Here is a 42,192-nt window from a genome sequence, read left to right as displayed (position 1 = left end):
CCGGCGTGTCGCATCCCGACATGCCGGAGGCTGTGGACAACTTCCGCAATTTCAATGGAAATCAGAGGTCCGATTTCCATTGAAATTGCGGAACCCCGGTCAGGCGTCGGTGGCGAGCTGCTTGACCTGCTCGATGAGCTTGGCCCGGCCGGCCGCGTCGCCCGCCAGCGGCGTCACGTTGAGGGTCGTGACGCCCGATTCCTTCAGCGCCGCCAGCCGCTCCTTGACGTGGCTCGCGGTGCCGACCAGCGAGGTCTTCTCCAGCAGCTCTCGGGGCACCGCCGCGGCGGCCTCCTCCTTCTTGCCGCTGAGGTAGAGGTCCTGGATCAGCTCCGCCTCGGCCTCGAAGCCGTAGCGGCGGGCCAGGTTGTTGTAGAAGTTCTTGCCCTTCGCGCCCATCCCGCCGACGTAGAGCGCCACGTGCGGCCGCGCGAAGTCCAGCAGATCGTCGAGCCCCTCGCCGATGGCCAGCGGCGCCTGCGCGACCACGTCGAGCGGCGGCAGCGACGCGTCGCGCTTCGCCTTGCCCGCCGCCAGCGGCTCGCCCCAGACCTCGGCCGCCCGCTCCGGCAGGTAGAAGATCGGCTGCCAGGCCTCGGCGATCTCGGCGACCAGCTCGACGTTCTTCGGCCCGATCGCGGCGATCATGATCGGGATCCGGTCGCGCACCGGGTGGTTGATGATCTTCAGCGGCTTGCCCAGCCCGGTGCCCTGGTCGGCGGGCAGCGGGATGCGGTAGTGCTTGCCCTCGTGCTGGACCTTCTCGCGGCGCCAGACCTGGCGGCAGATGTCGACGATCTCGCGGGTCCGGCCCAGCGGCGCGTGGTAGGGCACCCCGTGGAAGCCCTCGATGACCTGCGGCCCGGACGCGCCGATGCCCAGGGTGAACCGGCCGTCGGAGACGAAGTCCAGGCCCGCCGCGGTCATCGCGGTCAGCGTCGGCGTGCGGGTGTAGATCTGCAGGATGCCGGAGGCGATCTCCAGGCGTTCGGTGCGGGCGGCGATGAAGCCCATCTGGCTGACCGCGTCGAACGAGTACGCCTCCGGGACGTACACGATGTCCAGTCCGGCCTTCTCGTAGGTGGCCAGGTCGTCGACGGTTTCCTTGAACCCTCCGCTGTAGTTCAGCGGCATCCCGATGCGCATCGGCCGAACCCTTCCGGTCTGTGGCGAGCGGCGATGCCGGGGCGTCGGCCACGCCGCCGAGGTAGCCCAGAGGCTACCGCCGGGTAAGTCGCGCCGGGAGACGGCGCCCGTCCCCGAGAATGTGACACAACTCTCAAGAAAACCTTGGCGTGGCGGGATTTTCGGCCGAAATGACCCCGACAATGGGAGCATGCCGCCGATTACCTCCACCACGCCGCGCCGAGTGCCGCGTGGTGCGCGGGCGGTCGCGGCATGAAATTGGCTCTGCTGGACATCGGGTCCACTGCTGCGCGCCTGGAAATCGTCGACCTCGACCGGTCCCGGATGCCGCGCGCCGACTGGAGCGCGAAGGCCCGGACCAGGCTCGCCGAGCACACCGGGGCGGACGGCCTGGTCACCGAGCTGGGCGTCGAGCACGCGGAGCGGGCGGTGCGGCACTGCGTGAACGCGGCCATCGACGAGAAGCCCGACGCGCTGATCGCGTACGGGACCTCGGCGGTGCGGGACGCGGTCAACGGCGCGGAGCTGCGACAGCGGCTGAGCGAGGCGGCGGGGGTGCGCATCGGCGTGCTCAGCCCGCGCGACGAGGCCGCCGTCACCTATCACGCCGCCCGCCGCTGGCACGGCCGCTGCGGCACCGTCCTGACCATGGTGGACATCGGCGGCGGCACCATCGACGTGGCCACCGGCACCGGCGGCGAACCCGCCGACGTGGTCTCGCTGCCGTTCGGCGCGGCCCGGCTGACCAGGCAGTACCTGCCGGACGATCCGCCGAAGCCGCAGCAGGTCGACGAGCTGGTCGCGGCGGCCCGCGGCGCCATCCCGGGCTCGTTGCGCACCTTCGCCGACCGCGACCTCGGGCATCCGGTGGCGCTGTCCAAGGTGCTGCGGCAGCTGGCCGTGCTCACCGAGAGCTCGCCGGGCCGGCTGGCCCGGCACCCCGACCGGCTGCTCCGCGCCAAGCTGCGCCCCTGGATCCCGCGGCTCGCGGAGCTGGGCCAGAAGCAGCGGGCGGCGCTGCCCGGCGTGTCGCGCAGCCGCGCCCGCCGCATCCTGGCCGGCGCCATCGTCGCCGAGCTGATCCTGCGCACCATCGGCGTGGACGAGCTGGAGATCTGCCCCTGGGGCCTGCGCGAAGGCCTGGTCTTCCGGTTCGCCGAGGCGCACGACGACACCGACGGCGACGCGCTCCGGCTGATGGCGACCCTCTTCAGCTGAACCGGAGATCACAACGCAGCGCGAGCGCACGCCCCCCGGACGCCGGTAGCGTCGATGATGTTCGTTGCGGAAGCCGGCAGGGAGGGGCGGGTCGTGGCAACGCTGCTGTACATCCTGATCACCATGGTCTCGGTGTGGATCACCACCGCGCTGCCCGGCATCACGCTGGAGGGCGAGGACACCACCGCGAAGATCCTCACGCTGCTGGCGGTGTCGGTGATCTTCGGCATCGTCAACGTGGTGCTCAAGCCGGTCGCGAAGACGCTGGGCTGCCTGCTCTACCTGCTGACGCTCGGGCTGTTCGGCCTGGTGGTCAACGCGCTGCTGTTCTGGCTGACCAGCTACCTGGCCGGCGAGCTGCGGCTGCCGTTCCACGTCGACGGCTTCTGGTCGGCGTTCTGGGGCGCGCTGATCGTCACGATCGTCAGCAGCGCCCTGGCAGGCATCGTGCGCCGCACCCGCCCCCAGGTCGAAGAGCGCTGACCCCGTCGATCCCGGCCAAAACGCCGCGAAGCGGGCAGCGCCCCGGTTATCCTGCCGCGCACAGGGGATCTTGATGGACCACGGAGCCGGCGATGCGATGCAGCCTGCGGGAGTTCGGCGGCCTGCTGCGCGATCACGCGGTCGGGCCGGAGGTCGCGGCGTTCCTGATCGAGCGGCCGCAGACCGCCGACGAGCCGCCGGACGGCCCCTGGGCCGAGCTGGCCGCGGGCCTGGCGCGCGCATCGGTGTTCGGATTCGCGCAGGTCAGCGTCCCCGGTGAGGCCGAGCTGCGCGCCGTCGTGGCGGTCGGCAACGGGCACGCGGCGCGGGTGCTGGTGCAGGACGGGTCGGTGACCGCGAAGAAGGTCCGCCCCGATGCGCCGTGGCCGGCGCTGGTGGGCTGCCTGCCGGACCGCGAACCGGCCGAGGGCTGCGAGGTCACCGTGCCGACCCGCGTGCTGGCCGAGGCGCGCGCCGACGCCGAGCAGCGCGGAGACCGCCAGGTGGACTGGCTGGCCTACGAGCTCAAGCGCCGCCGCGTGCCGCCGGAAGACGCGCAGGCCATCGGCGACCTGCTGCGGCGCGCGGACGGGATGACCGCCCACCTGACGGTGGGCTTGCGCGTCGCCTCCGGGGCGGTGCGCAGCGGGCCGTTCGGGATCGAGGTGCACCACGCGCCGTCCGGCCGCGCCGCCGTGATCCCGGAGTCACCGGACGACACGTTCACCGTGGTAGCCCCGGCGGGCGCCTACCTGCTCGGCAAGACCCTCCAGGAGTACGTCGAGGATCTGTGGGAAGGCACCAGCGAGCGCACCCAGCCCCTGCCCCGCTGATCCTGTCCACTGTGGATTCCGGTGGGTCGGGATAGCCTGGCTCGGAGGTAGCCGATGGGAAAGAAGGCCGACGTGGAGTTGCTCCTGCTGTCCAGTTCGATGAAGCACGGCACGGGTTTCCTCGAACACGCCATGCCGGCCGTGACCGAGCTGCTGGCCGGTCGCGGGCGGCTGCTGTTCGTCCCGTTCGCCAAGCGCGACCACGACGGCTACGCGGCGACCGTGCAGGCCGCGGTCGCGCCGCTGGGCATCACCGTCGACGGCCTCCACCGGGCCGAAGACCCGGTGGAGGCGGTGCGCGAGGCCGAGGCCGTGTTCATCGGCGGCGGGAACACCTTCCGCCTGCTGTCCACGCTGCACCGGCTCGGCCTGGTCACCGCGCTGCGCGAGGCCGTGCGCGGCGGCACGCCGTACATGGGCGCGAGCGCGGGCACCAACATGGCCTGCCCCAGCCTGCGGACCAGCAACGACATGCCGATCGTCGAGCCGCCGTCGTTCGAGGCGATCGGGCTGGTGCCGTTCCAGATCAACCCGCACTACCTGGACCCCGACCCGGGCAGCACGCACATGGGCGAGACCCGCGAGCAGCGGATCGCGGAATTCCTGGAGGACAACGACGTGCCCGTGCTGGGCCTCCGGGAGGGCTCCTGGCTGCGGGTCCGCGGCGAGCACGCCGAGCTCGGCGGCAGCACCGGCGCGCGGCTGTTCACCCGCGGCGCGGAGCCCCGCGAGCTCGGACCCGGCGACGACGCCACGTTCCTGCTCCGCACCGAGCCGCGCTACGACGCCTGACCGCGGCAACGGTGATGAAACGTTTCCGTGTTTTCATGATCACCCTGTGCTAGTGTTTTCCCGCGCGACCGCCCGCGTTGGTGCGGGAGCGGGCTGGTCGCAGGGGGTTCGACATAGCGGAGCACTGTGACGCGGACGAGCAGTTCGGGTAGTGACTACAGGACGATCCGGGCCCGCCTGACGCGCATCGGCGTGGTGCCGAGCGTGATCCTGCTGGCCCTCTGGCTCGGGTTCTCGTCGCTGACCGTGTACGACGGCTACAGCGCGAGGGTGATCGCGGTCGGGGTGAAGAACGCCTCGATCCCGGCGGTGAACAGCCTGGCGGCCCTGCAGGAGGAGCGCCAGCTGGCGATGGAGCGGCTCAGCCGCCCGGACATCGACCCGGCCGCGCTGATCGAGCAGCGCGCGAGGACCGACACGGCCGTCGGCGAGATGCGCGCCAACCTCGGGCAGCTCGCCGAGGAGGCGCCGTCGCGGATCGCGATCCGGGCGCGCGACCTCGACGCGCTGCTGGTCCAGCTGCCGCACCAGCGCGCCCGGGCGGATGCCGGGAACTCGTCGCGGGCGGAGACCTTCCGCTTCTACAACCGGCTGCTCGACGCCGGCGTCAACCTGTTCGACACCCAGTCGCGGGTGACGCCGGACCTGGAAGTCAGCCAGGCCGCCCTGGTGGCGACCGACGTGTTCCGCGCCGCCGACCAGATGTCCCAGGCCGCATCGCTGGGCGGTGCCGCGCTGGTCGGCGGTGAGTTCAACACCGAGGACCACCTGTCCTTCTCGGCCCTGGTCGGCGCCTACCACTCCAGGATGGAAACCGCGGTGCCCGCCGCCGCACCGAGCACGATCGAGCTGTACCGGCGACTCATCGCCAGCCCCGACTGGCAGCGCTTGGTCGGCTTCGAGAACGCGCTCGTCGAGCATCCGCCGCAGCGCAGCGGGAAGTTCGCCGTCGACGAGGAGGAGTGGCGGCAGTCCACCAACGCGGTCGCCGAGGACCTGGTCGAGATCGCCATCGAGCAGGCCAAGACCACCTCCGACCTCGGCCTGCAGAACGGGACCGACCGGTTCGTCCAGGTGATCGTGGGCAGCCTCGCGGGGCTGCTGGCCGTGCTGGTCGGCATCGTGCTCGCCGCGCGCAACGCCCGGAGACTGGTCGACCGGACGCTGGTGACCAGGCTGGCGAAGCTGCGCGACGACACGCTGCGGCTGGCCAGCGGACGATTGCCCGACATCATGTCCAGACTCAAGCACGGCGAGCAGATCGACGTCGAGGAAGAGCTCTCCCCGCTGGAGCACGGCAACGATGAGATCGGGCAGGTGGCGGAGGCGTTCAACACCGCGCACCACACCGCGGTCGCCGCGGCGGTGCGGGAGAACCAGGCGAAGTCCGGCATCAACAAGGTCTTCCTGGGCATCGCCCACCGGAACCAGGGGCTGGTGCACCGCCAGTTCAAGGTGCTCGACGAGTTGGCGAGAGGGGAGGAGAACCCGCAGCGGCAGGACGCGCTGCTGCGGCTCGACCACCTGGCCACCCGGGCCCGCCGCAACGCGGAGAACCTGATCATCCTGGCCGGCGAGCAGCCGGGGCGGCAGTGGCGAAAGCCGGTGCGGCTGGCGGACGTGGTGGGTGCGGCGGTCGCCGAAACCGAGCTCTACGACCGGATCCGGATACATCCGATGCCCGACGTGTCGCTGGTGGGTGCGCCGGTGGGCGACGTGATCCACCTGCTGGCGGAGCTGATGGACAACGCCACGTCGTTCTCCTCGCCGCGCTCGGAAGTCCAGGTGTACGGCAGCAATGAGCGGCGCGGCGTGCTGGTGCGGATCGAGGACGAAGGGCTGGGAATGCGCCCGGCGGACCGCGACGACGCCAACGTGCGGCTGTCGACGCCGCCGCGGTTCGAGGACATCACGTTGCGCGGCGATCCCCGGCTCGGACTGTTCGTGGTAGCGCAGCTCGCCGCGCGCCGCGGCATCAAGGTCGTCCTGCAAGAGGCCGCCCAGAACGGCACGGTGGCGACGGTTCTCCTGCCGACCGAAATCCTGGCGACCGAGCCGATGTTCGACACCAGGACGGATTTCACCCGCCCGGCGGAATGGGAGGAAGCCGAACCGAGATTGCCGACCCCGCCGCGAATTCGCCCGGATGCCCGCAATTCGGAGCCGGGTGACGGCGATTCCGGGCGTGCCGGGCACTCGCCGGAGCGAAGCCGTGGCAACATGGCCGCTTTCCAACGCGGCACGCGCGCGGCGCGGCAGGCGGAGGAACCGGAATGACCGGTCCGGCGACGAAGGGGAAATGCGCGGATGACCGACAGGATCGGCCCCGATGGTGAGCTGAACTGGCTGCTGGACGACCTGGTGGCCCGGGTGGTGGGAGCCCGCGACGGAGTCGTGCTCTCGGCGGACGGCCTGTTGATGGCCCGCTCGGCGGGTCTGTCCACAGCGGACGCTGAGCACCTGGCGGCGATGGCGGCGGCCTTCCAAAGCCTGGCGAAGGAAACGGGAAGGCATTTCGGCGGCGGCGGAGTCCGGCAAACGCTGGTGGAGCTGGACCACGCGTTCGTCTTCATAACGGCAGCGGGCGCCGGGGCATGCCTGGCGATACTGGGAGAAGAAGAAGCGGACGTGGGAACGATCGCCTACGAGATGAACCTCCTGGTGATCAGGGTGGGCAATTACCTGAGCTCGGCCCCAAGAGCAGAAGTCCCCACCCAACAACAAAGACCCTGAAAAATCCCAACAACCCCAACAACCCCAAACAAAACGAACGGCGCTGCACCACAACAAAGAGAGGCGCTGCACCATCAAAACCGAGGTGGCGACGGACTCAAACCAAACCAAGCGCACCATGCGCACGGTCCAGCCCCGAAGGGGCGAAGACGAGCCCACCGAACCAGCCCGCTGCCAAGGTGCCCAACACGCTCCACGTCGATGCGAAGCGGCCGAACGGAGGGCTGGTCGGAAACCCAGGCCGGGAACGGCTCCCGACGCAAGGAGCCAACGAAACGGGCCACCGCACCGTGGGGGGCGTGGGGGGTTCGACCCCCCACTACAAATACAAGTGAACCCTGTCTGCCGATGGCAGACAGGGTTCACCTATGAACGCGTGGGCGATACTGGGATCGAACCAGTGACCTCTTCGGTGTGAACGAAGCGCTCTCCCGCTGAGCTAATCGCCCTTGTTCTGTTGTTTCGTCCCCGTTCCCGGCGACGAGAAGAACAATACACGATCGTTTTCAGGCGCCGAACAGGGGGGAGGCCAACCACGTCCAGTGCAGGCCGAACCACCCGCCGACCGTGTTGAACAGGCCCAGCAGCCACAGCGTCGTGAGGACGACGAGGCAGGTGGCGCCCATGACGGCGAGCTTGGTGGCGAGGTGCTGGCGGGCGAGCCAGCGCACCCAGCGCTGGTAGTAGCGCTTGGCGAACATGTTGACCTGGTGGGCCCAGTGGAACTCGGTGGCGAGGATCCCGAGGCCGGCGAAGACGACGAGCCAGCCGGGGCCGGGGTAGGGGATCATCAGGATGCCGGCGAGGAGCACGGCGGTGCCGAAGACGCCGAGCACGACGCGGTAGGTGATGTTGAGGCCGGGCTTGCTGCGGACGCGTTCGCGGAAGGCGTGCAGGCGCTGTCGCAGGGCGTGCAGCCTGGGTGCGCGCTGTTGGTCGGTGGTGGGTTCCGCGTCGGTGTCGCGGGGTCCCGACTTGGTCGTGTCGTTCAGGGCTGTCCACCTGCCGGTTGCGAACGGTCGTCGGTGTTGGACACCTCTCGTGGGGCGCCGGTCGCCCGCGGTGTCCGATGTGCGTCAGAATACGGGCCTGGCCCGGTTGTGGCCGTCGCCGTGCGGCTAGGGTGTCAAGCGCGCAGTTGGCCGGTGCGGGTTCGCCCGCCGCGGTTCGGATGTGACCGGAATCATCACCGATGGTGGGTGGTGCCGGGCCTTTTGGCCCTGTCGCCGGTCTTCGATCCTGGTCACAGTGTGACGCCACTCTCGACCGGGCGTTCGGGCGCACGCGTGGCCGATAACGGAGACGGTTCGGACCATTAGCCCGATACGGGGAACTGTGGTGGCGAGCGTCTCATCAACGGGGCTCGCTGCGAGAATGCCGGGTGGTCCGATCGCCTATTCTTGAGCGGACGTCAAGCGAGCTCGACGAAGCGGTAAACCCGGTGGTCAGACCGGGCGCGGCAGCGGGTTCCGCAAGGCGAGGGCGACGGATCGAAGGCCCGGCGCAAGAGCGATTCGCTCGGTTACGGAACGTAGTGGAGTTCGGTCACTGAGTGGAGTGCTGGTCCTGCGACTCAACGTCCTGGAGTCGAGTTCGTTCGCGGCGGATCTTTCTCCGGTGTGGACTTCGGTTCCGGTCCGTCTCGTAATGGGGTGGCCGGATCCGTGTTCGCCCCGAAACCGGAGTCTCGCGAACACGCTGTGCGTTCGCTTGATTGCCCAGCGAATTGGGGTCTGCCCCGTACGGGTGATCTATGCGGGAGTTGCGAGCGTTTCGGCTCGATGAGGCGTCACAACTGTGTTGCTCGGTCGATAAGCGGACCGGGGAGGAGCGGAAAGGGGAGGACAATGCGTAACGATCACGTGACACTCCGTTCGACGGCCGTGTTCGATCTGTTGGCTCCGCAGGCACCTGCCGTGCCGGTTCAGGTCGAGCTGCGTTACGACACCCGGGATCCGTACGCGGTGGTGGCCGCGTTCCGCACCGGCCGCGCCGGCTGGGTCGAGTGGGTGTTCGCCCGCGACCTGCTCGCCGACGGGCTGATCGCGCACGCGGGCGAGGGCGACGTGACGATCCGGCCGGTGGTCGACGACCCCGAGGTCGTGGCGATCGAGCTGAGCTCGCCGTCCGGCCACGCGGTGTTCGAGGCCTCGGCGCAGGAACTCGCGGACTTCCTCGACCGCACCTACGACGTCGTGGTGCCGGGCAACGAGAACCTGTGGGTCGATGTGGACGAGGCGCTGACCCGGTTGCTGCCTCACGACCTGGGCTGATCCGGGGGGAAGATCGGCCCGGCGCGGCGGCGCGCCGGGCGATGGGACCCCCCTTTGATCGCGGTCGTGGGCGTGGTCTAGAGTTCACTGTGCAACGCGGCGGACGGGCCGGAGGTTCTCCGGCTTAGAAGTCGCAGGCAGGCGGACGTAGCGCAGCTGGTAGCGCATCACCTTGCCAAGGTGAGGGTCGCGGGTTCGAGTCCCGTCGTCCGCTCTGGATTCTCTGGCGGTCCAGCCGACTTCGGTGTGGATGCGGAGTCCGGCGGAGTGGCCGAGTGGCTTAGGCAAGGGCCTGCAAAGCCCTGTACGCGGGTTCGATTCCCGCCTCCGCCTCGCGCGATTAGCTCAGTGGGAGAGCGCTACCTTGACACGGTAGAGGTCACTGGTTCAATCCCAGTATCGCGCACCATCTATATATCCAGGTGAGAGCCCCTTCTGATGATCTTCATTAGTTGGGGCTCCTACTGTTTTGGGAGCACGGTGGGAGCAGTTGATCTTGGCTTACTGTGTTCATGCGATCTGTGTTCATCGTTGCTGACACAGGTGTTGCATCATTTTGATCACGATGCGCGCCTCACTGGGCTGGCGCCGAGCGGCCGGTGCGGGTCTGCCAGCGCACCCAGCAACTAGCCTGCGTCGGCCGCTGGCATTGTCGAGGTCGACCCCGATCGCCAGGAGACGGCCGCCCTGTTGCGACAACGGATCCCCGGGGCGGTGCGTAGCGGCCCGACGGGGCCTGGTTCCGTGTAGCCAGGGGTGCGGAAACCGGACCCATCGTGACCAGGGCCGGTGGCCTGAGGCCGCACCCATTCCGATGGGCACCAGCAACAGGCGAACGTCAGAAGGTGGATCTTGTGGATGGTTTAGTACTGATCGTTGACCGCTCGATCGGTCGGCTGTGTTGTCCAGTTGGCAGCTCTTCCGCCACGCCGGACACCGCCGGCGGAGGCTTAGCTCGTCGCTGAGTTTTCGCGGTGGGGTGCCCTGGTGTCTGGTCCACGCGGTCAACACGACCGAGGCAAGCGCGCTGGCGGCGATGGTGATCGCGTTGATGGGCTCGGGAACCGCCACCCGGGCGCACGCGATGGAGGTGCGATCGTTCACCAGCATCGCTGGCAAGGACTAGCCCTGATGGAAGTAGTCGATTGCTTCTTCGATTAGATCCACTCAACCAGCACGGATCACGGTGGCTTCTATACCCCTGTCGATCAACCGGTAGCGCGACAGTGCTCCAGCCCCGACGCACTCCTGCGGCACCTGCTCGCGCGTTCCCTCACCCTGGCCTACCCGACTCGGACGAACACGCCCACGCCACGACGCCACCCGATGGCTGTCCTGGATCGGCCCGGCACATGGGAAGCAACCGCGACCTGTGCTGGTGGACAATCCCCACCTGGACACCCCGTTGGCACTCCGGTTCATGGCCGGGCTCGTAGCCGGGCTCGGGGGCGAGCCACGGGCGCTCACCGTCCGGCGGCCCACCCGCAGGGGATTACGGAAGCGTCTCGTGGGCGGGCTCATGTTCGGGCTCGAGTTCGGGTCCACGTTCGGGTTCACGGCCGGGCTGTCCGTGTTCACGGTCGACCTCGTCGGCCTTTGGGGCACTCCTGTGGCAACAGCACACGCAGTGAGCCCATGGGATGTCTTTCGCTCCGATCGACGGCGCGCTCTCGTGGGCGGGCTCGCGACCGGGCCCACGTTCGGGCTCGCGGCCGGGATCACGGGTGCGTTCGTGGTCGGGTTCGCAAACGTGCTCGTGGTCGAGCTGACCTCGCCGACGTTGAATCTCACCGTGGTCCAGATGATCTGGCGGCTGTGCGGCCAGCAAGTGCGGTTCCTTCCGCTGCTCCAGGCAGCCCTCCGTAGACAGATCCTCCGCCAAGCAGGAACGGTCTACCAGTTCCGCCATGCTGCCCTACAGGACTTCGTCCAGAGCCGTCGTAGCGCCGACCGTCCGGCCGACGTCACCGACACGCAGATCCCGGACAGCCCCACCAGAGCTGATGCCTCAGCTCCGGTTACTGAGCGGCCATGCACAAACCAGGGCGAACAAGCTGTCTGAGAACACCGGTCGAGGTCGGTGCTGCGGGCGGCGAGGTCGCGTTCGAGTTTGGCGATGCGGCAGGCGGCGGACAGGACAGTGAGGCCGGAGCCGAGGAGTTCGTGGACGCGGGCGGCGAGGGTGAGTTCGATGCGGCTGTAACGGCGGTGCCCGCCGGTGGAGCGGAGCTAGTCCGGCAGCCCCTGGCCGGGTACTCATGCGGGCCGGATATCCACAATGGAATATTCCTCGATGTTGGGTCCAGGCTTGTCTGTGCGCCTCCTCCCCAACAGTGTCCACTATGGAGGGACTGAGGTTCCCTCGCGGGCGTGGACACCGGGTTTTATGCCGCGATGTCGTTCACGGTAGTCGATGCGAGGGTGAGTTCGTAGTCTATGGGGCTGCGATATCCGAGTGCGGAGTGTCGCCTGCGGTGGTTGTAGAAGGCGATCCAGCGGAAAACTTCCTGCCGTGCCTCGGATTCGCTGACCTATCGACTCCGTCCACTATGGAGCATCTCGCGTTTGAGGGAGGAGAAGAACGATTCCGCGAGGGTGTTGTCGTAAGAGGATCCGACCCGACCCATCGACCTGTGTACCCCATGGGTCTTACAGACCTTGGCGAACTCAGCCGAGGTGTACTGCCTGAGTTCAATCGGTCGTCGCAACACCGACGATCCATTTCACAACAACCGTTTTCGCTTCCGCTGGATGTCGAGGCGGGGGAGGCTCGGACCTGGTTCGAGGCGGGCCACTATCCGGGCGAGCCCGTCTTCGTCGCCGCGCCGGCCTGGGTACCATCCCGCGCCGGTGGCATCCATTCCTGGTGTCACGCCGGCGTGACACGCGGAGCTTCCAAAGTTCGTGCGGAATTGTGAAATCTGGCATGGCTGGTTGTCGTCAGCTGCTAGAAACGAAAAGTCGACTGACGTTTGGCTCGGCACCACTTCCGCTGGAGCGCCTGAGATGATCGGATCCTGCTTGTCTTGCCTGATCGGAAGCTGATTCGATATAGCTGAACGTTGACAGGCATAGCGAATATCGTCCATTCTAGGGTCGGGTGATCATGTGATCAATCGGCAATTGAATTGGCTAGCGCACTACGCCGGTGGACGATACGCGCCGAAGAAGTGCCGGAACATCGTCGACAGGTTCACGCTATGGAAGTCATGCTCGCGTAGCGGCCATATCCAACCACGAGGAGGCGCAGGTGGCTCAACGCTGCGACGTGGTCATCGTTGGTGCGGGCATCGCGGGCTGCACTGCTGCTTTAGCGTATGCTCGCGCTGGACTGCGGGTAACCTTGGTCGAGGCGCATCGGAACATAGACACGTTCAAGCGTGCGTGCACGCATTTGATCCAATCGTCGGCAGTGCCCACGTTGCGTCGTTTGGGTATCGAGAAGGAAATTGAAGCCGCAGGCGGCGTCCGTAGTGAGCTGGGTTTCTACACGCGAGCCGGGTGGGTTCATCCTCCCCGAATTGCCGATGGTCCGAAGTCGACCTACGGATACAACATACGTCGCTCGGAGCTTGACCCACTACTGCGGCGAATGGTCCTCGCGGCGGGCGTCCAACTTCTGTCGGGAACGCGTGTGCAGGAACTCAAGCGCGATGAAGGGCGCGTTACCGGACTGATCGCCCGAACCGCTTCGGGAAACCTGATCACGATAGATGCTCGCTTGACGATCGGCGCGGACGGAAGGCATTCCACCGTGGCCGGTCTCGCAGGCGTGCGTGCGATCAAGAGCTCGCACGGCCGTTTTGGCTGCTTCGCGCACTATGTCGGCATTCGCGACGAATCGGGTGCGGACTACGTGTCGCGTTCCGGCGGATCGGCGTGGACGACGTCGCGACTGTGGCTGCTCGACCCGGACGTCGCGTACCTGCTGCCCAATGATGGTCGCACGGTACTGGCAGCGATGGTGCCGAATGAACGCATGGACGAATGCCTCGAGGATATGGACGGCCATCTGCTGTCGGTCTTCGGGCGCCTGCCGAACGGACCGGATCTCAGCCGAGCGCGCCGAGTTTCGAAAATCATTCCGATCAGGAATTACGAGAGCAAATACCGGATGCCCGTCGCCGCGGGTCTCGCACTGATCGGTGATGCTGCACTGGTGACGGACTATCTTTGGGGAGCGGGCTGTGGCTGGGCTTTCCAGGCCGCCGAATGGCTCACCGAGGCGACTATCGGACCGCTTCTGTCCGGCAAGGCTCTAGCGCCCGGGCTTTGGAAGTACGCGTGGGCGCATTTTCGCCGTTTGAGCACGCACCAGGCATTCAACGCCAACTTCGCAACCGGTAGGCGGATGAATGCGATGGAGCGGACGCTCTTCGGTGCGGCGTCGACGGACCAGGTCGTCGCCGCACGTCTCGGTGCTTTCGGCAGTCGCAGGCTCACCCCGGTCGGGGCGTTCACCCCCGGGCTGCTCGCGCGTGCGTGGCGCTCGAATCGAGCATTGGAGACTACGTGATCACGACCATGAGTCCGGGCAGCGATGCGGAACGCGCGGCCGATCAGGCAGTCGGCTTGTACCGGTTCAACTGGCCCACCGCCGGCGGAGCGGCGACCAGCCGATCCCGACGCGCCAAGCTGCGGGAAGAACTCGAGACAGCTATCGCGAGATCGGTCGCCGCACTGCCGGACGGTGTCTTGGAAGCACGCGGCGTCAAGTGGGTGATACTGAAGTCGTTGCCGCACGTTCTTCGACTGCGATTCCGGCGTCGTGCCGCGACCACGGTGTGCGGCTCGGATTTCACCACGAAAGCGGCCCTCGGGGTGGTCCTCGCCAACGGTGATCGAGTGCATTACCTCATAGAGATACGGGATCGCCGCTGCCGGGTTTCAACGATCCCGAAAGAGCAGGTCGCGGGCCGCGCCGAAGTCGGCTTTGAAATGCGGCTGCCGAGGTTGATGAAGTTCGTCGTAGGGGCTGACATCCATCCGGCGCTGATGGTCGCCAATGGCGTGCTCGGGCTGTGGGGGGATATTTTCGTGGTCGCGCGGCTCATCCCGATTTTCGGCATTCCAACCCGGTCCCTGCTGCACGGTTACGGCGATCCGGCCTCGGTGGCCCGGTCACCGCGGCGAGCCAGTGGATCCATGAAGGCGTGTTGAGCACGACAGATTTCGAGAATGCCGGGGTTGCGTGAATGATTAGTCCAGCTGTGGCCATTGTCGGAATGGGTGTTTGGGTTCCGGGCGCAAGCGAATTGGGGCAGTTCTGGGAGAATTCCCTGGCGCGTCGTCGACAGTTTCGCGAGTTCCCGGACTGTCGGATGCCGCTCGCCGACTATTGTCAGGACTCCACCGAAGCGGCCGGGGCGGTGGACAAGACGTACGCCGATCGTGCGGCGCTGCTCGACGACTTCACCTTCGACTGGGCAAAGCGCCGGATCCCCGAGTCGACGTTCAAATCCACGGATACCGCGCATTGGCTCGCCCTGGAAGTAGCGCTGAAAGCGCTGTCCGACGCCGGATACAGCCGGCAGACGGTGCCGACCGAACGATCGGCTGCGCTCATCGGAAACTCACTCACCGGGGACCACACGCGATCCTGGGCGATGCGACTGCGGTGGCCTTACGTGAAGCGGTCTTTGCGCGCCGCGGCGAACGCCAGGGGAATGCCCGAACCCTTGGTGACTGAGCTGGAAGAAACGATGGAGGACTACTTCAAGTCCGCCTTACGGGAGCCCAACGAGGACACGCTCGCCGGCGTGCTGTCGAACACCATCGCCGGGCGCATCTGCAACTACCTGGATTTTCGCGGTGGCGGATACGTCGTGGACGGTGCTTGTTCGTCGGGGTTGCTCGCCGTCGCGACGGCCGCGAAAGCCCTGGCCACGGACGAGATCGACTTCGCCCTGGCCGGTGGCGTCGATGTGAGTCTCGATCCGATGGAACTGGTCGGGTTCGCCCGTCTGGGGGCCCTCACGCACGGCGACATGAACGTCTACGACGAACGCGCGAGCGGTTTCATACCCGGCGAAGGATGCGGCGTTGTCGCGCTGAAACGACTTGAGGACGCTCGTCGGGATGGCGACTACGTGTACGCGACCATCCGAGGCTGGGGGATCTCCAGCGACGGCAAGGGCGGCATTACCCAGCCCCATGCCGGCACCCAAGCCATCATGCTGCGCCGGGCTTACGAGCTCGCCGGTTTCGAGCCGGGTTCGGTCGCGTTCATCGAGGGGCACGGAACGGCGACACCGGTCGGCGACCCGGCGGAGCTCTGCGGGATCCAGCTCGCCGTGGACGCGGAGGCGAAGCCGGCGCGCCGCGCAGTCGGGGTGACATCGCTGAAAACACTGCTCGGACACACGAAAGCCGCGTCCGGCGTGCTGGCGTTGATCAGGACGGCCATGGCGGTCAATCGAAGAGTGCTGCCACCGCTCGCAGGTTGTGATTCGCCGAGCAAGATCTTCCGGGAAAAAGCCACTGCGCTGTTCCCGATCGTGCAAGGTGAGCAGCGCGAGCCGGGATCCGTCCTCCGGGCTGGAGTGCAGGCGATGGGATTCGGGGGCATCAACTGCCACGCCGTCCTCGAGTCGGCGGACGCGCCATCGACGAAGCTGGGAACGTCACTGGACGAACGCGCGTTGATGGCGTCGCACCAGGAAACCGAGCTTTTCACGCTCGCGGCCACGTCGGTTCCGGCATTGATCTCGCGCGCACGCGAGGTCGAAGCGCTCTGCGGTGGGGCGAGCGTGGCGGAACTCGTCGACCTCGCGGCGAAGCTGTCGAACGAGGTCGACGTCGCGGCGCCCGTTCGCGCTGCCCTGGTGGCCGGTCGGCCGGGGGAGCTTCGGGATCGCCTTCGCGAGCTCGTGCGGGACATCGAGAACGCTCCGCCGGCACCTGGCGAAGTCCGGTCACCGACCAGGGAGATCACCATCTCGCACAGCGTGCGCCATCGCCTGGGCTACGTGTTTCCGGGGCAGGGAGCACAGCAGTTGGGAATGGCGCGCACCATCGTCGAGCGGTGCGGATGGGCGCGGAAGCTGGTGACCCAGGCGGATGAGTGGCTGGTGGCATGCGGGTCGCAGCCGGTGAGCGGCTCGATCTGGCGTGACGTGACGCGGGCGCGTGATGGCGACGAGGTGGCCGAATGGAATGCGGCGCTCAGTCGGACCGAGGTGACGCAACCCGCGATCGCGTTGGCCTCGTTGCTCTGGGTGGAATACCTGCGGCGCCTGAACCTCACCCCGTCGCTGGTGGCCGGCCACAGCCTTGGGGAACTGGTGGCGCTTTACGCGGCCGGGGCGTATGACGCGCGCACGTTGATCGAGCTGGCGGCAGCCAAGGGTCGCGCGATGGCGAACCCCTCGGGGGAGCCGGGGGCGATGGCGAGCCTCGGCTGCGACTACGCGCGAGCGAAGAAGCTGATCGCGGAAGTCGGTGCGGGCCTTGAAGTTGCGAATGTCAACGCACTGGACCAGATCGTCGTCGCGGGAACCGAGCAGGCGATCGACGAGGTCGCCCGGCACGCCCGGGAGCAGAACGTGGCATGTTCGCGCCTGTTGGTGTCGAACGCGTTTCATTCGAGCCTGATGGAACGTGCACGCGATCAGTTCCTGGCGGACGCGCCGCTGTCCGATGAGTTCGCCACGCTGGATGTGCCGTGCTACTCGTGCGCGAGCGGCGAGTTGCTGACGGAGCGATTCGATCTCCGAACGCTGGTGGCCGACCAGATCGTCGCGCGCGTGAACTGGGTAGACGTGGTCAACGCGGCGTCTGAGGAGTGCGACTACTTCCTCGAGGTGGGCCCGGGTCGGGTGCTCACCGGGTTGATCAACGCGACCAACGGGCCGGACGGCACGCCTTGCCTGCCGATAGCATCGCGTCCGGACGCGGACCGGGACTTGAACATCGCGGTGGCGGCCGCCTTCGCACGCGGCGCCGAGGTGGATTGGTCGTCGTTCTACGCGGACCGGTTGGTTCGTCCGTTCGTCGCGGCGGCCGGCAAGACGTTCATCCAGAACCCGGCTGAGGCGCCGTTCGCGCCGTCCAGGGTGCACCCGCCGAGCTCGTACGAGAACGGGAGTACCGCTAACCCGGCAGACGTGCTGCAGGAGTACCTCGAACGGCGCGGGCAGTTCCTCATCGACGTTGTTCGGGCGGACATCGGCGCGGAGCCTGGAGCACGTCGCGACGCGGCCGTGCCCGCCGCCCCTGCGGACGCACCTCGTACCCCGCAGCACGGCATGTCGGAATCACCGCCCGTCGTACCCGACGCAACACCAGTGGTGTCCGGCAACGACCGGCTGCGGACAAGCGCGGCTGCCCGGCTCATCGAGGTCCTGGCCGAGAAGACGGGTTACGAAGCGGCCTCGATGGATCAGGGGTTGCGGCTTCTCGATGACTTGAACCTCGACTCCATCAAGGCCGCCGAGGTGATCGGGGGAGTTGCCGAGGAGCTCCAGGCGGACATCGACCCCGCCGAGATCGCGAACGGGACGATAGCCGAGATCGCCGACGCGATCACAGCGGTGTCACCGAGCACGTCCGGACGTGGCGCGGGCACCGGTGCATCAGGAAGTTCCGACGTCGCGGGTCTGCTGTGCGACGTGATCGCCGAGCTGACCGGATTCGCCACCGAGTCGCTCGCGCTGGACCTCAGCCTGATCGACGACCTGAACCTGGACTCCATCAAGGCGGCGGAAGCGGTCGCGAAGGTTTGTGCCGGGCTCGGCGTTGGCGACGACATCGATCCGAGCGAGCTCACCGGCGGCACGTTGGCCGACATCGTCCGGACGATCGAGAAGGTGACCGCGAGTCGGACCAGCGCTCCACCGGAGAGCGTCACCAGCCCGGCGCAGGTGGACGTGCATTCACCCTGGGTGCGAAGCTTCGTCGTCGATCCGGTCGTCGTTGCGGTGGACGACGAGAGCATCGACGACTTCAACGGAAGTTCCGTCCTGGTCGTCGCGGAGGAAAGCGACGCCGAGCTCGGCCAGGCGCTTGTCGATCTGTTCGCGAGCCTCGGTGCCGACGTCGCATCCAGTGGCTTCGACTTCGTCGATCCTGTTCGGGCAGAACATGTTGTCGCCGTGTTGCCGTCCGCTCGGGCGGCGGAGCAGCCGGCCGACGCGATATTCCGAACGGTGCAGCGGCTGTCGAAGGTCGTACCGCCGCTGCGGTCGGCCGAGGCACCGGCAGGAAGTCTCACCTTCGTTCAGTTCGGCGGAGTGCTCTCGCTTGCCAACGAGCGCGGCTCGTTCGCCGCTTCGAGCGCCGATGCGTTCGCAGCCTCGGTGCACCACGAGCGACCGGGAATGAAGGTTCGCGTGCTCGACTTCGCTCCGCAGCTGGCGGCTGACTCCGTCGCGAGACACGTGGCCGCCGAACTCCAGGTCGCAACGCCTTTCTCCGCCGCCGGATACGATGCCGAGCACGTGCGACGCGCCCCGCGAGCACGTTTGGTGGAAGGCGAGGATTTCCAGCTCCGTCCGGTGAAGTTGGATGCGGACGATGTCGTCGTGGTGACCGGCGGCGGCAAGGGAATCATGGCCGAGTGCGCGCTGGCGCTCGCCGCGACGTGCGGCGCGTCGGTCGCGTTGGTGGGAACGACGCCGCGGAACAGCAGCGACGAGGTCGACGCCACCCTTCGGCGATTTGCCGAGCAGGGGCTGAAAGCCCGCTACCTCCAATGCGATGTGACAGACCTCAGCGCGGTGCGGGCGCTGCTGTCTACTGTGTCGGAGGAGGTGGGCCCGGTTTCTGCCATCGTGCACGGGGCGGGCCTCAACCGGCCGCGGAGGGTGGAGCAGACCGACGCCGCCGCAGCCTTCGACGAGGTAGCGCCCAAGATAGCGGGTGCGATCAACTTGATGCGCGCGTCCGAGGAGATGCCCATCAAGCTCTTCGTCGGTGTCTCCTCCATCATCGGCGTTACCGGCATGCCGGGTAACAGCTGGTATGCGCTCGGAAACCAGATGCTGGATTCGGTGGTCCGGGAATTCGCGGACCACCGGAAGGACTGCGCTGCCGCTTCGATCGCCTACAGCGTGTGGGGAGAGACCGGCATGGGCGCGCGGATGGGCAGCGTCGACCAACTCGCCAAGATGGGCGTCGGTTCGATTCCGACTGCGGACGGCGTTCGGCACTTCCTGCGCCTGATCAGCTCGTGCCCGGGAGCGACGCAGGTAGTCGTCACCGGCCGCCTGGGTGGCCTGGACACGTGGTACCGGGAGGGGCGGAACCTCCCCGAGAAGGCTCGCTACCTCGAACGAATCGTTCGCCTCGAGCCGGGTGTGGAGCTCGCCGCGGAGACGTCCCTGAGCATGCAGCGCGACGATTACCTCCGGGACCACGTCTGGAAGGGAACGCCGTTGTTCCCGACGGTGTTCGGACTGGAGGCAATGGCGCAGGCCGTGCGGTGCGTGACGGGCCAGGCGCTCGACCGCGTGCGCATCGAGAACGTCGCGTTGCGCCGACCGATCACCGTCCGGCACGAGGTACCCACGCGGATCCGGGTCGAAGCGCAGGTGTGCGAGCGGCTCGCCGACTCCGACGAGGTGCGGGTGCTCGCTGCCATCCGAACCGAGCGGTCGCATTCGGCTCCCGAGTTCTCGGCGGAGTTCGTAGTGCTGGACGCCACCGGCGAGACGCCGCGGCGAGAGCTTCCCGCCAGTCTTGCGCGGCTGGACATCGACCCGGTGAAACACCTGTACGGCGGGTTGTTGTTCCAAGGTCCCCGGTACCAACGACTGCGGAAGCTCCACAGCTTGGATTCGCAGCACTGCCGATTCGAGGCGGAACTGCGGAAGGTCGATGGCGAGTACGTCCTCGGTGATCCGTTCTTGCTGGACGTCCTGTTGCAGTCTGGCCAGCTGGTGGTCCCGCAGGACATCTGCCTCCCGTTCTCCATCGGTGCCATCGACTTCTATCCGGAGCGGTTCGCGGCAGGCGTCGTGGACGGTCTCGTGTACGACAAGGTGACCGATGGGGCCTACGTCGATGCGAAGGTGGCGGCGGTCGTCGACGGCCGCGTCGCCATCCAGCTGACGGACTATCGGTCCAGAGCAATCGAAAAGCGGCCGGACAATCCGACGGCGGAGGAGTTGGCGAATCCGGCCGATCGCGACAAGAGGCTGATCGATGCCGCCGCCGCGGATCACGGCAGTGCGCTCGGAGTCGCGGTCCCGAACGTGACGATCTCGCACACACCGGGGATACACGAGCAGGGGCGCGACGCGCGCCACGAGCGTGAACGTCCGGTTTTCCAAGAGGTCATCGGCAAGGTCGTGGCGCAGCGGGAGGCGGAATGACAGACGCCGTGGAGATCGCTTGGACGGAATCGGGGCGCCCGTACGTGCTCGGTCCGCTGGGCGATGAGATCGAGGTGTCGCTCGCGCATGATGACGAGACTTGCCTCGGTAGTGCCGCGGAATTCGCGCACGGGTGCGACATCGTGGCGATCGAGCCGAGATCGGAGGCGGAATGGGTGTCGTTGCTAGGACGCGCCCGCGAACCGCTGCTGCGAGAACTCGTCGAACTGGGGGACCCACCGGAGGTCGCCGGTGCCCGTCTCTGGGCAGCGGCCGAGGCGACCCGCAAGGCGGATGGCCGGAAGCACGTGGAGCTGTCGTTCGTCCGGCGTCAGGACAACGCGGTCCTGCTGAAGGGCAATGAGCATCTGGTGCTGACGTTTCCGGTGATGTTGACGCGCAACCAGGACAAGATGATCGCGCTGACCGTGGCGGACGACGAGGCGACCGAGAACGGCCAGCAGCGCGAACATTGGGTGGACGACCTGCCGCAGGTGGACGAGCGGGAGCACGGTTACGCCTCGCCCCATCTCCGGACGATCGTGCGGGCGACAGGGCCGGGCGGGTATCCGTCGACGGGAGCCCGCTACCACGTCTCCTACCGGGAGGCGTCGAGCCCGAGCGGATCCGTCTACTTCCCGCACTACGCCTTCTGGCTCGGGAAACTCCGCGAGAGAGGGACCGCGCAGCCCACCAACGGCCGGATCTCCAAGCTGATGACCAGTGGGAAGTGGGGGATGGTCACGAATTTTTCGGAGATATTCGTCGAGGGGGACCTGCACGCCGACGACATCGTCGAAGGGAACCTGTGGGTCTCGGCGATACGGGGCCGGTTCAACTCGACCAACGACATCGTCGCCGAGTGGTGCAAGGTGGCTGACGACGGCCGGTTGACCCGGGTTGCGTGGGGAAAGATGTCCACGACGTGGGTGGAGATCCTGGGCCACGGGAAGGTGACGCCGCGACCGCAGCCCGAGTACCTCGACGAATTTCTCCGTCCGATGACGGTGCGGAGCGGAGAGGCTGTCCGGCCGGTGCCGGACGAGGTGGTGGTGGATCTGGGGGCGTGCCTGGTCGAGGAAGTGCGGGAGCCGCGGCGGAAAACCGTGATCTCGCGGCGTCAGTTCCCCACGTCGAGCTACGAGGGAAACCTCGTTGGGAACGTGTACTTCGCGAACTACTACGCCTGGTTGGGTGGGGTGTTGGACGGTTACCTGCATTCCGTGGTCCCGGAGCAGTACCGGGTTGGAACGAACACGGGTGAACTTCGCGCCGTGCACACCAAGGTCGACCATCTGCGCGAGGCGATGCCGTTCGACACCGTCGAGACGGTGATGAGCCTGAGCGCCATCCACGAGTACGGCTTGCGGCTGCAGTTCGACTACTTCAACGTGCGCCCGGATGGCGGCCGGGAGAAGTTGGCGGCGGCCCAGCACGCGGCCGAATGGAGGACGAGGGAAGGAGACCGTTGGCAGCGGAAGGACAAGCTTCCTGGACGGATCGTCGACGCCATCCGCCGCGATGGCACCCGGGAAACGCGCTAGATGCCCGACCAAGATGAGAAGGTCTACCTGCCATGTTGATGGTCATTCTTTACGTCGCTCACACGCTCGCACTCGGCGGATGGTTCGGCGCGCAGATCTACAGCGTGCTGATCGTGCAACGACACCCGGCGCAGGACGAGGATCCGGAGTACTTCGAGGATTTCGCCACGCGAATGGCACACGGCACGCGTTACACCCTGTTGGCGGTAATCGGGGTAATGCTTCCGACCTGGGTGCTCATCGTCGTCCTCCGGGCCGGCGACAGCGCGGAGCTGGGCGCCGTCTGGCCGTGGCTGGTAACGGTGAAGTCCGCCGCGATTCTCGCGACGATCGGCCTGTTCGTGTACTTGTCGTGGCACGTGTGGCCCCAGCGCATCTTCGCGCTCCGCGACGAACTTCCGGCGGTCCGCAGACGTTTCTTCGGACTGTCCATCGGAATCCTGAGCGCCGCCGGGTTCGCGCTGGCGGTCGGCATCGTCGAGCAGTCGATGGGGAGCTTCCTCGTGGGGACGTGATCGTTCGAGGGGCGGGGAATCGGGCATGGCACGGCCGTTGCGGGAGTTGGTATGAGCAGGAAATTCGGACTGCGCGGGTACATCGAGGCGTTGCGCGGGATCGGTCAGGTCGTTGAGATCGAACGACCCGTCGATGTGAACATGGAGATGAGCGCGATCGCCAGGCTCTGCTACGAGCGCGGTGCGCCGGCCCCGCTGTTCCGCGAGATAGCCGGAGCTTCCCCGGAATTCCAGGCGGTGAGCGCCCTGGCGGGAACCAGTTCGGACCGCGGGTACGAGCTGGCGCGGTTGGGGCTGGCGCTGTTCCTCTCGGAGCGGTGCTCGGCCGCCGACGTGGTCGAAGAGTTGTGCGGAGCTCGGCAGCGCGAGGGCGTCGCACCGAACGTCGTGGCCGATTCGCCGTGCAAGGAGAACGTCGTCACCGGCGCCGACCTGGACTTGACGCGGCTGCCGGCACCGCGCCTGCACCAGAGCGGGAAGCGTTACGTGAACACGATGGGTATCGTCATCACGCGGTCGCCTGACGGTTCGTGGACGAATTGGTCGATCAGCCGCATCATGCTGTCGGACGCGCGCACGGGCTTCAGCTCGGTGATCCCGCCGCAGCACATCGGCGTGATCCACGAGCAGTGGCGCGAAATCGGGCAGGACATGCCGTTCGCGATCGCTCTCGGCGTCGATCCGGCATTGCTCTTCGCCTCGTCGATGCCGATCCCGGCCGGCATGTCAGAAGTCGAGTACGCGGGTGCGTTGCTGAACAGGCCGGTCGACGTCGTGCGGTGCGAGAGCGTCGACCTGGAAGTGCCCGCGGACGCGGAGATCGTGCTGGAAGGAACCTTCTCGGCCACGGGTGTCGGTCTGGAGGGCCCGTTCAGCCAGTTCACCGGGTACATCTACCCGGACTACGAGTTGCCTGCGCCGGTCGTTCACTTCAACACGATGACCTACCGCGATCGCCCGATATACCCGTTCATGCCCGGCGGGGAGCTGCCGTCGGAGGAACAGACCATCACGGGGCCGGCAATGGTCGCCGAGGCCGTCCACCAGCTCCGCGCGGACGGGTTGCCGATCGCGACGGCCTGGAGTCCGTTCTCCTCGTGCAACGGGTGGCTGGTGGTGGCGGTCCGGTCGAGCTGGACCGAGCTGGGACTGGACGCGAAAGAGTTTTGCCGTCGTGTCGCGAATTCGGTGTGGGGTTGCAAGGCGGGCGACATGATCAACTCTGTCATCGTCACCGAGGACGACATAGATCCCAGCGACGTCGACGAGGTGATCTGGGCGATCGACAGCCGGAACGACCGTGGGCCCGGCGGCCGGTTGCGCATCGATGGCCGGATCAGTTGGCCCATGTCGCCGTACTTGGACGTGGACCACATCAATTACTACGAGAGCTGGAAGTCGTCGCGTTTGATCTACGACTGCCTGCCGTCGCCGCGATCCTGGCCCGCGAGGCGGAGCCGTTTCGACACGACTTGTCCGCAGGACGTTCGGGAGAAGGTCTTGCGGAACTGGATGCGGTACGGGTTCGAACCGATTCCGGGAGCCGGGGAGTAGTCGGACATGCCGCGGCTCCCCGGTGCGGCCGCGGCCGGTTTTTCGCTCCGTTGCCCAGAACTCGTGGGTTCCGGCGTGCTTGACACGAAGCATAACAGTGTTCTATAACGGCCCCTGGAAACGGCTGCCCGCGATTCCTGGGGCTGCCACGGCTTTTCGTTCCGGCGGCATCATGGGAGGGGTCGCATGACGGCGGTGCAGGTCGGATGAGGCGGGCCAGCGAAGCTTTGCTTGAGCGCTTGGCCAGCGGAGTCGTGCGCCGGCGCGGAGCCGTCATCCTGCTCTGGCTGCTGATCGCGGGAGCCATGAACCTCGCGGTCCCCCAACTGGAGCAAGTGATCGGACGAAGCACCAGTCCGATGGTTCCGGACGATGCGGTGAGCGTGCGTGCACTGCACGAGATGGATAAGCGGTTCGGCGGAGCCGGCGCCAACAGCATGGTGATCGTCGTCCTGGCCGACGAGAACGGGTTCTCCGCCGTCGACCAGCAGTACTACGAGCGCCTCGTCGACCGCCTGCGCAACCAGCGGGCGGAAGTCGCCTTCGTGCAGGACGTGGTTTCGCAGCCGGGGTTGAAGGAAGCGCTGGCCAGCCGCGATGGCAAGGCCAGGTACATCCCCCTCGGTCTCTGGGGGCACAACGGATCGCCCGAAACAACCGCGCAGATCCAAACTCTTCGCGCGGTCGCGCAGGAGCAGCGGCCGCCCGGCCTGCAAGTCCACATCACGGGGCCGATGGCCACCGTCGCCGACATGCAGGCCGAGATGGAGCACAGCATGCTCGGCATCACGATCGTCACCGTCGCGCTGATCACGGGCATCCTGCTGCTGATCTACCGCTCGGTGATCACCGCGATGGTAGCGCTGACCACGGTCGGCATCTCGCTGGCGACCGCTCGTGCGGTGGTGGCGTTCTTCGGGCTCGACGTCTTCAGCGTGTCCACGTTCACCGCGTCCTTCCTCACCGTGGTGGTGTTCGGTGCCTGTACTGACTACAGCGTCTTCCTGATCAGCAGGTTCCACGAGTACCTGCGGTCCGGCTACGACGCCGAGGACGCCGTCGCCGCGGCCCTGAAGCGCGTGGCGACCGTGGTCCTCGCTTCCGCGGCGACAGTGATAGTCGCGTGCTCCGGCATGGCGCTGGCCGAGGTGAGCTTCTTCTACGCCACCGGTCCGGCGATCGCCATCGGAATTGCGGTCACGCTTTTGGCCGCGCTCACCCTCTGCCCGGCTGTGCTGGCCGTGGTCGCGAAGCGCGGTTACGCCAGACCTCGGCGAAAGAGCGAAACACATCGATGGAATGTCATCGGGAAGCACGTCACGCTTCGTCCGGCCCGGGTTCTCGTCGCGGGGCTGGTGATCCTCGGCGCGCTGGCCGCTTTCTACCCGGGTATCCGGCCAAGCTACGACACGCACTCGGTGCAACCCGCGTCCACGGACAGCAACCTGGGCAATGCGCTGATGGCGAAGCACTTCCCACCCAACGAGGTCTACCCGGAGTACGTCCTCATCGACTCCGACCGCGACATGCGCAACCCGCGCGATCTCGCGGCGCTGGAGATGGCTTCCTCGGACGTTTCCAAGATCGACGAGATCGCCATGGTCCGGGGGGTGACCCGGCCATTGGGCTCGACGATCACCGAGGCCTCGATCGGGCAGCAGGCCGGCCAGGTCGGCGATGCGCTCAACGACGGGGTGCAGCAGCTCAATGACAGCATCGGAACCCTCGCCCAGGGCACCGCCAGGCTGGCGGAGGGAAGCGGCAGGCTTTCCGACGGCGTGACGCGCGCCATCGACGGCGCCGACCAGCTCCTGAACGGTTTGACTTCGACGCGAACCGGGCTCGGTGCTGGTGTTGACGGCGCGGACCAGGCGCAGGATGCCGCGCAACAGCTCGCCGACGGGGCAAAGGCATTGGCCACCGGCTTGGACTTGGCCCGCGACCAGACGAAGATGGCGGTGGACGGTCTCGGCGTCGCCGCGGACGCGCTCCGGAACGATCCGGTGTGCGGTCTCGATCCGGTTTGCGACCAAGCGCGCCAGGGCATCGACGAAATTCTCGCTGGCCAGCGTGATCAGCTTCTGCCGGGGTTGACCGAAGCCGCTTCGGCCGCGCATGTGATAGCCGACGGCAACGGTGATCTCGCCGCAGGAGTCGGCGACCTCCGAAATGGCCTGGCGGCGGCTAAAGCAGGTACCGAACGCCTGGCAGTGGGGCAGCGCGTGCTGAAGGAGAACCTCGGACAGCTTTCCGCGGGAGCCAACGAGGTCTCCCAGGCGGCCCGCGCCATCAGCGAAGGCGTCGCGGCGTCTCCCGACGGGCAGGTGCGGTTGAGCGACGGTACGACCGTGGCGCCGCAGTCCGTCGCGGAGCTGCAGGCCGGTCTGACCCGCGCCGCCGATTTCCTGCGCACGATCGGTTCCCAGGCCGGCGATCCGTCGATCGGCGGTTTCTACCTGCCGGCGGAGGCGTTGCAGGACCCGCGGATGGCGCTCGCAAGCGGCATGTTCCTGTCCCAGGACGGCCGGACCGCCCGCCTGTTCGTGATGCACAAGACCGAGCCGCAGGGCGAGGCGGCGATGCGGAGTTCCGCCGAGATCGTGCCCACGACGCAGCAAGCGCTCCGCGGTACCTCGCTGGACGGCAGCCGGGTGACCCTGACCGGTATGGGAGCGAACAACAACGACCTCGACGAGTTGATCACGAATGACTTCGCCGCGTTCGCCCTCTTCGCCGTGCTGGCCGTGCTGCTGATCCTGATGGTGCTGCTGCGCAGCATCATCGCGCCGATCTACCTGCTGGCATCGGTGATCCTGTCCTACGCCGCCGCGATGGGGATCGCCGTGCTCGTTTGGCAGCACGCACTGGGCATCGACCTGAGCTGGAGCGTCGCCCCTGTCGCCTTCGTGATCCTGGTTGCGGTCGGCGCCGACTACAACCTGTTCTTGATATCGCGCATTCGGGAAGAGCTCATCCGCGAGCCCCGAGGCGGGATCGCGCGGGCGATGATATCGACCGGACCCGTCATCACCTCCGCGGGCGTGATCTTCGCGGTGAGCATGTTAGCGATGCTGTCCGGCAGCGTCACCATCCTCGCGCAGGTCGGCTTCACGATCGGGATCGGGCTGCTGATAGACACCTTCCTGGTCCGCACCCTGCTCGTACCGGCTGCGATCCAGCTGCTGGGTAGGTGGAACTGGTGGCCGTCGCGAGTCGTCGGTGGATCGGCCGTCCACATCGGTCGCTCACCTGACCGGGTACCGAGCAACGGCAGCGTTTCCGGAACCGCCGCACCGCCGGGGCACGGTGGCGAACCCAGTGACGTGACCGCGGAGCGTTGACCCCCTCGAACGGCTGCGCCGTGCTCGATCGCAGCGGGATCAAGGTCGGGGATCGAGGCTGAACGCGGCCGACGCCTCGATGCGTTCGGGCGTGTCTCCCAGCCCGATCAGCAGGTTCCTGCCGAGCAGGAGGAGGATCTGCTCGGTGCTGTCGGTGAGGTGGTCGAAGTGGCCGGCGAGTTCGAGGGTGACGTATCCGTGCAGCAAGCTCCAGAGCTGAGCGGCGATCGTGGCGGGGTCGTCCTCGCGGATGCGGGACGCCAGCATCGCGCGCTCAGAGGCGTCGACGAGATGGCGATAGGCGTTCGCCGCCTCCGCCTCGAATACCCCGTCGGCGTTCTGGTCGCCGACTTGGTGCGGGCTCGGGTCGGGGCGGTGGCCTCCGGGAGCGGACAGGCCGAACATCAAGTCGTACAAGTGGGGGTTCTCGCGGGCGACGTCGCGGTAGGTGAGTGCGAGCCGGCAGATATCCGCCACCGGGTCGTCGGTGACCGGAACGGCGCCAAGCCGGGCGTCGAGTCGCCGGAAGCCGACGAGGGCGACTTCGCTCAGCAGCTGGGGCATTCCGCCGAAGTGGTAGTAGACGGCCATGGTCGACGTCCCGATCTCACGTGCCAGGCGCCGAGCCTGAATCGCCGACGGGTCCTCTTCGGACAGTAGCCGGATCACGGCTTCGACGAGGTGCGTCCGCGCCTCGAAGGCCTTCCTTGACTTGCTCATGGACTTGCCCACCGCCTGCAAGAGGTCAATACACTAACCACTCGTAACACTGTTATGTTAGGATGCTGCGAGGCGCGTGCAAAGAGCAGCGGGATCTCGTCTCGACCCTCTTCCTACCCGTTCGGAAGGTGGAATGTGCCAGTGGGGATCAACGACTCCGGTCGACCAATCTGCAAGAGCAGCGGCTCGCCGCACAGCACGGGTTCGCTCTCTTCCCTCATCAGCGTGGGAAGCATCGCGTCGATCGCCTCCGTGGGCAGCATCGCCAGCCTCGGCAGCGTCGGGTCGATCGGGTCGATCGGTTCGGTGGGCTCGATCGCCAGCGTCGGCAAGGTCGGCGCGATCTTCAACATCCCCGTGTCAGCGAAACTCTGCGAAGCGTTGCTATCCCGTCTGTGCAGTCGCGATGACCGCCCTGGGCAATGACGCACGGCGCGCCTTCGTCGCCGGTGCTGCGTGTGCGCGGCTACACCCGTTTCCGCTTCCGACTACGTGCGGTCCGCGCCGAGCAACCCGGAGGTGGCGATGAAGTAGCCGAGCTGAGCGCGGCTGTGGCTCCCCAGTTCTGCGGAGATCTTGCTGATGTACCCGGCAACCGACCGCCGGCTCTTCCCCAGCCGGCGAGCGATCGTCTCGTCAGTGTGCCCTGCGACCAACAGGCGCAAGATCGCCTGTTGCGTCTCGTCGACGATCCTCTGATCCTTCATGTTGTCCTTGGCGTTCACAGGCGCTGCTTGTTCCCAGGCCCTTTCGAAGCTCTTGAGCAGGAAGTCCACTATGGCCGGGTGCCTGATCTCCAGCGCGGAGGTCGCCCGATCCTCGGTGCCTGGGATGAAGGCCACCTGGCGGTCGCAGATGATCATCCGTTCGCTGATCTCGTCGAGCGTTCGGACCTGGCCGTTGGCCTTGATGATCTCCTCGACATAGCTGCGCGTCGGTGCGTGGAAACGGGCCGAATGCTGGTACAGGGTGCGTTGCTGGACCCCGCGGCGCAGCATGGCGAGGTCGCGGCGCAAGGCGTCCCGGAGCAATTCGGGATCGCGACCACCGCCCGGCTGGACGGTGATCAGCTCCTGCGCGCAGGAGCTGACCGCGTGCTCCAGGGCCGAACGGATCAGGGACGGGCCCGAGAGCTCCGTGACCCATATTTGCTGCGCACGTTTGGCTTCCGTGTAAGCGGCCTGTACGGGATCGAAGATTTTGGCCAGCCAGTTGACCATGGATCTGTTCTTCGCTATCGCTTCCTCCAAGGGATGGGCAAGCTGAGCGAACGCGAGGTCGACGGCGACCGGTACGAGTTTGTGCGGATCCGAGGGTGACTCTTCGAGGAGGCCTAATCGCCACAAGCACTTCGGCGCGTCGTCGGCTGGGACCGAGCCGGTGATCACAGCGTGTTGGTACAGGCTCAGCCCGTCCTCGCAAAGCTTCTTCGTCTTATCCTTGAGAAGCTCGTCGCAACCGCTGTGCATGCTCTCGTCTACCTCCCGGGGCGGGCTCGGCCGACGCCGGGCGCGCCTCCCGATGCCAGTGGGCCAGACCTACGAGACGGAGCGTAGTCGTTCCAACGGCCCACGTGCTCCAAGATCGTTGTTCCGTTGACCCAAGCGTTATTGATCTTGCCGCCGAGCGGTTGCGGAGCTCACGCGAGCGCGCGTTAATTCAGAACCGCGACGTCTAGCAAATTCCGGTGCCCTGCGTGCTCGGCGTAAGCAGGTGTGATCGACCGCTTGCGGAGGTAGCTGCCGCTGCTCAGAACGGCGGCATCCCCAGGTGCCGGTGCCGGTTCGCCGCAGCGGTGCACTGTTGCAGCTTTGTGCATGTGTCAATGATGCACGGCGGAGGAGTTGAAGTCATAGCCTCGAGGTGAAAAAACTTCGTGATGCGGCCGCATGGAAGTTCGATTCGAGAAATAGGGAGTGGCATGGCTGTTGAAGATGGCCAGAAGTTTCGCTGTTGCTGTGGGCGTTCTGTTGGATCAGGTCGTGATTCGGCGTGGGGAAAGCTGATTTCTGGAGGATTTGCGAACTAAGACCTTTCGCTGTTACCATTTCCCTTTTGTTCTGCAATGTCCGAAACTAGCAGAGAAGGCCTTCTGTCTGAGCGATTAGCGTGATCAAAGGGAGAGCATGGGTACCGAGAAGACGATCGACGGTGACGCGGTCACCGGTATCGGTGATGGGCGGCGACGATTACAGCGGAACGGGGCGCAGGACGACAGCAGCGTGTTTCTCACGAGTGTTGGTCTCCGCTTCCCGAGAAGACTGGACTTCGCAGACTGGGAACGCGCCGGTCGGCGGCTGACGCGGATCGTGGATTCGTCGGCATGGTGCCTGGGGGACTGGGCCGTGTACGGCAAGGAGTACTATCCGGATCGTTACGCGCGTGCGGTCGAAGCCACCGGGTTGGATTACGGCACCTTGCGCAATTACGCGTCGGTTGCACGTCGGGTTCCGTTGTCACGCCGGCGTGACGCGCTGAGCTTTCAGCACCATGCGGAGGTTGCGGCACTGCCCGCCGATGAGCAGGAAGCGTGGCTCGAAAAGGCGGAGAAGAAGGGGTGGTCCAGGAACCAGTTGCGACATCAACTCCGGCTGAGCCGCAGTCGGCAGCCCGACCCGGAGAAGCCCGAAGCGTCCCTGCGGCGGCTGAGCTTTGACGCGGAACTGGTCGATCGGTGGCGCGTGGCCGCCGAGCGCTCGGGCGTTGCGTTCGAGGAGTGGATGATCTCGATTCTCGACTCCGCGGCCACCGAGGCTCTTTATGCTGAACAAGCAAAGAAGGCCGGCTAGGGATGCAACCCTGCTGATGAGTTTGGTTTCCGGTGCTGGACTCTGTCGGGGACAGCCAGTTTGGGATTATTGCCTTGGTGGTTGATCGTTTTGGATGTCACAGGGACCGAAGAGTCTGAAGGTCTCCCGCAGCTCATCGCGAGATGCCTTTCCGATGGTCAGCAAGCCTGGCGCAAGTTGGTGTTCTCGGAATTCCGACGGGCTCGATCAGTCCAACAGGGCCCGCATCTTGGCGCGGCTGCGCAGCCTCATGATGGCGGAAGTTCTGCTGTCGTAGCCGTTGACAAACGAGATGTACAGATTTTGGCGAACGTCGCATGCTGATTGTCTGTCACATGCACGGAGTATGTCGGGATGTATAACTCATGTCAAGTTCTAAACGCCGTCGCGAGATGTATTCGGAAGAAACCAGAGCGGCGCTGCTCGAAGCGGCAACCGCTCTCTTCGCCGAGCGCGGGTACGCCGGAACCTCTCTGGAGACCGTGGCGTCGAAGAGCCAAGTGACCCGTGGCGCTGTGTACCACCACTTCAACAACAAGCAGGCGTTGCTCGAAGCCGTGCTGGGCGAGCAGGAGTCCCAAGCGGTCGAGAAGATCATGGCCTCCGCCATGGCCACCGCGGATCCCTGGGAAGCGGCGATGAACGCGGTTGAAGCGTTCCTCGACAGGTGCTGCGACCCGGACTACGGGCGGTTGGTGTGGTTGGAGGGCCCGATAGCGCTCGGGTGGGATCGCTTCCGCGAGTGCGAGGAAAGGTACTTCCTCGGTTTGGTCGAGCAGTTCGTCCGGGCGTTGGTGGACGCCGGCTACGTGGAATCGACCGGGCTGGAAAGCACTCTGCGGTTCATCTTCTGGATCCTCGGCGGGGCGGGGCTAACACTGGCCGAGACGGCAGAGGAGGACAGGCCCCGGGTCCGGAACGAGTGGGCGGCGCTCATCCGGCGGTCGCTCGGCAGCCTTCTGGTGAAATGACCTGCGGCGTCCTGATTCCGGCCCGCTGACCGGTCTATTTCGGGTTGCGCGGAAGGTTCTGTAGGGCAACGGGATGTCGTCGCGGGTCGGCCCGAACGGCCGGAAGAGCTCGGAGTCCAGCGCGCCGGCGGTGACGACCATGTTGGTGAGGTCGAGAATCGCCGGCTCGGTACCCAAGTGGCGGGTGGTGGCGGACAAGTGACGTGTCCTTGAAACTGCACCGAGCGCGGAAGCGTTGCGGCGACCAATGTTCGGGGGACCGGCATGAATGATCGGAACGTCGGCTTAGGTGGACTGTTGCGGAAGTACCGGTTGAATACCGGTGTGACGCAGCGGCAGCTGGCCGAGCTCAGCACTTTGAGCGAGCGTGCTATTCGCGACTTGGAGAGTGGTCGTGCCCGGTTCCCGAGGAGGGATACCGTGCGGCTCCTCGCCGACGCGCTGCGACTCGGCGAGACCGGCCGTGCTGCGCTGGAAGCCGCAGCCCAGCGCCATCCGATCGGTGCTGGCCCCGCGCAGGTGCCCTCGCTCCCGCCAGCCGCTCGCATTGACGCGCTCATCGGCCGCGAATCGGAACGCAAGTCATTGATCGAGTTGCTCAGCGCCGGTAGTCAACGCTGGATTACCCTGGTTGGTCTGGGCGGAGTCGGCAAGACGACGCTTGCTCGTGAGGTGGCCACCGGCATTCACGAAGAGGGCTTCTCCGTGGCGTGGATACCGCCTATTGACGACGATGCCACCACGGAGCCGGATTCAAACGGATCCCTGTTGGGAAAGGCCCTGCTCAGGTCGGACTTTGACCTGGACGGAGTGCTCAGGTCGATCGGGGCGCCCGACACCGTCCTGATAGTGGACGGGCATGACGCTACGCGTTCGCCCGCTCACCGCATTGTCGCGCTGCTGCGTCAGTGCCCGCACCTCCGCGTATTGGTCACGTCACGAGCGCCGTACAACGTGCCCGGCGAGTGCGTATTTCCGCTCGGCCCGCTGGCCCTGCCGACGCCTTCTGAGGAAGCCGATCTGCCCAGACTGGCGCAGGTCCCGTCGGTACGGCTGTTGCTGATGCACCTGCGGAAGATGCGACCCGGTTTCCAACTCCACAACAACGCTACCGTCGTTGCCGCACTTTGCCGTCAGCTCGACGGGCTACCTGCGGCAGTGCAGATCAGCGCTGAGTGGTCGCTCATCCATTCACCCGAGCAGTTGTTGGCACAGCTGACCAACGACCCGTTCAGAGTGATCAGTGCTCCGGAGGCACAGCGCACCGGATTTGACATACACGAGTCAGTTCGAAGTGCATTGGCGACTTTAGAGCCCGGTGTCCACAAGGCAATCATCAAGCTCGCCGACGAGACCAGCGCCTGGTCCGTCGATGACCTCGTGAAAATGATGCGCATCAGCTCTTACGAGGCGGCGCGGGTAGCCCACAGTCTTCTGGTGCTTGGTTTGATCCGCCATTCGGAAGCCGATGACTCACGCTTCACGTTGCTGAACCTGGTTCGACAGGTCCAGTTGGAAATTGGTGGAAGTTTCGCCGGCCGCAGCCGGCGGCATATTTCTTGACGCGGAAGATGAGCTCAGCCCGGTCTGCCCGTGGTGCGTATCCTGAATCGTTGCGCGGTGGGGTGTCAACGGCAGTTTCCTCCTTCCGGAAGCCGTTTGTAGCTGCCGGTCTAGCTGCCGGATTGGCGTCCGAGGGTCTGGTTAGCTGTGGCAATGAATTCGAGGACTCGTGGAGTCGGGGTGATCTTCTGGCCTGCATCTGGTGTGGCTTGTCCTCGGGCAAAGCAGCCCGCTAGACGGTTGATTCCGTGAAGGTCATGTGAAGCGCGACCGGTCCGTGGACATGGGAGGAGGGTGTTCAAGATCAATGTGTGTGCAAGGAACTGAACACCCTCCTGGCTGCACTCCATGTACTGATCGACGATCACGTGGTTGTACCCCGCACCGGCCGTGGCCGAGAGCCCAAGCTGCCCGACAGCGAGCTGCTCACGCCGGCAGTGGCCCAGGTCCTGCTGGGGCACCACTCCGAACGCCGGTGGATCCGCCACGTTCACAGCAGCCCGGCCTGGCGGGCAATGTTTCCGCACCTGCCGAAGCAGCCGGGCTACCACGAGCGGCTCAAGGCCGCGCAACCGTTGCTGTGCAAGACAATCTTGGTCCTAGCCGAATGCTGCCCCTCCTGGTCCGGCGGCATGTGGATCGCCGACGCCGCTCCCGTGCCCTGCGGGATGTCGCGAGAAACGGTCAAGCGCTCGGACCTGGCCGGACACGAACCGGCTACGGCTGCTGCGCCGCCCATCCCCGGTTCTACTGGGGTCTCAGGCTGTACCTGGTCTTTTCCGGCGACGGAATGCCGATCAGTGTGGTGCTTGGCCAACCCCAAGCAACTACGGAACAGTCGCTCTCTAATTTGGAGGTGTGAGACATGGCAATCGCAAGTCGGCTACCAGGTGAGCGGCATCTCGGACGTGAAGACGCTGACCAGATCGCGACCATCCGGAAGTCGATCATCGAAATCGGTGACGACTGGCGAGTCAGGCATCCCTGGCTCACCCGGCATCAGGACGGAGTCGGCATGGCGATCTTCGTCGTGTCGATCCTCGGCGTGGTCGCCGACGCGTGGCTCTACATCGCCGGCGTTTTTCCTGGGTGGGCGACCATTCTGATCAGCGCGTTCTGGCTCTCACTGCTACACGAGCTGGAGCACGACTTGATCCACTCGATGTACTTCCGCACAAACCGGATCGTGCACAACACGATGATGTTCGGCGTCTGGTTGCTGCGGCCCAGCACCATCAACCCGTGGGTCCGGCGCCGGTTGCATCTGCACCACCACGCGGTCTCGGGCACGGAATCCGACCTCGAGGAACGCGCCATCACCAACGGTGAGGGCTGGGGAAGTTACCGGCTCGTCACCCTTCTGGATTCGTTTATCGGCATATATACCAAGCCGTTCCGGATGCCCCAACTAGTTCAGGCCTACGTGGAACAGGAGGCCCGGACGCCGGAGGAAGCCCGGTATCTGACGAACATCAACCGGATGTCCTACTTCCCGCTTGGGGCAATGCACTACCTGCTTTGGCACATCTTCATCGGTATCCATGTCTATCAGTGGGTTTTCGGCCCGGCGCAGGTCCCAGGGCAGGAGGTTCTGGGCATCTTGGCCGTGACGATTCTTGCGCCGAACGCGATCCGCAGCTTCTGCATCTACTTCGTGAGTTCGAATCTGCACTATTACGGTGATGTTGAGGCGCACAACGTCCTCCAGCAGACCCAAGTGTGGACGAAGTGGTGGCTCAAGCCCTTCCAGGCGCTGTGTTTCAACTTCGGTGAGACTCACGCCATCCATCACTTCTTGGTCCGCGACCCCTTCTGGATCCGGGAAGCTATCAAGCGCGACTGCCAGAAGGTGCTGCGCGAAAACGGGGTCCGGTTCAACGACTTCGGAACGTTCCGTCGTGCCAATCGCTTCACCCGTGCCGCCTCCGACACGATCGACCCCTGAACGACACGAGCGAAGGGTAACCGAGGATGACCGTCTCCACCCGAGATCTATGGATCTGTCTGCGCTGCGGCATGATCTACGACCCTGCCGAGGGGGACCCGGACGGCGGGATTCCTCCTGGTACCGCCTTCGCTGACATCCCTGACGATTGGGTGTGCCCTGTCTGCGGCGCGAGCAAGCCCGACTTCATTCCGTACGAGGACTGAGCTGCGCCACGTCACCCGGCCGGCCTGGTCGCTGCGAAGGATCGACCGGCGGTCGGGACGTACGGCGGCCGCTAGACCCTTCGTATGCACTCGACCAGGGCGAGTGACCAGTCTGGGGCAGAGGTGACTGACCATAATGGACAACACTTCTCGAGCGGCATCCTGACAGGTTCGAGAGTAGAGCGGATAGCTGCCTCCATGCCGCTCCGTTTCTGTTGAGTCTCTATCCCGTCCTACCCGAAGAGTGATGCGAGGCGGATGTATGCGCACAAGAGTGGCGATCGTGGGTGCCGGAATCACGGGGCTATCGGCGGCCTACAAGCTCCGGTCGGCGTGTGATGTCACCGTGTTCGAGGCTGACTCGCGTGCTGGTGGCCACGCCAACAGCGTAGAAGTGCAGGATCGCGGGAGAACAATCGGTGTGGACACCGCATTCATGGTGTTCAACGAGCCGTACTACCCGCGTGTAACAGAATTTTTCGAGGAGCTCGGCGTGTCCTCGGTGCGCCACGTCGGCGGGTTCTCCTTCTACGACAACGACGCCGGGTGGCAATACACTTCGGAGGATCTGCAGGCGCCGCTCGGGGAGTCCGCGATGGACTCGCATCCGGCGCTCGCGTCGATCAAATTGGAGGCGCAGTGGTTTCACGAGACCGCGCCGAAGCACTTCCTCCGTGGTCAAGCGAACCTGCCTCTCGGCGAGTACCTCGAACGCGAGGGGTACTCCGAGGACTTCAAGTGGGGTTTCGTAGTGCTCATCTGCTCGGCGGCCTGGGCGGTCCCGGCCGAACGGATCTGGGAGATGACCGCTGCCACCGTCATCGCCTTCTACATCGCGCACGGGAGCGGAGGTCTCGGAGGGCAGAAGGTCGACTGGCGCTCCGTCGAGGGCGGGAGCATTCGTTATGTGGAGCGAGCGGTGGCGGCTCTCGAACGCAGCGGCGCGGAGGTCCGGCTGTCCTGCCCGGTGGAGCGCGTCCGCGAGATCGACGGTGAGGTCGAGGTCGTAAGCGCCGCGGGCACGCAGAGATTCGACCGCGTCGTCATGGCCCTCCACGCGGACGATGGGCTGCGCTTGGTCGAAGGGCTCGCCGCGGACCGGGCGGCTGTGCTCGGCAAGGTGCCTTACTCGCAGTCCCGCGTTCTGCTGCACACCGACCCATCGGTCATGCCTGCCGACCGGGCTTCCTGGAGAAGCTGGAACTACGGGCGCCGCGCGGTCGGCGACGACGTGGACGCTTGGGTCGTCTTCTACATGAACGCGCTCCAGTCGCTCGATGCCGACCAGGACTACTTCGTGACCCTCGGTTATCCGGGGGAGATCGACGAGGAGCGCTTGCTCGCATCCTTCGACTACCGGCATCCGGTCATCAACTTCGAAGTCCGATCGTTGCAGGAGGAATTGTGGCAGGCCGCGATGCAAGGTCCGATCACGTTCTGCGGCGGTTATCTGCACTCCCGCAAACTGGGTAAAGACATCATCGGTATGCATGAATCGGCGTTCGATTCCGGACTGGCGGCCGCCGAGGGAATCCTCTCGCGCACGGTAACGCCCGCCTGAGCGAGAGCCCCGCAATCCCTCATCAGGCGTTCGCTGACGCCTGCCCGACGCAGGTCGAATTCGAGGAGGAAATCATGGCCGCCTTCACCGTGTCCGAGATCGAGAACTGGCTGGCGGAGAAGATCGGTTATCGCCTGGGCGTCCCGGCTTCCGAGGTCGACACCGAGCAGTACTTCGACGAGTTCAGCATCGAGTCGAACGAGGCGCTCGTGCTCGCCGGTGAACTCGAGAGCTGGCTCGGCATGGAGCTCGAGACGACGGCGCTCTGGTACCACCCGACGATCTCGCAGCTGGCGCGGTACATCGTCGAGGAGGCCGGCAAGCATGTCGCCTGACCGGACGGCCCGCCGGCTTGGAGGGGGATCGGACGGCGGGATGGAGGTGCTCGCCGCACCGGGCGCAGACGAGGGTGTCGTCGTTGTGACCCATCCCGGTGCGCTGCTCGTCAGGAGTTACGAGGCGCTCGCGGAGGAGCTCGGCGGGATCGGCCTGGGAGTCCTGCAGATCGACAAGATTCCGGAGTACCGGAGATCGATGTTGGGCGGCGAACCGCTGGAGATCACCGTCGCGGAGATCGCCGAACGATTTGTGGCCGAGATTCACGAGTTCGCGGGTGACCGACCGGTGGTGCTGCTCGGTTGGTCGTTCGGCGGCGTCCTCGCCTACGGCACGGCGGAGCGGCTGGCCGCCGACCGTGCCGTCGAGCATCTGTTCCTGCTCGACAGCATCGCGCCGGGCGAGGGTGACCCGGGGAAGAAGTTCGGTGACTCGTTGCCGAGCAGGGAAGGCCTCGACTGGTTCGCGATGTACTTCGGTGCCAAACGCGGTGCACCGCTCGGCTTTGCTTACTCCGACTTCGAGAACATGACGACTACCGAGGGACTTTCCGCAATCCTCGAACGCTGCAAGCAACGCGGAATCATGGAACGGGACACATCCGTAGCGGGCTTGCGCAAGGTTTTCGAAGCATTCGTCGACGGAATACTGCGGAACAAGCAGCTGCACGACGGATTCGACCCGGGACCACCGGCTTTCCCGGTCACGCTCGTCCGCCCACAGCGTGGGCTGTTCGACGACGTCTCGTCCCTCGGATGGGAACCGGTCGTCGGTGATGTCGCTGTCCACTACTGCCCGGGTGACCACTACACGATGTTCAGCAACCCCGAGGCGGCCAAATCGATTGCCGCCTTGGTTGATTCCGCACTGCGCCACTGACAAGCGACGAACGCACCTGACCCGAGGAGTGCACTCGTGGGCGACGTAGAGACTGAGCAGCGAGAAGGACGCCGACTGGCCGATGAGCCGGTGGCGGTCGTCGGAATCGCCTGCTTGTTCCCTCAGGCCAGGAACAAGCAGGAGTTCTGGACGAACGTCGTCCGAGGTCGGGATTGTATGGAGGACGTCCCCGAATCCCATTGGCGCATCGAGGACTACTACGACCCCGACCCGACCGCCGAGGACAAGACCTACTGCCGGCGAGGCGGGTTCGTGCCACAGGTCGACTTCGACCCGATGGAGTTCGGCATCCCCCCGAACATCCTCGGCGTGACCGACATCCTGCAACTGCTGAGTCTTGGCGTAGCCCGGGATGTGCTTGCGGATGCTGGTTGCCCGGACGCGTCGTGGTACGACCCGAGCCGGACGGGCGTGACTCTCGGTGTGACCGGCGCCAACTCGTTGACCCAGCCACTCGCGACTCGTCTCCAGGCACCGGTTCTGCGGGAAGTGGTGCAGAGCTGCGGTCTCTCGGACGCAGCCGCGGACGAGGTCGTCGAGCGCTTCCGCAAAGCCTTCGCTCCGTGGGAGGAGAACTCCTTCCCAGGCATGCTCGGCAACGTCGTGGCTGGACGCATAGCCAATCGGTTCGACCTCGGCGGCACCAACTGCACCTTCGACGCCGCATGCGCGAGCTCGCTCGCTGCGGTTCGCTATGGGGTGGCTGAACTGGTCGACCGTCGGGCCGACATGATGCTCGTCGGCGGCTGTGACGCCGAGAACACGATCCTCATGTACATGTGCTTCTCAAAGACGCCAGCACTGTCGCGGTCGGAGCAGATCCGGCCTTTCGACCGCAACGCCGACGGCACGATGATCGGCGAAGGCATCGGAATGCTCGCTCTGAAGCGCCTTGCCGATGCCGAGCGCGACGGGGACCGCATCTACTCCGTGATCACTGGCATCGGGTCGTCGAGCGACGGGCGTTTCAAGAGCATCTACGCGCCGCGGGAGAGCGGACAAATCCGGGCACTGCGTCGGGCGTACGACGACGCTGGATGCACGCCGGCTGACATCGGTCTCGTCGAGGCGCACGGAACGGGGACACCAGCGGGGGACGAAACTGAGCTGGGTGCGCTGAAGTCCTTGTACGCCGAACACGACTGCCCACCCCACAGCGTCGCGATCGGCAGCGTGAAGTCGCAGATCGGGCACACGAAAGCGGCGGCAGGTGCAGCCGGGCTCATCAAGATGTCCTTGGCCCTCCATCACCAGGTCTTGCCGCCCACCATCAACGTCGAGGCCCCAGCGGCTCCTCTCGCCGATTCGAGGTCGATCTTCTACCCGAACACGTCCGCGCGTCCTTGGCTGCCGCCCAGCCCGGAGAGCCGCCGTCGCGGAGCAGTGTCGTCATTCGGTTTCGGGGGTACCAACTTCCATTGCGTCGTGGAGGAGGCTCCGACGGCTGCGGCTGGTCGTGCCGGGCACAGCGCGTCCGGTGTGGCGTTGTGGCACGCCCCGGACCTCGAGACCCTGGTTGCAGCTGTCACGGACCAGCCGCCGGCTGACGGGGGGCCGGTCCCGGCCGATCACGCCCGCCTGGTGCTCGTCCACGGGGCTGATGACCTGGCCGAGCGGAGGGAACTCGCCTGCGAACTGCTTCGCTCGGCGAATGGCCGCGACGTGCTCGACCACCCGAAGGGCATCCACTACCGTCGCCGAGCCCTTGCGGGTGTTGAGACCCTGGCGGTCGCTTTCGCCGGGCAGGGCAGCCAGCACGTGGACATGGGGCGAGCCGCCTCCCTGGTCGTACCGCACATTTCCGCCGCATTCGCTGAGATCGACGCGATCGACGCGTCTGGTGAACCGGTCGGTCTCGTGACGTACCCCCCACCGGCGAACACCGGGGAAGCACGCGCTGAGCAGGAGCAGATGCTTCGGCGGACTGACTACGCTCAGCCCGCGATCGGCGCACTATCGGCCGGGTACTACGACTTCCTGTGTGAGCTCGGACTGACACCAACTGCGTTTGTCGGCCATAGCTTCGGCGAACTCACTGCGTTGTGGGCTGCCGGGGCACTTAATCGCAAGGACTACTTTCGTGCCGCGCGTGCCCGCGGCGCGGCAATGGCTGCCTGCGGGGCGGACGGCAGCGACCCGGGAACGATGCTGTCGGTCGACGCGGGCAGCGCGACGGTCCGGAGCTTGCTCGAAGGGCACAGCGACGTGAACGTCTGCAACGTCAATTCGCCGGCTCAGACGGTCGTCGGCGGCGGCACCAAGGCGGTCGAGGACTTCGCCCTGAGGTGCAAGGCGGCGGGGCTGAAGACCTATGCGCTGCCGGTAGCGGCAGCCTTTCACACGAGCTATGTCGAGCCCGCGCGGGCCGAGTTCGCGCGCACTCTGAACGGGGTGCAAGTCGGTGCGGCATCGCGTGTCTACTGCAACACCCACGGAGCCAGCTACATCGAGGACGCAGACGCAAACGCCCAAACGCTCGTCCGCCAGATCGTCGAACCGGTGGAGTTCGCTGACCAGATCGCGGCGATGTACGCCGATGGCGTTCGGGTCTTCGTCGAGATCGGTCCGAAGAAGATCCTGGCAAGTTTGGTGTCGGCGAATCTGCCGGAGGAGCACGACGAAGTCCTCGTGGTTTCGACCGACGCCGGGCGCCCGGACACGAGCGACCAAGACCTCATGGGCGCAGTTGCGCAGCTGCTCACGGCGGGGGTACCGCTCGAACGAGTTAACCGGTACCTCCCACCCGTCATGGAGAAGCGCGAGCCCAAGTTCGCGATTCCGCTGCGCGGGGTCAACTACGTTCCCGACGAACGACGGCAGGCCTACGCCAACGCCCTTGCCGCTCCCAGCCCCGCAATTGAGGAGACGTCGGCCGCTACTTCGAACCGGGACCATACCGATGCTGCGGGCAACCCATCGACAGCAATGGCATCGGCGGAGACCGTGCGGCTGGTGGAGGGGGCTAAGCAGATCGCCGAGTCGGTGGAGAAGCAGACCATGGTGCACCAGGAGTTGCTGCAGGTCCAGGAAAAGGTCGCCGAGCGGCTCGCCGAGATCACGCAGCAGGCTAGTGCCGGGGGCATGCTTTCCGCAGACGTGGCTGCGGCCCTCGTCGCGGTGGGCGACCAGGTTGCAGCCATCACGAGAGCCCATGAGAGGGCTGGCGAAGCACAACTGAGGTTCTTGACGGACGCTCAAGGGGGCGAGCCGGTCCTCCCAACGATTCGACCGGATATGCCGGCACTGAGCGCGCCGAGCACGCTCGCGGAGTCGACTGCGGACAAGCAGGCCGCATCGAACGGGTCGACCGGGAAATCGGTGGTGACAGTCCCGCCGGACGGTGCTGCCACGAAACTCGATGCTGCGTTTGTTGTGGAGACGGCGGTGGATGAGGGGGCGGTGGCTTCGGCGGAGTCGGTGTTGTTGGAGGTTGTTGCTGACAAGACTGGTTATCCGG

Annotated in this window: 30 protein-coding genes, 4 tRNA genes and 2 pseudogenes; 29 read left to right on the top strand and 7 right to left on the bottom strand. The window is 66.0% G+C overall.

Annotation, left to right across the window (positions count from 1 at the left end):
- Positions 1–99: 99 nt before the first annotated feature.
- Positions 100–1,146, bottom strand: coding sequence for an LLM class F420-dependent oxidoreductase (locus tag ACWEV3_RS12530; protein ID WP_452613937.1), 1,047 nt, complete (start codon positions 1,144–1,146; stop codon positions 100–102).
- A 252-nt stretch (positions 1,147–1,398) separates the two neighbouring features.
- Between ACWEV3_RS12530 and ACWEV3_RS12525 the strand changes: the two genes are divergently transcribed.
- From ACWEV3_RS12525 to ACWEV3_RS12500, 6 genes are all read left to right on the top strand, one after another.
- Entirely contained in the window at positions 1,399–2,364 is a 966-nt protein-coding gene (locus tag ACWEV3_RS12525; RefSeq protein WP_452613936.1) for a Ppx/GppA phosphatase family protein, read from the top strand.
- 93 nt (positions 2,365–2,457) lie between these two features.
- Positions 2,458–2,847, top strand: a complete 390-nt coding sequence (locus ACWEV3_RS12520; protein ID WP_452613935.1) for a phage holin family protein — start codon at positions 2,458–2,460, stop codon at positions 2,845–2,847.
- Between the two features lie 92 nt (positions 2,848–2,939).
- A complete protein-coding gene (locus tag ACWEV3_RS12515; RefSeq protein ID WP_452613934.1) occupies positions 2,940–3,680 on the top strand; it encodes an ESX secretion-associated protein EspG in 741 nt (246 codons plus the stop codon).
- A 54-nt stretch (positions 3,681–3,734) separates the two neighbouring features.
- Complete coding sequence (gene pepE / locus ACWEV3_RS12510) at positions 3,735–4,472, top strand: dipeptidase PepE (protein WP_452613933.1); 738 nt, start codon at positions 3,735–3,737, stop codon at positions 4,470–4,472.
- Between the two features lie 126 nt (positions 4,473–4,598).
- Positions 4,599–6,749, top strand: coding sequence for a sensor histidine kinase (locus tag ACWEV3_RS12505; protein WP_452613932.1), 2,151 nt, complete (start codon positions 4,599–4,601; stop codon positions 6,747–6,749).
- A gap of 30 nt (positions 6,750–6,779) precedes the next feature.
- The gene (locus ACWEV3_RS12500; protein WP_452613931.1) at positions 6,780–7,205 is read left to right on the top strand and encodes a roadblock/LC7 domain-containing protein; all 426 of its coding nucleotides are present in this window, start codon (positions 6,780–6,782) and stop codon (positions 7,203–7,205) included.
- A gap of 377 nt (positions 7,206–7,582) precedes the next feature.
- Here ACWEV3_RS12500 and ACWEV3_RS12495 read toward each other — a convergent pair.
- Positions 7,583–7,654, bottom strand: a tRNA-Val gene (locus ACWEV3_RS12495).
- 57 nt (positions 7,655–7,711) lie between these two features.
- Positions 7,712–8,101, bottom strand: a complete 390-nt coding sequence (locus ACWEV3_RS12490) for a TIGR02611 family protein (RefSeq protein ID WP_452613949.1) — start codon at positions 8,099–8,101, stop codon at positions 7,712–7,714.
- Positions 8,102–9,052: 951 nt separating this feature from the next.
- On the opposite strand from ACWEV3_RS12490, the gene ACWEV3_RS12485 reads away from it, so the two are divergent.
- From ACWEV3_RS12485 to ACWEV3_RS12460, 6 genes are all read left to right on the top strand, one after another.
- Entirely contained in the window at positions 9,053–9,478 is a 426-nt protein-coding gene (locus tag ACWEV3_RS12485) for an SsgA family sporulation/cell division regulator (RefSeq protein WP_093261194.1), read from the top strand.
- A 141-nt stretch (positions 9,479–9,619) separates the two neighbouring features.
- Positions 9,620–9,692: transfer RNA gene (locus ACWEV3_RS12480), tRNA-Gly, on the top strand.
- A gap of 47 nt (positions 9,693–9,739) precedes the next feature.
- Positions 9,740–9,811: transfer RNA gene (locus ACWEV3_RS12475), tRNA-Cys, on the top strand.
- A gap of 1 nt (position 9,812) precedes the next feature.
- Positions 9,813–9,887, top strand: a tRNA-Val gene (locus ACWEV3_RS12470).
- 570 nt (positions 9,888–10,457) lie between these two features.
- Complete coding sequence (locus tag ACWEV3_RS12465; RefSeq protein WP_452613930.1) at positions 10,458–10,604, top strand: hypothetical protein; 147 nt, start codon at positions 10,458–10,460, stop codon at positions 10,602–10,604.
- Positions 10,605–10,997: 393 nt separating this feature from the next.
- Positions 10,998–11,540, top strand: a complete 543-nt coding sequence (locus ACWEV3_RS12460) for a hypothetical protein (RefSeq protein ID WP_452613929.1) — start codon at positions 10,998–11,000, stop codon at positions 11,538–11,540.
- A 322-nt stretch (positions 11,541–11,862) separates the two neighbouring features.
- Here the strand turns inward: ACWEV3_RS12460 and ACWEV3_RS12455 are convergent.
- Positions 11,863–11,988 (bottom strand): annotated as a pseudogene (locus ACWEV3_RS12455) (integrase core domain-containing protein); the annotation flags it as partial.
- A 740-nt stretch (positions 11,989–12,728) separates the two neighbouring features.
- Here ACWEV3_RS12455 and ACWEV3_RS12450 point away from each other — a divergent pair.
- The 7 genes from ACWEV3_RS12450 (at position 12,729) to ACWEV3_RS12420 (ending at position 27,744) form a co-directional block, all read left to right on the top strand.
- Complete coding sequence (locus tag ACWEV3_RS12450; protein WP_358606822.1) at positions 12,729–13,994, top strand: NAD(P)/FAD-dependent oxidoreductase; 1,266 nt, start codon at positions 12,729–12,731, stop codon at positions 13,992–13,994.
- The gene (locus ACWEV3_RS12445) at positions 13,991–14,638 is read left to right on the top strand and encodes a hypothetical protein (RefSeq protein WP_452613928.1); all 648 of its coding nucleotides are present in this window, start codon (positions 13,991–13,993) and stop codon (positions 14,636–14,638) included. The genes ACWEV3_RS12450 and ACWEV3_RS12445 overlap by 4 nt, the downstream gene beginning before the upstream one ends.
- A gap of 50 nt (positions 14,639–14,688) precedes the next feature.
- Positions 14,689–20,790 (top strand): SDR family NAD(P)-dependent oxidoreductase, encoded by a 6,102-nt coding sequence (locus tag ACWEV3_RS12440; RefSeq protein ID WP_452613927.1) that lies wholly within the window; start codon positions 14,689–14,691, stop codon positions 20,788–20,790.
- A complete protein-coding gene (locus tag ACWEV3_RS12435) occupies positions 20,787–22,334 on the top strand; it encodes a hypothetical protein (RefSeq protein WP_452613926.1) in 1,548 nt (515 codons plus the stop codon). The genes ACWEV3_RS12440 and ACWEV3_RS12435 overlap by 4 nt, the downstream gene beginning before the upstream one ends.
- 32 nt (positions 22,335–22,366) lie before the next feature.
- On the top strand, positions 22,367–22,849 hold the full coding sequence (locus ACWEV3_RS12430; protein ID WP_358606810.1) for a hypothetical protein: 483 nt from the start codon (positions 22,367–22,369) through the stop codon (positions 22,847–22,849).
- 51 nt (positions 22,850–22,900) lie between these two features.
- Positions 22,901–24,403 carry a UbiD family decarboxylase gene (locus tag ACWEV3_RS12425; protein WP_452613925.1) on the top strand — a complete coding sequence of 501 codons (1,503 nt, stop codon included), beginning with the start codon at positions 22,901–22,903 and terminating at the stop codon, positions 24,401–24,403.
- Positions 24,404–24,642: 239 nt separating this feature from the next.
- Positions 24,643–27,744 (top strand): MMPL/RND family transporter, encoded by a 3,102-nt coding sequence (locus tag ACWEV3_RS12420; protein ID WP_452613924.1) that lies wholly within the window; start codon positions 24,643–24,645, stop codon positions 27,742–27,744.
- A 39-nt stretch (positions 27,745–27,783) separates the two neighbouring features.
- Here the strand turns inward: ACWEV3_RS12420 and ACWEV3_RS12415 are convergent, their stop codons facing one another.
- From ACWEV3_RS12415 to ACWEV3_RS12405, 3 genes are all read right to left on the bottom strand, one after another.
- Positions 27,784–28,476: a TetR/AcrR family transcriptional regulator gene (locus ACWEV3_RS12415; protein ID WP_452613948.1), complete on the bottom strand. Its 693-nt coding sequence runs from the start codon at positions 28,474–28,476 to the stop codon at positions 27,784–27,786.
- A 101-nt stretch (positions 28,477–28,577) separates the two neighbouring features.
- Positions 28,578–28,817 (bottom strand): hypothetical protein, encoded by a 240-nt coding sequence (locus ACWEV3_RS12410; protein ID WP_452613923.1) that lies wholly within the window; start codon positions 28,815–28,817, stop codon positions 28,578–28,580.
- A gap of 135 nt (positions 28,818–28,952) precedes the next feature.
- Complete coding sequence (locus tag ACWEV3_RS12405) at positions 28,953–29,933, bottom strand: LuxR C-terminal-related transcriptional regulator (RefSeq protein WP_452613922.1); 981 nt, start codon at positions 29,931–29,933, stop codon at positions 28,953–28,955.
- Positions 29,934–30,590: 657 nt separating this feature from the next.
- Here ACWEV3_RS12405 and ACWEV3_RS12400 point away from each other — a divergent pair.
- The 10 genes and pseudogenes from ACWEV3_RS12400 to ACWEV3_RS12355 form a co-directional block, all read left to right on the top strand.
- Positions 30,591–31,253, top strand: coding sequence for an LmbU family transcriptional regulator (locus tag ACWEV3_RS12400; RefSeq protein ID WP_452613921.1), 663 nt, complete (start codon positions 30,591–30,593; stop codon positions 31,251–31,253).
- 392 nt (positions 31,254–31,645) lie between these two features.
- Entirely contained in the window at positions 31,646–32,224 is a 579-nt protein-coding gene (locus ACWEV3_RS12395) for a TetR/AcrR family transcriptional regulator (protein WP_452613920.1), read from the top strand.
- Positions 32,225–32,488: 264 nt separating this feature from the next.
- Complete coding sequence (locus ACWEV3_RS12390; protein WP_452613919.1) at positions 32,489–33,787, top strand: helix-turn-helix domain-containing protein; 1,299 nt, start codon at positions 32,489–32,491, stop codon at positions 33,785–33,787.
- Between the two features lie 311 nt (positions 33,788–34,098).
- A pseudogene (locus tag ACWEV3_RS12385) lies at positions 34,099–34,611 on the top strand (IS982 family transposase); the annotation flags it as partial.
- Positions 34,612–34,652: 41 nt separating this feature from the next.
- A complete protein-coding gene (locus ACWEV3_RS12380; RefSeq protein ID WP_452613918.1) occupies positions 34,653–35,732 on the top strand; it encodes a fatty acid desaturase in 1,080 nt (359 codons plus the stop codon).
- A 26-nt stretch (positions 35,733–35,758) separates the two neighbouring features.
- Complete coding sequence (locus ACWEV3_RS12375) at positions 35,759–35,938, top strand: rubredoxin (RefSeq protein WP_358606777.1); 180 nt, start codon at positions 35,759–35,761, stop codon at positions 35,936–35,938.
- Positions 35,939–36,185: 247 nt separating this feature from the next.
- Positions 36,186–37,499, top strand: coding sequence for an NAD(P)/FAD-dependent oxidoreductase (locus tag ACWEV3_RS12370; protein WP_452613947.1), 1,314 nt, complete (start codon positions 36,186–36,188; stop codon positions 37,497–37,499).
- A gap of 74 nt (positions 37,500–37,573) precedes the next feature.
- The gene (locus ACWEV3_RS12365; protein ID WP_358606772.1) at positions 37,574–37,834 is read left to right on the top strand and encodes an acyl carrier protein; all 261 of its coding nucleotides are present in this window, start codon (positions 37,574–37,576) and stop codon (positions 37,832–37,834) included.
- Positions 37,835–37,874: 40 nt separating this feature from the next.
- Positions 37,875–38,714, top strand: a complete 840-nt coding sequence (locus ACWEV3_RS12360; protein WP_452613917.1) for a thioesterase domain-containing protein — start codon at positions 37,875–37,877, stop codon at positions 38,712–38,714.
- A gap of 36 nt (positions 38,715–38,750) precedes the next feature.
- Positions 38,751–42,192, top strand: a 3,442-nt coding sequence (locus ACWEV3_RS12355; protein ID WP_452613916.1) for a beta-ketoacyl synthase N-terminal-like domain-containing protein, incomplete at its 3' end; no start/stop codon positions are given.

This window comes from Saccharopolyspora sp. NPDC003752 (assembly GCF_053605825.1).
The sequence above is the reverse complement of the archived record's forward strand: the minus strand, read 5'-3'. Positions and strand labels throughout refer to the sequence as shown.

Bases quoted from the DNA above. Each gene is read 5' to 3' on its own strand.
- ACWEV3_RS12530 (WP_452613937.1), bottom strand. From the start codon at position 1,146: ATGCGCATCGGGATGCCGCTGAACTACAGCGGAGGGTTCAAGGAAACC.
- ACWEV3_RS12525 (WP_452613936.1), top strand. From the start codon at position 1,399: ATGAAATTGGCTCTGCTGGACATCGGGTCCACTGCTGCGCGCCTGGAA.
- ACWEV3_RS12515 (WP_452613934.1), top strand. From the start codon at position 2,940: ATGCGATGCAGCCTGCGGGAGTTCGGCGGCCTGCTGCGCGATCACGCG.
- pepE (WP_452613933.1), top strand. From the start codon at position 3,735: ATGGGAAAGAAGGCCGACGTGGAGTTGCTCCTGCTGTCCAGTTCGATG.
- ACWEV3_RS12500 (WP_452613931.1), top strand. From the start codon at position 6,780: ATGACCGACAGGATCGGCCCCGATGGTGAGCTGAACTGGCTGCTGGAC.
- ACWEV3_RS12485 (WP_093261194.1), top strand. From the start codon at position 9,053: ATGCGTAACGATCACGTGACACTCCGTTCGACGGCCGTGTTCGATCTG.
- ACWEV3_RS12460 (WP_452613929.1), top strand. From the start codon at position 10,998: ATGTTCGGGCTCGAGTTCGGGTCCACGTTCGGGTTCACGGCCGGGCTG.
- ACWEV3_RS12435 (WP_452613926.1), top strand. From the start codon at position 20,787: ATGACAGACGCCGTGGAGATCGCTTGGACGGAATCGGGGCGCCCGTAC.
- ACWEV3_RS12430 (WP_358606810.1), top strand. From the start codon at position 22,367: ATGTTGATGGTCATTCTTTACGTCGCTCACACGCTCGCACTCGGCGGA.
- ACWEV3_RS12425 (WP_452613925.1), top strand. From the start codon at position 22,901: ATGAGCAGGAAATTCGGACTGCGCGGGTACATCGAGGCGTTGCGCGGG.
- ACWEV3_RS12410 (WP_452613923.1), bottom strand. From the start codon at position 28,817: ATGTTGAAGATCGCGCCGACCTTGCCGACGCTGGCGATCGAGCCCACC.
- ACWEV3_RS12405 (WP_452613922.1), bottom strand. From the start codon at position 29,933: ATGCACAGCGGTTGCGACGAGCTTCTCAAGGATAAGACGAAGAAGCTT.
- ACWEV3_RS12400 (WP_452613921.1), top strand. From the start codon at position 30,591: ATGGGTACCGAGAAGACGATCGACGGTGACGCGGTCACCGGTATCGGT.
- ACWEV3_RS12395 (WP_452613920.1), top strand. From the start codon at position 31,646: ATGTATTCGGAAGAAACCAGAGCGGCGCTGCTCGAAGCGGCAACCGCT.
- ACWEV3_RS12390 (WP_452613919.1), top strand. From the start codon at position 32,489: ATGAATGATCGGAACGTCGGCTTAGGTGGACTGTTGCGGAAGTACCGG.
- ACWEV3_RS12380 (WP_452613918.1), top strand. From the start codon at position 34,653: ATGGCAATCGCAAGTCGGCTACCAGGTGAGCGGCATCTCGGACGTGAA.
- ACWEV3_RS12375 (WP_358606777.1), top strand. From the start codon at position 35,759: ATGACCGTCTCCACCCGAGATCTATGGATCTGTCTGCGCTGCGGCATG.
- ACWEV3_RS12370 (WP_452613947.1), top strand. From the start codon at position 36,186: ATGCGAGGCGGATGTATGCGCACAAGAGTGGCGATCGTGGGTGCCGGA.
- ACWEV3_RS12365 (WP_358606772.1), top strand. From the start codon at position 37,574: ATGGCCGCCTTCACCGTGTCCGAGATCGAGAACTGGCTGGCGGAGAAG.
- ACWEV3_RS12360 (WP_452613917.1), top strand. From the start codon at position 37,875: ATGGAGGTGCTCGCCGCACCGGGCGCAGACGAGGGTGTCGTCGTTGTG.